Raw genomic sequence first — 56,957 nt, 5'->3', positions numbered from 1 at the left:
GGGAGATAGTTCCGGCGCTGCGTGATCGTGTCGCAGCCGAGCGGTGCGCGCAAGCCGCGGCGAACGGCATGTGGCGACCGGTGTCGCGCTCACGGCGTCCCCCTCGAGCACAGGTGGCGCAGGCCATGGCAAAAAGGCCTTTGTTTATGGAGTGTTACGCGACTATTGCAAGTCCCCGAATAATGCATTGCGTCGAATGATGACAATGATTTCGGGCTGCGCACCTATACTACGTTCCGCGAGAAGTAGACTTTTGCGTTGAGTGAAAAGTCTCCAAACCTTGGCGCGGCCTGCGTGGCCGCGCTTTTTTTTGCCCGCGATTTCCGCGGCGCTTCCGGTGCTGCTTTCGGCCGAACTTCATCGCACCTTTCGTTGTACTTTCGGCCGACCCTGCGGCTACGCGCAATATCCCGCGCGCAACGCTTCGCCGCAATCGCGCACGTGCGGGATGCTCAACTGCTTGAGCTTGCGATAGAGCGATGCGCGGCATACCCCGAGCGATCGGGCAGCAGCGGAAATATTCCATCGATGCTGCGAGAGCGCCTGCAGGATGCGCTCACGCTCCTGCGTTCGAGGCGACGCCGGTCCACGCGCGCCGACGAACGCGCTGCCGTGGGCGGGACCGAAAGCACCGGCACGCCCGCCGCCGATCGGACTCGCGCTCGGCAGGCGAGGCGCCTCGTCGAGCCGGGAAAAAGACGGCGACACCGGTGAAGACGCCGAGCCACGCGACATCGACCCTTCGGTCAGTTCAGGTGGCAAATCGCTTGCCCGCAGCACGTTTGCGTTCATGACGGCACACGCATAGCGCAGCGCCGCGCGCATCTGGCGCAGGTTGCCCGGCCATGCATGCGAGAGCAGGCACGTCATGGCCTGCGGCGATACGCGCTCGAGCGCCTCGTCCACATGCACACCCGGCCACTCGTCGCACAGCATGCGGCCGATCAGTTCAACCTTGTCGTCACGGTCGCGCAGCGTCGGCAGCGTGAGCACGCCGACCGCGATGCGGTAATACAGATCCTCCCGAAACACGCCCTGCGCGACAGCGCCCGGAAGATCCTGGTGCGTCGCACAGATGAGCTGGACGTCCACGGGCACCGGCTGGCTTGCGCCCAGCGGCGTGACTTCGCGCTCGGAGAGCACGCGCAGCAGGCGTGTTTGCAGCGCGAGCGGCATGTCGCCGATCTCGTCGAGAAAGAGCGTACCGCCGTCGGCCTGCTGCAGCCTGCCCTTCATGCCGCCGGGCAGCGCGCCGGAGAACGCGCCGCGTTGATAGCCGAACAGCTCGCTCTCGACGAGATGCTCCGGCAGCGAAGCCGTATTGATGGCAACGAACGATTGGGCGCGGCGCTCGCTGTATTCATGCAGGGCGCGGGCAAGAAACTCCTTGCCTGTGCCGGTCTCGCCGAGGATCAGAATCGGCAGGCCGCGATCGACGAAGCGCTTGCCGCGCGCGAGCAGTTCGCGCATGCGAGCGTCGGTGCCGCACAGGTCGTCGATGGCGAGGTAGTCGGGGCGCATCCGGCTGGCGGCCGCCTGCATTGCCGGCGTCGTGGGGGACGGCGCACGGGCGAGGCGTTCGGCGAGGGCGGCAATGTTGCCGAATGCGGTGTTGGCGCTGGCCGTGGCGCGTTGGCCTTGGCCGACAGGTCGAGCGGGGGCAGGCGCTACAGCAAGGTGAGCGGGCATGACTTGTCTCCTTCTCGTATCGGTACGAAAGGGCGCCGTCGGTGGCTTGTGGCCTGGCGATTCCTGACGTTTCTTTATGTTGCGGCCTGCTCGGGTAGCGACCGCCAATGCAGGATACGTCCGCTCAGTCATAACATCCAATACAATATAGATGCGCCATTAATACCTTCGGGGTATAAGATGATCGAACTGCGTCATTTGCAGTATTTCGTCGTGCTCGCCGAAACGCTCCACTTCGGCCGTGCCGCCCAGCAATTGCACATCTCCCAGCCGCCGCTGTCGCGCCAGATCGCGCTCATGGAGGCGGAGCTCGGTGTGCAGCTCTTCGAGCGCACGCGCCGCAGCGTGAGACTCACGCGCGCCGGCACCCGCTTCTACCAGGACGCCGTCGAAATCCTCAACGCCGTCGATCGCGCGCGGCGCAACGTGGTGGCGGCCAGCCGCGGCGAAGACGGCGCGATTACGGTCGGCTTCATGATGTCCTCGGCCTACAACATCCTGCCCGCACTCACGCGCACCTACGCGGCGGCGTACTCGCGCGTGGACATGAAACTCGCGGAGACGCTGCCCAACCTGCTCGCCGAAGCCGTGCGGGCCGGCAAGACGGACGTCGGCATCATGTATCGCCCCGAGGACCTCACGGGGCTCGATACGGCAACGGTCTTTCGCGAGGAGATGGTGGCGGTGCTGCCGCGCACGCACCCGCTGGCCAAAGTGCGGGTGCTCGACGCCAGGCAGCTCGCCGACGAATCTTTCGTGAGCATTCCGCGCGAGATTGCGCCGCTGGTCTACGACCTGATCGTGGTGCATTGCCGGCGTGCGGGCTTCTCGCCGCATATCCGGCTCGAGACGAACCTGCAGCAGACGATCATCAACCTGGTGGGAGAAGGGCTGGGCGTGGCGATGGTGCCCATGTCGATGAGCAGCGCGAGCGCGTCGGGCAATGCGGTGTTCAAACCGCTGCGCGACGCGCCGGTCGCGGAGGTGGCGCTGCTGTGGAGCCGCGACAATCACAATCCGTGTGTGGCGACCTTCGTGGAGAATGCGCGCAACGTATGGCGCGAGATGCAGCGCGCGCCGGGGGCGAGGCTGGTGCCGGACATGCCCGACACCGGCGGGGAGTGAAACCGCGCACGAGGCCCCGCCGGGCCTCGATGCCGGCCGATTCTCAGATTTCCAGAATCCCGGCGGCCACGAAACCGCCGTCGACCGGCAGGATGTGGCCCGTCACGTAGGACGCATCGTCCGACGCGAGGAAGCTCACCGCGCCGGCGATCTCACGCGGCTGCCCGTAGCGGGCAAGCGGCGTCGTTTCCGTATAGTTGCGACGCGAGACGTCCGAGTGCAGCACCTGCGTGAGCGGCGTATCGATGGGGCCGGGCGCGATGCCGTTGGCGGTAATGCCGTATGGGGCGAGCTCGATGGCCATCTGCCGCGTCAAGCCGATGACGGCCGCCTTCGACGTGCCGTAGGCCGTGCGCCCGGCGCTGGCCAGAATGCCGGCCACCGAGGCCATGTTGATGATCCGTCCCCAACGCTGCTCGCGCATGAGCCGCGCGGCGTGCTGAGCGCACAGCAGCGTGCCGGTCACATTCACCGCCATGACCTGGTGCCAGTGATCGATCGGATATTCGAGGAAGGGGAACGTCTTGGCAATGCCCGCGTTGTTGACGAGCACGTCGCAACGCCCGTACTGCTGCGCAACCTTCGCGAACCCCTCGGCGATCGACGCCTCGTCGCCCACGTTCATCGCCAGGGCCGACGCCTTGCCGCCCGCTTGCCTGAGCGCGGCGACCGTCTCTTGCGCCGCGCTCTCGTTGAGATCGGCCACGACCACGGTCATGCCATCGCTGGCCAACCGTTCGCAGATCGCCGCGCCGATGCCCATGCCACCACCCGTCACTACTGCAACTTTCTCCGTCATGCTATGGACTCCTAAATTTGTTGACATCTACAGCACGGGCCCCGCCGCCAGCGATGCGGCGGAGCCCGTCGGTGAATCGAGAAACCGTTGGCGGTTTGTCCTACTTCAGAAAACCGATCGAGATCCAGGGAATGAAGACCACCACGAGCAGTGCCACGAGCAGGGCGCCCATGTAGGTCCACATCCGGTTGAATACCTTGTCGGGCGAGGTCTTGCCGATCGCGCAGGCGGCGTAGAAGCCGACGCCGAGCGGCGGCGCGAAGAGGCCCATGCCCATCGAGAGAATCACGACCATCGCATAGTGCACGTCGTGAATGCCCATCGAGCGCGCCACGGGAAAGAGCAGCGGGCCGAACAGCACGATGGCCGGAATTCCTTCGAGCACGCTGCCCAGCACGATGAACACGACCACCGAGATGAGCAGGAAGCCAACCTGTCCGCCCGGCACGCCGTGCATCAGGCCGACGAGCTTGGCCGAGAAACCCGACTGCGTGAGTGCCCAGGCCATGGCCGTCGCCATCCCGATGATGAGCAGAATGGCGCCCGAGAGTGCGGCCGTCTCGGTGAGCAGCGGGTACAGGCGCTTGAAGTCCAGGTGTTTCCGGAACGCGTGAACGATCAGCCCGATCACGATCGTGTAGGCAATGCCCACCGTCGACACTTCGGTGGCGGTGGCGGCGCCCTCGATGACCGCCGTGCGGATCAGCACGGGCAGTGCGAGAGCGGGCAGCGCCACGACGAACGTCTTGGCGATCACGCTCCACGGCGCGCGACGCGCCGCGTTCGGCGCTTCCTTGCGCGAGCGGGCGAAGCAGACCACGACGATGGCCAGCGTGGCGATGACCGCCGGCAGCAGGCCGCCGACGAAAAGCGCCGTGATCGACACGCCGCACACGGCGCCGATGGTGATGAGCACGAGGCTCGGGGGAATCGTCTCCGTCATGGCGCCGGTCGACGAGAGCAGCGCCACGAGGTCTTCCGGCTTCGAGCCGCGTCGCTGCATCTCGGGAAAGAGCGCGGGCGCGACGGCCGCCATGTCGGCCGCCTTCGAGCCCGAGATGCCCGAGACCAGGAACATCGCGCCAAGCAGCACGTACTGCAGCCCGCCGCGCACGTGGCCGAGCAGCGACGCCATGAATTCGATCAGGCTGCGCGCCAGGCCGCTCATCTCGATGAGGGCGCCGAGCAGCACGAACAGCGGCACCGACAGCAGAATCAGGCCCGACATGCCCTCGTCCATGCGGCTCACGACGATTTGCAGCGGGGCGTCCGTGACGAGCGCCAGATAAGCGAGCGTCGCGGTGCCGAAGGCGAACGCGATCGGAATGCCGCCGGCCACGCACCCGCCCACGATCAGCACGAAGAAGATCAGCAGGTTGTAGTTGCCCATGGCGATGAGCGCCGGACGGCCGAGCCACAGCGCAGCGCCGAGCGCGGCCACGAAGAGCACCCCCAGGCCGAACTGGCGCATCGTCGAGCAGCGCGCCATGCGCGAGATCGCGGCGATGAGCATGAGCGCCGCGCCCACCGGCAGGGCGGCGGCGCGCAGCCCGTCCGGGATTTCCAGCGCGGGCGTGGTGATGTCCATCTGCTCGATGGCATGCGTGTAGGCGGGCATGATGATCAGCGCGACGAACACGCACACGGTGAGCGCGGCCATCGTCTGGAACCAGTCGCGCCACGCCACGGGGAGTTTGTTGACGATGGCGGACAGGCGCATGTGCTCACCGCGATCCAGGGCGAGCACGGCGCCGAGCATCGACAGCCAGATGAACAGAATCTGGGCGAGCTCGTCGGACCAGGTGAGCGGATTGTCGAACCCGTAACGCGAGACCACGCCCGCGAGCAGGATGAGAGTCTCCGCCACCACCAGCAGCACGGCAGCCGCCTCGGTGACTTTCATCACCGCGCGGTTGACGTGGCAGAAGAGGCGGGCGAGCGCGTGCGTCGGCTCGGCCGTCATCGTCAACGTTTCCATTTACGCGAGCTTCCCGGTGTACTTTTCCAACATGGCCCATGCCTCGTCGCCGAACTTCTTGTGCCATTCGGCATAGAAGCCGGCCGAGCGAAGCTTCTCGCGGAACTGCTCGTTGTTCGGTGCGTTGAACACGAGCCCCTTCTGCTTGAGTTCGGCCATCACGCCGTCGTTGAGCTTGCGCACGTCTTCGCGCTGAGCCACGGCGGCCGCGTTCACGTTGGCGGTCACGATCGCCTGCAGGTCCTTGGGCAGCTTGTCCCATTTCTGCTTGTTGGCGAGGAACCAGAAGCCGTCCCACATGTGATTCGTCATCGACACGTACTTCTGCACTTCGTAAAGCTTGGCCGTGGTGAGCAGCGCGAGCGGGTTTTCCTGCGCTTCGACGATGTGCGTCTGCAGGGCCGAATAGACTTCGGCGAAGTTGATCGACGTGGGCGAGGAGTCGAACGCGCGGAACATCGAGGTCCACAGCGGGCTCGTCGGCACGCGGATCTTCAGGCCTTTGAGGTCGGCCGGTGAATTGATCGGACGGCTGCTCGTGGTGATCTGGCGGTAGCCGTTCTCCCAGATCTTGTCGAACGCGAACACCGACGTCTTGGCAATCTGGCCGCGCACGTGCGCGCCGAGGTCGCCGTCCATGGCCGCCCACACCTGGCTGTAGTCCTTGAACGCGAAGCCCACGCCGGAGATCTGCGCCGCCGGCACGAGCGTGCCGAGAATCAGCGGCGAGAGCGTGAAGTAGTCGATGGCGCCCGAGCGAATCTGGCTGAGCATGTCGCTATCGGAGCCGAGCTGATTGTTCGGGTAGATCTGGAAGTCGATACGGCCTTTGGACTGCTCCGCGATCTTCTGCGCCATTTCCTTGGCGCGGATGTTCATCGGATGGCTAATCGGCAGGTTGTTGGCGAACTTCAGGGTGAATTCGGCGGCGCGGGCCTGCGTCTGATACAACCCCGTGGCGGCGGCAGCCGAAGTGGCGGCCACGACTTTGATGAAGTGGCGACGATCCATAGTGCTCATACTGCATGTCTCCTGTTATAGGTGTTGTGGCTGCGTCTGAAGCGCAAAGCGATTGCGCGTGTTGCCTTGCAACGTTTCGGCCAACTCGGCATTCGCGCGCTGGGCGACTCGCAAGTGGCTTGGCTATCTTACGCAAATCGAATGCCAGATCGCAGGCTGGACGGGAAAACCCTTACGTTGTTAAGCATTAGTGAAATCCCGGGGCCGACGCCCCTCGGTCCGCGCCGACCGCGCGCCGCACGGGTATGTAGGGCGATGCGAGGCGAAAAGCGCTTCGTCCACCGAAACGGCCGGCGGCCGGCCGGCGGGGGCCGGCCATGCGACACCTGTCGCACCGGCGCGGCATGCTGCGACAGGTGTCGCCGCCCGGGCGCGACACCCGTGCGACAGGTGTCGCACGCAGGTGTCTCGTTCCTGCCGTGTTGCGGCACAGCAAATTCCTCTCACCACGTGCGCATCCGAATTCACTTGATGGTGTCGGGAAACCGGCTTTACGCTTACGTCAATTGCACGCGCGCCACCCGCGCGCGAGGTCGCCGTGGCGGCGCAATTCGCAGTCGATGACCACTACCCGCGCGTCGTTGCCATGCCGCACGCATGTCTGGCATCGAAATTGCTCACCGGAGTCCGGATGACCCCACTTCCCGGAGACACTTCATGGTTGCTGCATGCCTTACCGGCTGGGCCCACTCCCAGTTCGGCAAACTCGATAACGTCGACGCCGAGGTTCTGCTGGCCGATGTCGCACAGGCCGCCCTCGACGACGCGGGCCTCGCGCCCGAGCAGATCGATTCCGTTCACGTCGGCACTTTCAACGGCGGTTTCCTGTATCAGGACTTCCCGTCGTCGCTCGTCTTCAATCGCATTCCCGGCCTGCGTTTCAAGCCCGCCACGCGCTATGAGAACGCGTGCGCCACGGGCTCGGCCGCAGTGCATGGCGGCCTGCAGTCCATCGAAGCGGGCAAGGCCACGCATGTGCTCGTCATCGGCTTCGAGAAGATGACCGAACTGGCCACGCCACAGGTCGGCGAAGTCCTGCTCAAATGCTCCTACGCGCGCGAGGAGGCCGGCATTCCGGGCGGCTTCGCCGGCGTGTTCGGCACCATCGCGCAGGCGTACTTCGATCGCTACGGCGATCAGTCCGACGCGCTCGCGCGCATCGCCGCGAAGAACCATCGCAACGGCTCGGTCAATCCGTATGCGCACATGCGCCGCGACTTCGGCTACGACTTCTGCCGCAACGTCTCCGACAAGAACCCATACGTGGCCGGCCCGCTCAAGCGCACCGACTGCTCGATGGTTTCCGACGGCGCCGCCGCGCTCGTGATCTCGAAGGCCGACGTGGCGCGCTCGATGCCCAAGGCCGTCGGCTTTCGCGCCGCGGTGCAGGTCAACGACTACCTGCCGCTCTCGCGCCGGGACCCTCTCGCGTTCGAAGGCGGCCAGCATGCCTGGCGTCAGGCGCTGGGCGTGGCGGGCGTGTCGCTAAAGGACCTCTCGCTCGTCGAGACGCACGACTGCTTCACCATCGCCGAACTCATCGAGTACGAAGCCATGGGGCTTGCCAAGCCCGGACAGGGGGCGAACGTGATTGCCGAGGGCATTACCGAGAAAGACGGGCTCCTGCCGGTCAACCCCTCGGGCGGCCTGAAGGCGAAGGGCCACCCGGTCGGGGCGACGGGCGTGTCCATGCACGTGATGGCCGCGATGCAGCTGACCGGCACGGCCGGCGAGATGCAGATCCCGGGCGCACGGCTCGCTGGCGTGTTCAACATGGGCGGCGCCGCCGTGGCGAACTACGTGAGCATTCTCGAAGCGCGCTGATTCGCGACAACGCGAGCCGGGCGTCCCGGCGGCGTTTCGAGAACGTCCTGCAAATGCCCGTGCGCGCGCCGCACGGCGGACGCACCGGGCGCAGGACAGGCAGCAAGACTGAGCAATAAGAATTAGGAGACGAGCGAAATGCTCAAGAAGGTGATGAATCTCGGCCGTCTGCTGGCCGACGTTGCAAGGCGGCATCCCGACGAGCCCGGTGTGATCATCGGCGAGAAGGTACACACCTGGGGCGAAATCGACGCACGCGTGAACGCGGTCGTCGACGCGCTGCGCGAGCTGGGCGTGGGCAAGGGCGACAAGCTGCTGGTGCACTCGCGCAACAACCTGCAGATCTTCGAGAGCGCGTGGATCGCATTCCGGCTGGGCGCGGTCTGGGTGCCGACGAACTTTCGCATCACGGCGCCCGAGGCGGCGTACCTCGGTCAGTCGAGCGGGGCGTGCGCCATGATCTACGACGCGGGCTTCGAGGGCCACGTGGACGCCGTGCGCGCCGCCTCGCCCGCGCTGCGCCATGTGATCGCGCTGGGCGCGCCGCGCGCCGGCGAGCTGCACTACGAGACGCTGGTAACCGAGCATCACGGCGCACCGGCCTACGAGGCGGAAGTCGAGTACGAAGACCCGTTGTGGTTCTTCTACACGTCGGGCACGACCGGGCACCCGAAGGCCGGCGTGCTCTCGCACGGGCAAATGGCCTTCGTCGTGACGAACCATCTGGCCGACCTGATGCCCGGCATCACCTATCGCAGCCGTTCGATGGTCGTGGCACCGCTCTCGCACGGCGCGGGCATTCACGCGATCGTCAACACCGCGCGCGGCGCGGCGAGCGTGCTGCTGCCCGGCGAGAAGATGGACCCGGAGCAGGTCTGGCAGGCGATCGAGCGCCACCGTGTGGACAACATGTTTACGGTGCCGACCATCGTCAAGATGCTGGTCGAGGATCCTGCCGTGGATCGCCATGACCACAGTTCGCTGCGCTTCGTGATCTATGCCGGCGCGCCGATGTATCGCGCCGATCAGAAGTACGCGCTCCAGAAGCTGGGCCGCGTGCTCGTGCAGTACTACGGCCTGGGCGAGGTAACGGGCAACATCACCGTGCTGCCGCCGTGGCTGCACAGCGAGGACGACGACGCGCCCGATGCGCGCGTAGGCACCTGCGGCATGCCGCGCACCGGCATGGAGGTGGCGATTCTGGACGAGTCGGGACAGCGTCAGCCGCCGTTCGCCTCCGGCGAGATCTGCGTGCGCGGGCCGGCGGTGTTCATGGGGTATCACAACAATCCGGAGGCAAACGCCAAGGCGTTCAAGGACGACTGGTTCCATACCGGCGATCTGGGACACGTGGACGAGCAGGGCTTTTTGTACATCACGGGCCGTGCGTCGGACATGTACATCTCGGGCGGCTCGAACGTCTATCCGCGCGAGATCGAGGAAGCGCTGCTCACGCACCCGGCGGTCTCCGAGTGCGCGGTGCTGGGCGTGCCCGACCCCAAGTGGGGCGAGAGCGGGCTCGCAGTGGTGGTACCCCGGGAAGGCATGGCCGCTCAGGCCGATGAACTGCTCGGACATCTCGAAGCGCGTATTGCCCGCTACAAGTGGCCGCGTCGCTTCGTCTTCTGGAATGCCATGCCCAAGTCGGGCTACGGCAAGATCGTGAAAAAGCAAATCAAGACGATGCTCGAAGAGCAAGGAGACTATCGACTATGAAACCTGCGCTTTCACGGATCTATCGACATGCAGGCGCCCCCACGTTACCCCGTGTGGAAGACTGCGTGTTGAGCGGGCAGCACGAACTGCGCGTGACGATCCGGTCTGGTGCGAATCTCGGCGAGTCGTTACGCGCGGCGTTATCCCGCTATGCGCATGGCGGCGGCGTCGGCCGTTTTTGCGCGGGCACCGCGCGAGGTCTGCGGTATCACATGATCGAGAACACCGCGGACAAGGAGCGCCCCTTCGGCTATGGGGCGCCGGTCGACGAAACCCGGGAAGTGGATCTGATCGGCGGCGCGATCACTGTAGGCCGGACGGCCGACGGTGCCACGTTGATGCATTGCCATGCGGGATTTTCCGATCCTGGCGGCGAACTGCATGGCGGGCACCTCATCCTCGATCACACATGGGCCGGCGACGAGCCCGTGGTCATCCGCCTGTGCCTGTTCGAGCATGGCGGCTATGTGACCGCCGAGGACGAGGAGACACGCTTCCATCTGCTCCATCCCGTTGCCGGAGATCTGTCATGAGCGCAGCAGCCGACGTAGCCGACATTCCCGTCGCCATCGAAAATGGCACGCTGGGCCGACTGGTGGTGGCCCGTCTCAAGCCAAATCAGGACCTCACCGAGAGCATCGAAGCGTTGTGCACCGAGCACGGCATTGCGCGGGCCATCGTGCGTGGCGCGGTCGGCAGCCTGATCGACGCGCGGCTCACGTTTCGCGCAGGCGACGGCTGGCGCGAGCAGATCGTCACCGGCCCGGGCGTGGAGATCCTCAACGTGTTCGGCGAGGTCGACGCGCGGGCCGACGCCTCGCGCGAATTGCCGATGCTCCACGGCATGGTCGCCGATACCGACGGACGCATGTTCGCAGGGCGTTTCGTGCGCGGCGGCAATCTCGCGTTCATCACCATCGAGGTGACGCTGCAGGAATGGTTGCCGGCGTGAGGCAGACGCCGCCGGCCGAGGGCGCCGCGTGACGTGAAAAAACGGGGAGACGCACGTCTCCCCGTTTTCGTTTCGGCGCGGCGATGCGCTCGCCGCTCAGGCGAGCGCGGGCTGCACGAGTCCGTCCTCGCGGAACATGTGTTTGATGCCGCGCACGGCCTGGCGAATGCGTGATTCGTTTTCGATCAGCGCGAAGCGCACGTATTCGTCGCCGTACTCGCCGAAACCGATGCCGGGCGAGGCCGAGACTTTCGCCTGGGCGAGCAGCTTCTTTGCAAATTCGAGCGAGCCCAGGGCGCGATACGGCTCGGGAATGCGCGCCCAGATGTACATCGACGCACGCGGCAGATCCACGACCCAGCCCGCTTCCGTCAATCCCTTGTAGAGCACGTCGCGGCGACGCTGATATTGCGCGCGAATCTCCTCCACGCATTGCTGATCGCCTTCGAGCGCGGCGATGGCGGCGACCTGAACGGGCGTGAAGGTGCCGTAATCGTGATAACTCTTGATACGCGCGAGGGCGGCCACCAGTTCCGCGTTGCCGACCATGAAACCGATGCGCCAGCCGGCCATGTTGTAGCTCTTCGACAGCGTGAAGAACTCGACGGCGACGTCCTGCGCGCCGGGCACCTGCATGATCGAGGGTGCCTTGTAGCCGTCGTAGACGATGTCGGCGTAGGCCAGATCGTGTACGACGAGTATGTCGTGCCTGCGGGCGAGATCGACCACGCGCTCGAAGAACTCGAGCTCGACGCATTGCGCCGTCGGGTTCGACGGGAAGCCGAGAATCACCATCTTCGGCTTCGGATGGCTCTCGCGTATGCCGCGCTCCAGTTCAGTGAAGAAGTCGATGCCGGGCGTCATCGGCACCGAGCGGATATTGGCGCCGGCGATCACCGCGCCGTAGATGTGGATCGGATAGGACGGATTCGGCACGAGCACCGTGTCGCCCTGATCCAGCGTGGCGAGCATCAGGTGGGCGAGACCTTCCTTCGAGCCGATGGTGACGATGGCTTCGCGCTCCGGATCGAGTTCGACGTCGTAGCGGTCCTTGTACCAGCGCGTGATGGCGCGGCGCAGACGCGGGATGCCGCGCGAGGTCGAGTAGCCGTGCGTGTCGGGACGTTGCGCCACCTCGACGAGCTTGTTGACGATGTGCGGCGGCGTGGCCCCGTCGGGGTTGCCCATCGAAAGATCGATGATGTCCTCGCCGCGTCGGCGCGCCGCCATCTTCAGTTCGGCGGTAATGTTGAAAACGTAGGGGGGAAGGCGATTGATGCGCGCAAAGCTGCGCGAGCTCTGGGAGCCTGACATGATGATCCTGGAACGTAAGCGCCCGGAACCGTCCGAGCGACGCCGGCGTGCTGGCCACACCGTGACGGGGACTGTAGCGCGGCGCGGCGCAAATGCGCAAGCGGTTTTTGCTTGAGGTGGCGAGGCCGTGCGCGGCCGATCCGGGGCGCCGGGGCTGGACGCGGGCCCGGCGAGGCCGTCGGTTAAGATGAGCGATTCGCGAGTCCACAGGCAAAAGGAGAGGGGATGGCGTACATGTACTTGCTGGTCGCGATCGTGGCGGAGGTGATCGCCACGTCGGCGCTCAAGGCATCGGAAGGATTCACGCGCGTGGGGCCGGTGGCGATCGTCGTGGCCGGTTATGGTTCGGCGTTCTACATGTTGTCGCTCACGCTGCGCACGATTCCCGTGGGCGTCGCCTATGCCATGTGGTCGGGCCTGGGCATCGTGCTGATCTCGGTCGCCGCGCGCGTGCTGTTCGGCCAGAAGCTCGACGCGCCCGCCATGCTCGGCATGGCGCTCATCATCGCCGGCGTGCTCGTCATGAATCTCTGCTCGAAGTCGGCGGCGCATTGAGTCCGGCGCGGTGCGCCGATGCAAGGGGGCGCCACGGACTTCGCGCGCCGACGTGCAGCAAGAAACGCTTTCATCGATGCGCCGATCGGCGCCGTATCGAGCAGGTGCCGAGCGCGTGTGGAACGCGTGTGGACCTCATGTGGAGCCCATGTGGAGCCCATGTGGAGCCCGTGTGGAGCCCGTGTGGAGCCCGTGTGGAGCCCATGGTGGCGCGGCGCCGCGGCGACTCAAGGGCGGTCTTCGGCTTCGGCCAATACTGCTTTGAGCGCGGCAATGCAAAGATCGATTTCGCTGCGCCCGATGACGAGCGGCGGCGCGAGTCGCAGCACCGTCGTGCGCGTCTCCTTGGCGAGAATGTGGCGCCGCAGCAGCTGCAATGACAGTTCATGTGCGCTGGCAAAGGATGGATCGATTTCGATGCCGGCCCATAGCCCGCGTCCGCGCACCTCCCGAATGACGGGGGAGTGGATCGCGTGCAGGCGCGAGAGCAGATACTCCCCCATTTCCGCACTTCGCCCGGGCAGGTCTTCGTCGGCCATGACGTCGAGCGCTTCGAGGGCGACGGCAGCCGCGAGCGCGTTGCCGCCGAACGTCGAGCCATGGCTGCCGGGTTCGAACAGGTCGATCACGTCGCGTCGCGCCACGAAGGCCGACACGGGTAGCAGGCCGCCGCCAAGCGCCTTGCCGAGCATGACACCGTCGGGCACGATGTTCTCGTGCTGATACGCAAACCACTTGCCGGTGCGGCCGAGCCCTGACTGGATTTCGTCGAGCAGCAGGAGCACGTTCTGTTCGGTGCATAGCTGGCGGAGTTCGCGCAGGAAGCCGCCGGGCGGTACGATGATGCCGCCTTCGCCCTGAATGGTCTCGAACAGCACGGCGCAGGTGTTGGGCGTGATGGCCGCGCGTACCGCGTCGATGTCGCCGAAAGGCACGCGCACGAAGCCGTGGGCGAACGGACCGAAGTCGGCCCGATAGGCGGGCTCGGACGAGAAGCCGACGATGGTGGTGGTGCGCCCGTGGAAATTGCCCTCGGCGACAATGATCTCGGCCCGCCCGGCAGGAATGCGTTTGACGCTGTAGCCCCAGCGGCGCGCGGCCTTGATGGCGGTCTCCACGGCTTCGGCGCCGGTGTTCATCGGCAGTGCGCCGCCCAGCGTGGTGAGGTCGCAGAGGCGTTCGAGGAAGGCGCCGAGCCGGTCGGAGTAGAAAGCACGGGAGACCACGGCGAGGCGCTGCGCCTGAGCAGTGAGCGCGGCGACGAGGCGGGGGTGCGCGTGACCGTGGCTGACGGCGGAGTAGGCGCTCATCATGTCGAGGTAGCGGGTGCCGTCGACGTCCCACACCCAGACCCCCTTGCCGTGCGAGAGCACGACGGGCAGCGGCGCGTAGTTGCGGGCGCCATATCGTTCTTCGCGTTCGATCTCGTTCATGATCGCGGCCCTCCACGCTTGCAGTCTAGATGCGAACGCCGGGGCGCGCCAAGAGGGCAACTCCCTGAGGGCGCGCCAATGAAATTGGCATGCGCGTGCGCTATAATCGCCGATTCCTCGGGCGCGGCGCGCATGATTGGCGCGTGATTGACGCATGACTGGCGCGTGACGGCATGAAAGCACCAGCGGTGCAGAATGCTGGCGCATCGCTCTCCCGAGACATCTCCGGCAGCGACATCCGGTCGTTGCCGTCACGCACTGCCCATAGCTCAGTTGGATAGAGCATCGGCCTTCTAAGCCGACGGTCGGGGGTTCGAATCCCTCTGGGCAGGCCATCCAGTGCAGGCCATCCCGTGCAGCCCATCCGATGGATCGATTCGCCTAGCGCATTGGGCCCGCCGCATGCGCCGGCCGGGCCCACCGGGGCGTAACGCGAACGGTCCAGACCCACAGGGGCGAGCCCGAGGCTTGTTGTGAGCGTGGGGGTGCGGCAAAATGGGCCGCGTCTCATGCTGCCCCGGTGCCATTTTCCGATCCCTCGCGTTGCCGCCGACATGCCCGACTCCGTGGACCTCTTCGAACGTCACCGCCCGCGTCTGCATGCGATTGCGTACCGTATGCTCGGCACGGTCGCCGAAGCGGAGGACGTGGTGCAGGACGCATGGCTGCGCTGGCACGGCAGCGACCATCACGCCGTGGAGAATGCCGAGGCATGGCTCGTTACCGTCACCACGCGCCTGTCCATCGACCGCCTGCGTGCTGCCAAGGCAGAGCGCGAGACCTACACGGGCGTCTGGCTGCCGGAGCCGGTGCTGATGTCTGCGCCCAGCACACCGGAACAGGTCCATGAGTTCGCGGACGACGTCTCGGTCGCTTTCCTGTACACGCTGGAGCGCCTGTCGCCGGACGCTCGCGCCGCGTTTCTCATGCGTGACGTCTTCGACGCCGACTACGACGACATCGCCCTCACGCTGGAAAAGACGCCGGCCGCCGTCCGCCAACTCGTGCGGCGCGCCCGCCTGCAACTGCGCGAGGGCACGCCGCGCGAGCAAGTGCCGCGGGCGACGCTGCACCGCCTGCTGCTCGCCTTTGCGCAGGCCATGCAGCGTAGCGACTTTCATGGCCTGCACGCCTTGCTGAGCGACGACGCCGAACTCATCGGCGACGGCGGAGGCAAGGTGCCCAGCTTCCGCCGCCTCGTGGGCGGCAGGCGTCTGGCGCAACTGTTCTACGCAGGCAAGCGCCGCCATGGTGACGCCCTGCACGTCGAAGTGCTGCAGATCAATGGGCAGTGGGCGTTGCTGCGTTTCATCGCGGGCGAACTCGAGTCCGCGCAGTCATACGAGACGGACGGTGAACGGCTCACCCGGGTGCTCGTGCAACGCAATCCCGACAAGCTCGCGCGGATCGCGCAGGCGCTTGCAGGGCCCGGATCCGGACGCCCGCAGCGGTACTGATTCCGGGCCGGCGCCACGTTGCCCCGCCAACCCGGGAGAGGCTTGGAGCAAGGCTTTTCAGCGCAAATGCGGATTTTTTTCGAGTCCGATGTCACAGATTCCCGGGGCGGGCCGTCTTAAGGGCAGGATCAACGAAATGGGGATCTGCCACCATGTCCACACCGCTATTCATTCCGCCTGCCATACCCGCGCCGGCCAGGCGAGCCGACTCCCTGGCCGACAGCTTTGCCACGAGCTACGCCGGCGTCGTGGCCTTTATCGCCGTGGCCGCCGAAGGCAATTTCGCGCGGGCCGGCGACCGTCTCGGCATTGGCCGATCGGCGATCAGCCGCAGCGTGCAGAAGCTCGAAGATCAACTTGGCACGCGGCTCTTCGTGCGCACCACGCGCAGCACCACGCTCACCGTCGAGGGCCAGCGTTTCTACGAGCAATGCCAGCCGGGCGTGGCACGGATCGTCCAGGCGCTCGACGACATGCGCGAGCTGCGCGAAGGCCCGCCGTCGGGGCGATTGCGGGTATGCTCGACCGTGGGCTTCGGCCGCAAGGTCGTGGCGCCGCTGCTGCGGGGCTTTCGCGACATCCATCCGAATATCTCGATCGAATTGCTGCTCGACGACGGGCCTACCGACTTCACGACCGACCGTGTCGACGTCTCTTTCCGCAACGGGCGCATGGAAGACAGCCGCGTGATCGCCAAGAAAGTGATTCCGATGCAGATGGTGTTGTGTGCCGCGCCGGCCTACGCCGCAAGGCATGGCCTGCCGGACAGCGTGGAGGAGCTCTCCAGGCACGATTGCGTGAACTTCCGGCTCGCGTCGGGCCGTGTGTACGAGTGGGAGTTCAACCTCGGCGGACAATTGCGCAAATTCGCGCCGGCCGGCTCGCTCACGTTCAACGACGCCGACCTGGTGCTGCAATCGGTGCTGGACGGCCACGGCATTGCGCAGATGGCCGCCTATCAGGTGTGCGATCACTTGCGAGCCGGCGCGCTCGTTGCATGCCTGTCGCCCTATGCGCCCGACGATCGCGGCCATTACCTGTGCTTCCTGAGCCGCGAGCATTTGCCCGCGCGAATGCGCGTGTTCATCGACTACATGACCGAGCGCATTCGTGCGTTGGACCTGCAGATATCGGACCGCCCGCTGTTGATGCGGGCGTAGGCGTCGCTTAGCCGAACCTGGCCTTGTCGAGCCCATACGCCTTGTCGGCCGAGCCCGGCACCGTGCGCAAGCCGACGTTCAGACGATTCCAACCATTGATCGCCATGATGGCGAAGCTCAGATCGGAGATTTCCTTCTCCGACAGTTCGGCGCGCACGTGCTCGTACACGTCGTCGGGCACGCCATGCACGCCCAGCGTGGTGAGCGCTTCGGTCCACGCCAGGCAGGCGCGCTCGCGTGCCGAGAACTGGTCGGACTCGCGCCAGATCGCGATGTGATGCAGGCGCAGCTCGCCTTCGCCGTGGATTTTGGCTTCCTTCACGTGCATGTCCAGGCAAAAGGCGCAACCGTTGATCTGCGACGCACGAATCTCGACGAGCGTCAGGATCGATGGTTCGATGGCGCCCGACTTCACGAGCGTGCTGAATTCGATGTACTTCTTGAAAAGTTCGGGGGATTGCGCAAAGGCGTTCAGACGTTGACTCATGGTGGTGACCTCGATGGGTTGGCGCGAACCGGCAGAACGGACCGGCGTCGCAGACTGGGACGACACGTCCATCGTAGGATCGCCCGCGGCGCAAGGGAAGCGCCGGTGGAGGGACCATGGTGTTGCGTCGACGGCAACAATTCGATCGCACCGGCTCCGGCTCGAGAGCCGCCGCCGTGGGGGTATTTCACGAGGGCGCCCGCTCGCGCGTGCTCGGCATGGCGTCTGCCTCCGGCGCGAGCCGGCGTCGAATCGCCGGCCGGATGAAGTCCACCCACGCGCGGATCTTTGCGTCGAGGTGCCGGCGCGAGGCATACAGCAGGTAGAGACTGAGCGACGCCGGGGGGAATTGCGGCAGAAGTTCGACGAGGCGTCCGTCCTCCAGATCATCCTCGACGACGAACCATGGCAGCAGCGCGATACCGGTGCCTTGCCGCGTTGCGATCACGAGCGATGCCGAGGTGTCGACCGTGAGAAACGGGTCGATCTTCAGCGGCGCGTCCCGGGCGTCGCCGAAACACCACAGGCTGTCGTCGTATTCCGGGGCCATCAGTTGCAGGCACCGGTGTTGCAGGAGATCCGGCGGCTGCGCCGGCGTTCCGTGCCGTGCAATGTATTCGGGCGCGGCACACAGCACGTTGCGAATGCGTCCGAGTTCGATGCCGACGAGCTCGGAGCCGGCCAGGGAGCGCGCCGCGACGAACGCCACGTCGAAGGGTTCGCGGATGAGGTCGGGCGCACGCGGCCCGATCGTCAGGTCCAGCGCCACTTCCGGATGCGCGCGCCCGAACGGCTCCACCAGCGGGATCAGCAGACGGTTCGCGATACTCGCGCTGCAATGCACGCGCAGCCGACCACGCGCGTGTACGCCCGTGCCCCTGGCTTCGCGCTCGCTTTGGTCGATCGCCGCAATGACTTCACGTGTGCGACGCAGATACTGCTCGCCCGCCGGCGTGAGCGACATGGCGCGCGTCGTTCGGTGCAAAAGCCGGATGCCGAGATGCGCCTCGAGCGACGAAATCGCGCGGGTGATCTGAGACGGGGTCTGGTCCAGTTGCTCCGCGGTGCGGGCGAAGCTGCCCGCGTCCACGAGCAGGACGAACGTGCGCATGCATCGAAGAAGGTCCATCGGTTGCAGATTGGCGGGCGCAGGCGCCCGCCGCGGATTGCCGTGGTCTTCAGTCTATTGGAAAGCCCGTGCGATTCGCGCGCGCGATGTGCGCAACCGTCGTCGCGATCCGGACATCGCTCCTCGCCCTCGTTGTGCGCTGTCTCCTTCTTTGCCTCCCTCGCCTTTCTTCAGCGCGCGCGGAAGTACTCGCTCGGCGGCACGCCAAGCGTCTTGCGAAACATCGCCGCAAAGGCGCTAGGGCTGTCGTAGCCGAGTTCGAGCGCGAGCGCCAGGATCGGCGTGCCAGCCGCGAGCTTCGGCAAACTGAGCAGCACGCGGGCATGGCGGCACCAGGCGCCATGCGTCATGCCGGTTTCCCGCTTGAAGGCGCGCGCGAACGTGCGCTCGTTCATGTGGGCGCGCGCTGACCATTCGGCGAGCGTCGCGGGCACGCAAGGGTCTCGCAGCAAGGCGGTGCACAGGCTCGCGAGCGCCGGATGATGCGGCATCGGTACATGCAGCGACAGCTCGGGCGCGCGTTCGATTTCGTCGAGAATGAGGGCGAGCACGCGGCCGTCGCGATTGACGTCCTCGGGCCGCGAGTGTCGGTCGCCTGCTTCGTCCGCCGTCAGGATCAGCTCGCGCAGCAGTGGGCTTACGGGGATGACCCGACAGCGCTCGGGCAGCGTGGCGCGCGTGCCGGGCGCCACGAACACGGTGCGCATGGCGACGTCGACCGCCATTTCGATGGCATGCTCCGTGCCGCCTGGCACCCACACGGCGCGCCCCGTGGGCACGACCCAGTTGCCTGCGGCCGTGCGCACGATCATTACGCCGGCGATGGCGTGAATCAATTGTCCGTGACGATGCGCGTGTGTCGGGTAGGCCGTGCGCGAAGGGGAGTCGGTGGCGACTACGGCGACAGGGGCGCTCGCCTCACCGGCATGCAAGGCGTTGATGAAACTGTCCATTTTGCGACGATGATTGTGCAGTCTGCGTTCGATTGGTGCAGGCACATCACCATACCATCGAACTTCCTGATTTGTCAGACGAGCAAGTCCGCCATGGTTCATCCAACACGCCCGAAACACCCGGACCGCCTGGAGCGCGTGAAATGCCTGAAATACCCGGGAACGCCATCTCGCCGGCGGCGCTTGCCGGTCGTCTTTGCCGTCTGCGCGCTGAGCGCCTGCGGCGTCGGGCCGACGTACCACGCGCCGCAGCCGCCGGCAGCATTGCAGGGCGGCTTCGTCACCGAGAGCGCCGCGCCGACGAGTGCCGCGACGCCGCCGGACGAATGGTGGCGGCTCTATCGCGATCCCGTGCTCGACGCGCTGGTCGCGCGAGCCCTGACCGAGAACCGGGATCTCGCGGTGGCGGCCGCACACATCCGTCGCGCGCGCGCCGCGTTCGGAGAACAGGAGGCGCAACGGTTGCCGCAGACGTCCACATCGTTCGGACCGCGCTACGGCAAACCGGCGCCCGACCAGATCGTCGCCGCGAGCCGCGGCACCGACAGTCCGTCGGCTCGATGGGGATGGGCGCCATCGTTCGCGCTGTCCTGGGAGGTGGATCTCTGGGGGCGCGTCGACCGTCTTGGCGCGGCGGCGGGCGCCGATGCCGAGGCCGTGGCCGCCGAGCGCGATGCCATGCGAGTAAGCGTCGTTGCACAGACCGTTGCCGCCTACCTGCGGGTCTGCGGATTGGCCGAACAGGCACGCGTGACGCGGCGCACGCTCGACATTGCTACGCGCATTGCCGATCTCACGCGTCGACAACAGGCGGACGGGCTCGTTTCGGACCTCGAAGTCACGCGCTCCGAGGCGTTCGTCGAGGACACGCGAGCCAGCCTGCCCGCGCTCGAGGGCGATCGGCAGTCGGCGCTCTACGAACTTGCTGTGCTGACCGGGCGCGCGCCGGCCGAACTGCCGCGCGAGACCGCGCAATGCCGGACGGTGCCGACGCTGGCGCAACCGTTTCCCGTGGGCGACGGCGCACAACTGTTGCAGCGCCGCCCGGATCTGCGCGCGCTCGAGCGGCGCCTCGCGTCGGCTACGGCTCGGGTGGGCGTCGCCACGGCGGATCTGTATCCGCGCATCACGCTCGGCGGCTCCGTCGACTGGCTCTCGAGCGACAACCGCCTGTCGTCGCTTGGTGATCGCTACGCGGTGAGCTGGGGCGTCGGGCCGCTGATCCAGTGGCAATTCCCGAACCTGAGCGCCGCGCGGGCGCGGTTGCGAGCGGCGAGTGCCGACGGCGATGCGGCCCTGGCGGCTTTTGAGGGACGCTTGCTCGTCGCGGTGAAGGAGACCGAGCAGGCGCTGGCGCACTACGGCGCCGACTGGTCGAGGGGCCGCTCGCTCGAAGCGTCGCGCGCCAATCATCAACGCGCGCTCGTGCTGGCGGAGCGCAGTTACCAGGCGGGTGCCGCCGACTTTCTCGACCTGCTGGACGCGCAGCGCTCGCTTGCGCACGCCGACGCCGCGCTCGCCCGTAGCGCCCTGCAGATCGGAATCGACCAGGTCACGCTATTCAAGGCGCTGGGCGGCGGATGGCGGCGCGCCGACGCCTCGGCTGCCTCTTCCGGCTCTTCTGCCTCATTGGCCCCATCCGCCCCCTCGGTCTCATCGGCCGCATGGGCTTCGCCGCTCGATACGTCCGTCGAGCCTTCGGTCGCACGCGACGAAACCCTATCCCACAGGACAGCCGCCCGCTGACGCACGCCGGTGCGGCGCAGTTCATCGCGCGGCTGTCCGCGGTTGCGCCTCAACACGCGTCGCTGTGCACGGTTGCGCGGCGTCGCATTCCTTTCCGTTATCTGACGAGAGATTGTTATGAGTACTGTTGCCTTGCCGAGCCGGCTGCGCTTTGCGAGTCGCAAGACGTGGATGGTCGCCGCGGGCGTCGCGCTGAGCGTGGCCGCTATCGCCGCTGCTGGCCACTGGTGGCTCGTCGGCCGCTTCATCGAGAGCACCGACGACGCTTACGTTCGAGCCGATGTCACGCGTGTCAGCCCGCGAATCGCAGGATACGTCAGTCGTGTCGAAGTCGACGACAATCAGCACGTGCGGGTGGGCGACGTGCTGGTGCGGCTCGACGATCGCGACGCCCGGGCCGGCGTCCTGCACGCGAAGGCGACGGTGCAGTCCGCGGCCGCGGACGTGCAGGTGCAGATCGATGCGGCCGCGACACTCGACGCCGAATGGGTCCGCCAACGCAGTCTCATTGCACAGGCGCAAGCCGACGTGGATGGCGCGCAGGCGCAATACGCCCGGCACACCGCAGACGCGCAACGCTATCGCGCGCTACTGGGCGACGGGGCGGCGAGCCGCCAGCGCTTCGAGCAGGCCGAAGCCCAGGCGCTGCAAGCAAGCGCGTCGCTGGTGCACGCGAAGGCGGCAAGTCAGGCCCAGTGCGAACAGTTGACGGTGCTGCAGCGCCGGCGCGAGCAGAGCAAGGCCACCATCGCGCAGGCGAACGCCCGGCTCGCGGCAGCGCAGGCGGCGCTTACGCAGGCTGAGCTCACGCTCTCGCACACCGTGGTGCGAGCGGCGAGCGACGGCGTCGTCGGGCAGCGCAGCGTGCGCGTCGGACAGTACGTCGAGGCGGGCGACCCGCTGCTCGCCTTGGTGCCGCTCGCGGACGTCTACGTGATCGCCAACTTCAAGGAAACCCAGGTGCGCCGAATGCGCCAGGGCCAGCCGGTGAGCGTGGATATCGACGCCTACCCCGAGCACTCGCTGCGCGGCACGGTCAGCAGCTTCTCGCCCGGCTCGGGCGCCCAGTTCGCGCTGCTGCCGCCGGATAACGCGACGGGCAACTTCACCAAGATCGTACAGCGTATCCCGGTCAAGATCCGCATCGACCATGCGCCGGATCGCGGGCCCGTACTGCGCCCGGGAATGTCGGTGATCGCGCAGGTCGATACGCGCAATCGGCGCGATGGGAACGATGGGGGCGATGGGGGCGATGGGCGCGAGGGAGCGCGGGAGGCAAGCCAATGAGCACCGCGGCTTCCTCGCCCGCCCACGCCCGCGAATCCGACGGCGTTTCGCTGCGCGCGTGGGTCGCCGTGCTCGGCGGCGTGTTCGGCTGCTTCATGGCCGGCATGAACGTGCATGTGACCAATGCCTCGCTGCCCGACATCCGAGGCTCGCTCGGGGCGAGCTTTGAGGAAGGGTCGTGGATCACGACAGCGTATCTTGTCGCGGAGATCATCGTGATCCCGCTCACGGGCTGGCTCGTCCAGGTGTTTTCCGCACGGCGCGTGCTGCTGGTCGGAACCGCGGGCTTTCTGGTGTTCTCGCTGGCATGCTCGCTCGCTCCGGACATCTCGACCATGATCGTGGCCCGGGCCCTGCAGGGCGCGTTCGGCGGGGTGCTGATTCCGTTGTCGTTTCAACTGATCGTCTCGGAGCTGCCGCCATCCCGGCACCCACTCGGGATGGCGCTCTTCGCCGTGGCAAACAACGTGGCGCAGGCCGCGGGGCCGTCGCTGGGCGGATGGCTCACGCAAATGTACTCGTGGCGCTGGATCTTTTATCTCCAGATTCCGCCCGGCGTCGTACTGCTCGCCGCCATCGGCTGGTCCATCAAGCCGACGCCGGTCCATCTGGAACAGTTCAAGCGCGCCGACTGGTTCGGCATCGGCGCGATGGCCATCGGGCTGAGCGCGCTGCAGATCGTGCTGGAAGAAGGCGGGCGAAAGGACTGGTTCGCCTCGACGGAAATCGTGCAACTGTCGATCGTCGCCGCCATCGGCCTGGCGGCATTTGCCTGGACGCAGTGGCGCCGCGCCGAGCCCTTCATCAACCTGCGCCTGCTTGCGCGCTACAACTTCGGTGTGGCGAGCCTCATGCAGTTCCTGTTCGGCGCCGTGGTGTTCGGCGTGGTGTTTCTGGTACCGAATTATTTCGCGGAGCTGCACGGCTTCAGCGCGCGCGACATTGGCCTGACGATGATTCCATACGGGGCGGTGCAGTTCGTGATGTCCTTCCTCACCCCGCCGCTGATGCGCCGCATCGGGCCACGCACCACGATCGTCGCCGGCTTTGCGCTGGTGGCGGCCGGGTGTCTCATGAACGTGCATCTCAACATCGACGCCGGCGTCAACGTGATCGAGCCCTCGCTGATCGTGCGCGGCGTCGGTCAGTCGCTGGTGGTGGTCGCGCTGTCGGTGATGGCCGTAGCGGGCATCGAAAAGACGCAGGTCGGCTCGGCTTCGGGGCTGTTCGCGATGGTACGCAACGTCGGCGGCGCCATCGGTATTGCGGTGGCCAGCCAGATCGTCGTGGAGCGCCAGAAGCTCCACGCCATGCGCATCGGCGAGGCAGTGACGCCGTATGCGGACGCATTTCGTGACCGGATGCACGCCATGGAGCACTGGATGGCAAAAATGGGCGTAGCCGGCGCGCAGGCGCGCGACGCCGCGCTCGGCCTCATCGAGCAGCGCGTGATGCGCGAGGCGCTTTTCATGGCGTACAGCGACACGTTCCTGATCGCCGGGGTCGCCATGCTCGGCTGCACGGCGGCGGCCTTGCTATTGCGCGCCAAGGCGAAACCCGCGGCGGCCTCGTGACGGCCCGGGAGCGGTGCCTGCGCACCGTCCCCGGGGCCCCGCTCGCGCAAACGCGCAACCAGGGATCAGCCCGGCTCCGAACTCGCCCGCAGCAACTCTGCAAAGCGAGCCTCGCACCACCGCATGACATCGTTTGGTTCGCGTCCGAAGCGCCAGAGCATGCGCACCGGCAACTGCGGCAGTCCGAGGTCGTCACAGCGAAGCTCGTGCAGGTCTTCGTACTCCGCAATATCGATCGGCAGCACCGCCCAGCCCAGCTTGTCCACGACCATGCTGGCGATCACGTATGAACTGTCCGCCCGCCAGATCGACGGGCTCAGTTGCAGCGGCGTGATGTCGTCCATCTGCAGCAGAATCTGGCGGTACTTGGCCAGATCGCCGCGCGTGACCTGATCGCGAAAGGCCAGCGGATGGTCGCCGGCCACGAACACACCCTGCACGGCGGAGCCGACGTACTTCTGTCCGAACGCCGACGAGATCGGTCCGCGGTCCACATGAAAGCCGATGTCCGCGCGCTGCTTTTCCACGTATTCCGCCACTTCCGTCGACGTACCGTTGAGCAGTGTGAGCTCCAGATACGCGAATTGATAGGCCAGATCGCGCACGAGCTCGCTCACCGCCTGATACGGCAGCGCCTCGTCGAGCGCCAGCGAGAGCTGCGGCTGCTCGCCATAAGCCAGCGCGTTCGCCCGGTGATTCAACCCTTCCGCCTGACGCAGCAGCTCCTTCGCTTCGAGCAGCATCACCTCGCCCTGGTCGGTCAGCCGGGCGTTGCGGCGGCTTCGGTCGAATAGCTCAAAACCCAGATCGGCTTCGAGCAGCGAAATCGCCGTGCTCACCGCCGACTGGGCTTTTCCGAGGCGTCGGGCGGCAGCGGATATCGAGCCTTCCTCGGCCGCCGCCACAAAGTAGCGCAATTGTTCTATGGTCCAGTTCATCCATTCATTTTATAGATAGGTTCCAACTTTTTCTAACATGAATTTCGCGTCAGAATCGCGTTTCTCCAAATAAAACGCCGAATTGAAACGCCAGCATAGGCGAGGCAGCAGACGACCGGATCCCACCGGTGCGGCGGTCTCGGGCAAAGACCTCCTTCGCGCAACGCGCACCCTGCTACCCACGGCGCTCCCGGAGAGATGCGGACTCCCCGGTTCCCGCATCGCTGGCTCAGCCATAGGTCGTCGTCGCGCACCGAACGCGACCCGACGCTCTGACCGGATGTTGTCAATCCAACGCTAATACATGTCATCGAATATCGATTACCGAACCCGCTTCGGGGTGCTAACGGGTGTGACCGCCAGTCTGGTCGCCAGTGTGCTCGTCCTTGCCGCCTGCTCCGAGCGCGCAAAGGACGGGAAGGCCGATGCCGCGCCGGAGGCGGTCGTGCGCACCGTGGAGCGCCGCGCCGAGCCGATCACCACCCGTCAGCCGGGGCGTCTGGAGGCCTATCGCAGCGCCGACGTGCGCGCGCGCGCCGGTGGCGTCATCCTCGAGCGCCGTTATCAGGAAGGACAGACGGTGGCCCGGGGTGACGTGCTCTTTCGCATCGACCCGCAGCCGCTGTCGGCCGCCCTCGACGCCGCTCGCGGTGCGCTCGCCAAGGCCCAGGCCGAACACGACTCCGCTCGCGACAAGATCGAGCGTTATCGCGGACTGCTCGACGAGCGAGCCATCAGCGCGCGCGAGGACGCCGAGGCCCGTGCCGCCGAGGCGCGTACCCGGGCCGAAGTGCTGGCCGCTCGCGCCGAAGTCCGTCGCGCGGAACTCAATCTCGGCTACACCAGGGTGGTCGCACCGATTGCCGGCCGCGTGCGTCGCGCGGAAGTCACCGAAGGCGCCCTCGTGGGGCTCGACTCCCCCACGTTGCTTACGCGCGTGGAGCAGATTGACCCGATCTACGTGAACTTCTCGCAGCCGGCCGCCGAGGTCTATGCGATGACGCGCGACTTGCGCGCGGGCAAGCTGCGGCACGGCAACGAGGCGGCCGCCCCGAAGGTACACGTCACGCTGCCCGACGGGCGCGAGTACGCACTGCCCGGCAAGTTGCTCTTTACCGATCTGGCGGTCGATCCCGGCACGGACACCATCGCCATGCGCGCGCTCCTGCCGAACCCGGACGGCGTGCTGCTGCCCGGCGCGTTCGTGCAGGTTCGCATGCAGGGGGCGGTGAATCCGAACGTCGTTCGCGTGCCGCGCGAGGCGCTGACCCGAACGACCGAAGGCGCTGTCGTGCGCGTGGTCGATGCACAAGGCAAGGTGCATGACACCCAGGTGCGCGCCGAAGCCATCGAAGGCCACGACTGGCTCGTGACCGAAGGGCTCAAGGGCGGCGAGAAGGTCATCGTGCAAAACGTCGCGCAGTTCTCCGACGGCATGCAGGTCAGGATCAAGGCCGACGCCGTCGCCCAACCCGGCAACCGGCCGGCCGAGCCCGCTCGCGCCGGCCCGGGCTCCAAAGCGGAGACGCAATAACAATGGCTCGTTTCTTTATCGATCGCCCGGTCTTCGCCTGGGTGATCTCCCTGTTGATCACGCTGGTCGGCGTACTCGCGATCCGGGCGCTGCCCGTGGCGCAGTACCCGGACATCGCCCCGCCGATGGTGAGCGTGTGGAGCACCTATCCGGGCGCGTCGGCCAAGGTCGTCGAGGACTCGGTCACGGCGATTATCGAGCGCCAGATGAACGGCGCTCCGGGCCTCATGTACACGTCGGCGACGAGCGGCAACGGCGAGTCGTCCGTCAACCTGACGTTCCGTCAGGGCACCAGCCTCGATCTGGCAGCCGTGGAAGTGCAGAACCGTCTGAAGACGGTCGAGTCGCGTCTGCCCGAAGTGGTGCGCCGCTACGGCGTGAAGGTCGAGCGCGCGGCGGACAACGTGCAGATGGTGGTCACGCTCTCGTCGCGCAACCCGGCCATCGGGGAGTTCGATCTCGGCGAGATCGCCGCCTCGCAGGTCATGAACCAGTTAAAACGCGTGCCCGGCGTCGGGCAGGTGCAGTTCTGGGGCACCGAGAAGGCCATTCGCATCTGGCCGGATCCCGCCAGACTGGTCGCCGTCGAGCTCACCGCCTCGGACATCGTCTCGAAGGTGCGCGCCTACAACGCCCGCGTGACCGTCGGCGACCTGGGCGCGGGCGGCACGCCCGCATCGGCTCCCATCAACGCCAACGTGGTCTCCGACAGCGCCCTGTCCACGCCTGAGGAGTTCGCCAACATCCCGTTGCGCGTGCGCGCCGACGGCTCGGCCATTCGATTGGGCGACGTCGCGCGCGTGGAACTCGGCGCGTCGGACTACAACTTCTCGTCGCGCGTCGACGGGCGCCCCGCCACGGCCATGGGCATCAAGCTCGCGGCCGGCTCGAACGCCGTGGAAGTGATGAAGGCGGTGCGCAAGACGATGGACGAGCAGGCCGCGCTGTTCCCGGCGGGCGTCGAATACCAGTTGCCCTACGAGACGGCGTCGTTCGTGAAAGTGTCGATCGAGAAGGTCATCAAGACGCTGCTCGAAGCCGTGGTGCTCGTGTTCCTCGTCATGTATCTGTTCATGCAGAACCTGCGCGCCACGCTCATCCCGACGCTCGTGGTGCCGGTCGCCCTGCTCGGTACGTTCGGCGTACTGCTGGGACTGGGCTATTCGATCAACACGCTCACGATGTTCGGCATGGTGCTCGCCATCGGCATTCTGGTGGACGACGCCATCGTGGTCGTGGAGAACACCGAGCGAATCATGGTGGAGGAGGGCCTCTCGCCCTATGCGGCCACGGTCAAGGCAATGCGGCAGATCAGCGGCGCCATCGTCGGTATTACGGTGGTGCTGGTCACGGTGTTCGTACCCATGGCGTTCTTCTCGGGCGCGGTGGGCAACATCTACCGGCAGTTCGCGATCACGCTGGCCGTGTCGATCGGTTTCTCGGCGTTCCTGGCGCTCTCGCTCACGCCGGCCCTATGCGCCACGCTGTTGCGCCCGATCGCGCATGATCATCACGACAAACGCGGCTTCTTCGGCTGGTTCAATCGCACGTTCGCGCTCGGCACGCAGCGTTACACGCGCACGGTCGGCAACACGCTGCGCCGTCCGTGGCGCGCGCTCGTCGTGTATGGCCTGGTGCTGATCGCGGTGCCGCTGGCGTTCATGCGTCTGCCCTCGGCGTTCATTCCCGAGGAAGACACGGGCAGCTTCATGGTAATGGCCTCGGAGCCGCAGGGCGCCACCTTGCCGGAGGCGATGACCGCGCTCAAGCGCATCGAGCGATATCTGGTGGAGAACGAGCCGGTCAAGCATGTGTTCGTGCTGGGCGGATGGAACGAGTTCGGTGCGGGGCCCGGCGGCGGCATGCTGTACGTCACGCTCAAGGACTGGCACACGCGCACTTCGAAGCATGACGGCGTGAACGCGATCGTCGATCGCGTGAACGAGAAGTTCGGCGGCCAGCCCGATCGCATGATGATCGCGATGAACAGCCCGGCGCTGCCGGAGCTCGGTTCGTCGAACGGTTTCAATCTGCGGCTGCAGGACCGCGCCGGCGTCGGCAAGGAAACGCTGATCGCCGCGCGCGACGAACTGCTGCGGAAGGCCGCCGGGGATCCGGTTCTCAGGAACGTGATCTTTGCCGGTCAGGGCGACGTGCCGCAGATCGACGTGAGCATCGACCGCCGCAAGATGGAAGCGCTCAAGGTCGGCATGGACGAAGTGAACACCACGCTCGCCACCATGTTCGGCTCCGACTACGTCGGCGACTTCATGCTCGGCTCGGAGAACCGCCGCGTGCTGGTGCAGGCCGACGGTCGCCATCGCGTCTCGCCCGAGAACATCGGCAACCTTCGGGTGCGCAACGCCGATGGCGACATGGTGCCGCTCTCGGCCTTCGTCTCGCTCAAATGGAAGCTCGGCTCGCCGCAACTCAAGCGCTATAACGGCTACCCGTCGTTCACCATCCAGGGCGAATCCGCGCCGGGGCGCAGCAGCGGCGAGGCGATGGCGCGCATGGAGCAGTTGATGGCGGATCTGCCCAAGGGTATCGGCCATGAGTGGAGCGGCCAGTCGCTTGAGGAGCGCATCTCGGGCGCGCAGGCGCCGATGCTGTTCGCGTTGTCGGTACTCGTGGTGTTCCTCGCGCTCGCCGCGCTGTACGAAAGCTGGGCGATTCCGGCGGCGGTGATCATGGTGGTGCCGCTTGGCGTCATCGGCGCGCTTGGCGCCGTCAGTCTGCTGGGCATGCCCAACGACATCTACTTCAAGGTCGGCCTGATCGCCACGATAGGCCTGTCGGCGAAGAACGCGATCCTGATCGTGGAAGTGGCCAACGATCTGGTGAAGCAGGGTATGGCGTGGTTCGACGCTGCCGTGGAGGCAGCTCGCCTGCGCCTGCGCCCGATCGTGATGACCTCGCTTGCGTTCGGCTTCGGCGTGGTGCCGCTCGCCATCGCTTCGGGGCCGGCCTCGGGGGCGCAGCGCGCCATCGGCGTGGCCGTGCTCGGCGGGATCGTGACGGCCACCGTGCTCGCGATCTTCCTGGTGCCGCTGTTCTTCGTGTTGGTCGGCCGCTTCGTTCGCCGGCCGTGTCCGGACAATAGGGACGCGTCGGGCGATGCCGCGCCGGCCGTCGAGGGGAAGGTATGACGATGTTTCGAGCCCGCTTGCGCGGGATGACGTTGGCGCTCGCGAGTGTCTTCGCGCTGGGTGCGTGCACGCTTGCGCCGACCTACGAGCGGCCGGCCGCGCCCATACCGACGAAGTTTGCGACGGCGTTCGAGGGCGCGCCGCAAAGCGGCGTGAATCTTGCGCTGGCCGAGCCGCTGGCGGCCGACGCCGACTGGGCCGAGGTGTTCACCGATCCGGAGCTGCAGGCGCTCATTCGCCGTGCACTGGAGCGCAATCGCGATTTGCGACTGGCCTCGCTGCGCGTGCAGGAAGCGCGTGCGTTATACGGCATCGAAGGAGCCAACCTGCTGCCCAGCGTGCAGGCAGGTGGTTCGTTTTCGCGCCAGCGCTACTCCGGTTCGTCTGGCACGTCCGGTCCAGCCGCGCAGCTCGACGGGCGCGGCAGCGCTCCCGGCGGCTATGTCGCCAACGAACTGCGCGCGACCGTCGGCGTGAGCGCGTTCGAGCTGGACTTCTTCGGGCGTGTGCGCAGCCTGCGCGACGCGGCGCTGGAGCAATACCTCGCGAGCGAGGAGGCGCAGCGCGCGGCGCAGGTGAGTCTGGTCGCGGAGGTGGCGACGTCCTACATCGGGCTCGTCGCCATCAACGAGCAGATCTCGTATGCGCGTGAAGTGCTGGCCGCGCGCGAGGAGGGCATACGCGTCATCCGCTTGCGGGCAGAGCGCGGGCTGGTCGACGACCTCGATCTCAATACGGAGACCACGCAGGTAGAAGTCGCCCGCGCGGCGCTCGCCGAGCGAGAGCGCCAGCGCAGCCAGATCCTGCACGCGCTGCAGCTGCTCACGGGCGAGGTCGGCGCCAAGCCGGTGGCCGCGGCCCGGCTCGACGACGCCTTCGTGGCGCCGGTGGCGGCGGGGTTGCCGTCGTCGCTGCTGATGCGACGCCCCGACATTCGTCGCGCGGAGGCGCAGTTGCGCGCGGCGAACGCCAATATCGGCGCGGCGCGCGCGGCATTCTTCCCGTCGATCAAGCTCACGACCGATATCGGCACCGCCAGTTCGCGCTTTGCCGATCTGTTCAGCGCAGGCACCGGCGTGTGGTCGTTCGTGCCGCAGATTACCGTGCCGATCTTCGAGGGGGGCCGTAACGTGCAGGGCCTGAATCTCGCGAATGTTCGCAAGGAGATGGCTGTGGTGACATACGAGCAGACCATTCAGACGGCGTTCGCCGAAGTGGACGACGCGCTCGTCGCGCAGCAGCAGCTCGCACGCCAGTTTCAGGCGCAAAGGCGCGTGTGGGAGGGCGAGCGCGAACGCCTTCGTCTGGCGCAGCGTCGTTACGCCAACGGCGTGGCGAGCTATCTCGAATTGCTCGATGCGCAGCGCAGTGAGTTTCATGCCGCACAGCAGCTGATCGACGTGAAGCAGCGGGTGCTCGTGAACCATGTCACCCTCTACCGCGCACTCGGCGGGGGATGGCGGGGCCAGACGGACGCCACTTGACGCGACCTGGCGCATCGCGATACGTGCGGCGTGTCGGCCCACGGGAAGCGCCGCGCGCCTCCTGAAACGCCAACCCCCGCCGGGCGTTGACCCGGCGGGGGTTGGCTCGTGGCGATGCCGCCGCGTGGACGGCCTCTCGCCGTCAGAACGCGAAGCGGCCTTCCGCGGCGATCTTCGGGAGCGGCTCGCGCGGACTCGGCGCTTCACGCGAACGCAGGCCGTCGGGCAGCGTTGCGGGGTCGCCGGGGCGGCCGATGGGGATGGCGGCTTCGATCGTGTACTTCGGCGGCAGATCGAGCGCGTCGCGGATCTTGTCGTGCTCGATGCCGGCCATGGCATGCGTGGCCCAGCCCGCGAGCGAGGCCTGCAGCGCCAGATAGCCCCACGCGGCGCCCGTGTCGAACGCGTGCGTCGGCGAGGGGGCTTCCTGATCGGCGCCCGGCGGCTTGAGCGTCGCCTTCGAGATCACGATCACGATGGCGGCCGCGTGTTTCGCCCAGCTTTGGTTGAATTCGTTGAGAAAGCCGAGGAACGGCTCCCAGTGCGGCGTGCCGCGGCGCGCATACACGAAGCGCCACGGTTGCGCGTTGTAGGCCGACGGCGCCCAGCGCGCCGCTTCGAAGAACGACAGCAAGGTGGCCTCGGGCAGCGTTTCGTCGGTGAACGCGCGCGGCGACCAGCGGGCGATGAACTGCGGGTCGATCGGATGATCGGCCTGGCGTGCGGTGGTATCGGTCATGCGGATGTCTCGTGCAATAGGGAACGTCAATGTGTCGGGCAATGGTGCTCGGGCCGCCAGGATACCGTGCCGGCAAGGCACGCCCAACCAATATCGCGGCACGTGCTTATATCACTGCCCGTCATGCGCGCCTTCGGGCGCCCGCCGCGCCAGGCGCTGCAGCGCGAGCGAGGCAGCCGCAATGAGTACGCCCACGCCGAGCGAAACCCACAGAATCGCCGTGTCGCCCCACTGTTGGCGCGCAAGCGAATAGCCCCACGGTGCGACGGCCGACACGGCGAACGCCGGCGTGAGCAGCGTGCCGAGCGCGCGGGCATAGGCGTCGTGCGGGAAGAGCTCCAGCGGCAGGCTGGCGCGCAGCAGCGTTGCCAGGCCATTGAGCGCGCCGTAAGCGAAGATGAAGATGCCGGCGGCCAGCGGCGACGACATGCCGGCAAGGGCCAGCCCGAAGCACAGCGGCAAACCGCATCCCACCACGACATTGAGCCGGATCGCACTGGCCTGGCGCGGCTGCAGCCATTCGAGCGTGCGAGCGCACACTTGTCCCAGTCCCCACAGCGCGGCCAGCGTGACCGGCAGGCCCTGCGCCCCGAGCCATGCCGTCAGGTGCGCGGCGAGCCCGGACGACAGGATGGACACGAGGGCCATGGTCGCGCCGTAGAGTCGTGCGGGCGCCTGCGGCGTGTTCGGCGTGTTCGGCGTGTTCGGCGTCTTCGCCGCCGTCGCCGCCGTCGTCGCGGTTTTCAGCGTACACGGTGTCTTCGGCGCCTTCGGCGGGGTGGGCGGCAGCGTGCGCAACAGTGCCCATGCCAGCAGGCTGAAGGCGCCATAGACGAGCACGCCCGCGCGCCATCCCCATGTGTCGCCAAGCCAGTTGCCGAGCGGCCAGAAGACGGTCGTGGCCAGCCCGCCCATGAGCGTGATCTGCGTCATCGGCCGGCGTGCCGCGCCGCCATAGAGCGACGCCAGCGTGGCGAAAGCGGCGTCGTAGAGCGATAGCCGCATCCCGACGCCGAGCAGGCCCCACGCCGCATAGCACTGCGCGAGCGTCGTGCTCGTTGCGAGCAGCGCGCACCCCGCCGAACAGAGCAGCGTGCCGGTGCACATGACGCGCCGCCCGCCCATGCGATCGAGCCACTGGCCGGAGAGGGGGGAGATGGCAGCCATGACGAGCATGGCCAGCGACGGGCCGGCGAAGACCCACGACGGCGGCCAGCCGGTCGAGTGAACGATGCGCCAGGCGTAGGCCCCGGGCAGATAGAAGCTCACGCCCCAGTTGATCAGTTGCGCGAGGCCAAGCGTGAGGCTGGTGCGGAGTGTGGACATGTACGGGGAGCGGCGCCAGGGGCGGCGCCGTGCGGCCGGGCCGGGGCGAGACGCGATGACGGAACGGGAGCGTGCATGGTGCGCCGGCCGCATCTCTTGGTAAAGTCTTGGCATCTTATCGCGTTCATAAGGAAAACTTTGAGATGAGGCGTCTGAATCTGGACCAGTTGCAGACGTTTACCGAGGTTGTCGATGCGGGCAGCTTTTCGGCGGCTGCCGCGCGGCTCGGCTTGTCCCAGCCCGCCGTGAGTCTGCAGGTGCGCCAATTGGAGCAGCGCCTGAACGTGCGCCTGATCGAGCGCGTGGGCAAGCGGCTCAAGCCCACGCCGGCGGGTTCGGCGCTGCTCGAGCACGCGGTGCGCATCGACGCCGCCGTCGAGGACGCCATGCAGGCGCTCTGCACGCATGCGCAGGGCGTTGCGGGCGAAATCGCCATCGGCACCGGCGCCACGGCATGCATCCATTTGCTGCCGCCAATGCTGCGCACCATGCGCCGCCGCTACCCCGCGCTCGATATTCGGGTGAGCACCGGCAACACAGACGACGTCGTCGCGGCGGTGACGGAAAACCGACTGGACGTCGGGCTTGTGACGCTGCCGGCTGCCGGACGCAGCCTGCACATCACGCCCGTGCTGCAGGATGCGTTCGTCGCGATTGCGCCGGCGAGCGATACGCATTGGGCCGACGAACTCACGCCGCCCGGGCTGGCTGCCGCGCCCATGGTGGCGTTCGAGTCGGGCAGCAGTACGCGGCTTCTGATCGACGAGTGGTTTCTCCAGGCAGGATTGCGCGTGCGTCCCGTCATGGCGCTGGGCAGCATCGAGGCGATCAAGGAAATGGTCGCGGCAGGGCTGGGCTGCAGCATCGTGCCCCGCATGTCGGTGAGCGCGGCGCACCACCGGCGAGGTCTGCGCGTCTGCACGTTGGCCCCGGCGCTCTCGCGCACGCTGGCAGTGGTCGTCCGTCAGGACAAGCCGCTGACGCCGGGACTGCGCAAGGTGCTCACGGCGCTCGAGGCGTTGGGCCGAGGCGGGACGAGCCTTCCGAATCCGGGCACTCGCCGCGCAAATGATTGGCAGTCCACGTGAATGCAAGGCGCTGTTCCATCGGCAGAAATTACTGTCCGCAAAACGTAAAGCTAGGACTACAATGCGCGGATAACGGCCTTCCATCGGCAATCAACAAGAAAGTGCAACTCGCAATGCATCACAATCTTTACCGATATGAGGGGCTGCTCAATGCCCGCTCGGTCGAAGCGCTGGACGCCGAGTTCCGGAATTTGACGCAGACGCTCGGATACGACGCGCTGTTTTACGCCCCCTTGTTGCCGAGACGCGAACGTGAGGCCGCGGCGTTTCAGATCGACGACCAGCGCATTACGGCGCAGGGAATGCCGAGCCGCCACATCTTCACGACGTATCCGGCGTCATGGATCGAGCGCTATCAAAGCGCCGGATATGCCGACCACGATCCGGTATTGGTGGCGGCCAATCTGTCGCCGTTGCCCATTCGCTGGCGAACGTTTCTGGCGCAGAAGCGGCCGCATCCCATCTTCGCCGACGCCCGCGCCCATGGACTGGCCAGTGGCGTGTCGATTCCGATCTACGGGGCGGCAGGCGAGCGCGCGATCTTCTGTGCCGCGACGGGGAAGTCTCCCGAGGAATCGGCCGAGCATGAAACGCGAATGCTGGGCGAGATCTATCTGAGCGCCGTGTATTTTCATCAGGCGATTCAGCAACTCGACATGCAATGGGTCGCAAGCCGCAGTGCCGGCAAGCTCAGTCCTCGCGAGCTCGAGAGCCTGTTGTGGGCCGCGCGCGGCAAGACGGCGTGGGAGATCGGTTTGATCCTGAAGATTTCCGAGCATACCGTGACGTTTCACATCAATAACGCCAAGCGCAAGCTCGGCGCCGTGAATCGGCATCAGGCCATTGCGGCGGCCATCAGCACAGGACTGATTTCCCCGTGATCCGGTACTGACGCCCTGTTGATTGCGCTTGCGAATCCATAAGCGCGGGCGCGCCCGCCGCGCTTGCCCCTGCCGTTTCTGCTGTTTCCGCCGTTCCGAGCCCTTCCGGGCCATTCAGGGCCATTCAGGGCCATTCGCCCCCATATTCCGACGCTGCGTGGGCGCGATCTCCGGCCGATTTCACGACTTTCCGAAACAGTGTGTTGCCGCATTCGGTCTGGTTCAAAACTAAGGGAAAACTATAATTTACTCAGGGCGCGAAATCGAAATCTGCCGGTTTCGGCGCCTTCTGGCGACACATAAACGACAAAAGGAGTTTTCCATGAAAAAGAACCTGTTGAGCGCCGTTGCGCTCGTCGGCCTGACGATGGCTGCCGGCTCGGCATTCGCGGCTGATTCGCAAACGAGCGGCGTGAGCCGCGAGCATGTGCGCGCCGAGCTGCAAGCGGCGCGTGAGCTCGGCCTCTCGCCGGTGACGGAGTTCAACTTCCCGTATACCTTCGAGCAATCGGTGCAATTGCAAAAGCGCACGGCCGAAATCGAAGCAATGCAGCGCGGCGCAGCGCCGCAGGCGCCGAGCGCCAACTGAGTCGCCGCGACGATGGCCTCAGGGCTATCGACGCAGCACCCACAGCACCCGACTTCCCGACGGCTCGCCCGATCTGCTGACGGAGCCGCCTACACCACCGAGTCCCGCTTTACCGACGCCTGTCGCGCGTCACTTACCACAGCCCCGCCCGAGGATCGCGTCCCGACGGGGCTTGTGTGTTTCCGCAGGCGCGGCGCCTTCACGACTCGCGCCGCCGCGGACCCCGTCTTCCAATTTCAGCGAGCCGCGGTTTGAGCGGCTCCACCGGCCCTATTGGCTCTATCGGGCTCTATCGGGCCCTATCGGACCTTCCGGCCTCGGGCGGCGCATGCTGCGCGGCGCCCGTTGGGACGAACGACGCCTTGTCGCTCGCGGCGCCCGATTGCCAGCCGCCGCCCAGCGCGAGGAAGAGATTGATCTGATCCATCGCGACCTGTGTCTGCGAGGCGGCCAGCGCGGCTTCCGCGCTCGCGTGCGTGCGTTCGGCGTCGAGACTCGTCAGATACGGCGCCCGGCCTGCGCGATACAGCTTTTGGTTCTGTTGTGCCGCGGCGCGCGACTTGTCGCGCGCATCGCGCAGCGCGGCGTCGCGCTCCAGCGCTCGCGTATAGGCGGACAGTGACGTTTGCGTCTCCTGGAGCGCCTTGAGCACCACGCCGTCGAAATGCGCGAGCGCGGCGTCGGCCCCGGCTTCCATGCCTTTGATGTGAGCGCGCACGCCGTTGGTCGGCAGCGACCAGGTGATCATCGGCCCCACGCTCCATTGTTCCGTGCGAGCCTGACCGAAGTGCTCCAGCACGCCGCTCGCACCGACCGAGGCGCCGATGCGAATCGACGGGTACAGGTCGGCCGTCGCCACGCCAATCTTCGCCGTTGCCGCGGCGAGTTCGCGCTCGGCCTGGCGTATGTCGGGGCGGCGCTTGAGCAGCGCAGTGCCATCACCGACGGGAAGCGGCTGGCGCAGTTGCGGGATCCGGCGGCATTGCGTGGCGCTCGCGTCGAGCGTGCCGGGCACCTTGCCCAGCATTACCGCGAGCCGATAGGCCGCGGCTTCGTGCTGCGCCTGAAAGCGCGGCAGGGCGGCGCGCAGCGTGTCGGCCTGCGCCTGCGCGCGCAGCAGATCGGTCGGCTGATCGCGGCCCGCGTCGACGAGCTTGCGCGTAATGGCCACGCTCTTTTCCTGAAGCCTGAGCTGCTCGTTGGCGATGTCGTATTCGTGATTGGCGGCGCAGCTTTGCACGTATGCCCGCACGGTCTCGGCCGCCACACTCACGCGGGCCACGTCGAGCGCAGCCTGGCTCGCTTCGGCGGCCGCCAGCGCGGCTTCGTCCGCGCGCGCGAGCTTGCCGAAGAAGTCGATCTGGTACGAGACCGACAATGCGGCGGCGGCCAGATTGATCACCGGCAGCTTCTCTTCCTTCAGGAAACTCTCGCCGGAGAGCTGCGCGCGCGCGGCATTGGCTTCCACGCCGCCCTGCGGCAGGTTCTCCGACTCGACCTCGTGATATGTCGCGATGGCGCGCCGCACATTGGCCAGCGCCACGCGCACGTTCATGTTGGCAGCGAGCGCCTGCTTCACGAGCGCATCGAGCTGCGGGTCGTCATAGCTTTGCCACCAGTCGTCGGGCACGGCGGCGGCGGAGACCGCGCGTTGGGAACCGTCGACGAGCGGCCCGTTCGCCTCGGGCGAACGCATGATGGACGCCTCGGGCAGATGGTAGTCCGGGCCGACGGTCGTGCACCCGGCGACCAGCGCCGCGGCGCTGGCCACGGCGCTCATCAGGAACAGTCGCGCTTTCACTGCCGTGCTCCGGACTGGGCGCCGGTCCGGCGCGCGAGGAGGGCGACGTGGGCGACCTGGGCGGCGGGCGCGGCGTGCGCCGCCCGGCCGGCATCCGCGGTCTTCTCGTGTCGGCCTTCGATGACGGTTACCGTGGCCGTGCGCCCGGCCACAAGCCGCATGTCCTTGGGCACGTCGTCGAGCGCGATGCGCACCGGAATGCGCTGCGCGAGGCGAACCCAGTTGAAGGTCGGGTTGACGTTGGGCAGCATCGACGCGCCGCTCGTGCGGTCGCGATCCTCGATGCCGGCGACGATGCTCTGCACGTGGCCGTGCAGCACGTCGCGCTCGCCCATCAGGCGCACTTCGACCTTGTCGCCGATGTGAATGCCGCGCATCTTCGTCTCTTCGAAATAGCCTTCCACGTGCAGCGAGTTCGCATCGACCATCGAGAGCACCGGGCGGCCGGTGCTGACATAGTCGCCCACGCGCGGCACGCGGTCGTTCAGATAGCCGTCGGCCGGCGCGAGCACACGCGTGCGTTCGAGATTGAGTTTCGCCAGCCGCACGGCGGCCTCGGCTTGCGCCACGGCGGCTTCGCCGGACTCGACCTTGGCCTGGCCGGCTTCCACCACTTCTCTGGCGACGACTTCCGTCAGTTGACGATTGCGGGCGTTCTCGCGACGGGCCTGTGCAAGCGTGGCGCGCAGGGCGGCGGCATTGGCTTCGGCCTGCTGCAGCGCAAGCGCGTAGCGATCGCGATCGATGACGAAGAGCAGGTCGCCGCGATGCACCGGCTGATTGTCCTTGACCTCGACGTCGGTGACGAGGCCGGAGACGTCGGACGCGATCTGCACGATGTCGGCGCGAATGCGACCGTCACGCGTCCACGGGGCGACGGTGTAGTAATCCCACAGGTGCAGGAGCACGAAAATCGCGACGCACGATACCGCGAGCGTCAGGACGACGGAGCCGATGGAGCGAAGTTTCAGTTTCATGGTTGGCAGGCCCGCGCGATGGCGACGATGCCGCCCAGCGCGATGATGTACACAGCGAGGTTGAATAGCGAACGGTGCCAGACGAGCTTGTAGAAGCCCAGGCGCGCGAGCGCGAAGCGCAGCACGCCGGTCACCACGAAGGCAACGACCATCAGCGCCAGCAGCATCGGCACGAACACGCCATAGATATCGATCTCTGCGCTCATTGAGCACTCCGGGGTTGTGTGGCCGGGAACAGTGCGACGTGGATGTCCATGAGCGATGCGCGCGCACTGCGCGACGCCTGATCGCCGTGAGCCACCAGAGAGCGCACCGCGCCCAGCAGTTTGTCTTGCAGCGTGGCGTCAGGGCGGCTCACCGCTTCGTCGAGACGCGCCTGGTAGAAGCGCGCCACGTCGTTGAGCACCGCCTCGATGGCGCTGCGCTGCGAGGGATTCAGATGCGGCAGCTCGCGTTGCAAGGCGAGCGCGGAGAGTTCGACGCGCACTTCGGTGAAGCCGTCGCTCGACGTCTCGCTCTCGCTCGCGGCCAGGCGCGGCACGAGTTGGCCGAGTCGGTCGAGCAGGCGCGAGCGCAGGCGCCCGTGCTCGGCAACCGAGCGCCCGCGCGCGTTCCTGGCGATGTCGCGCCAGCTCGCATGAATGAGGCGGCGCATCGCCACGCGCGTGCCGAAGGGGCGCGTCTGCAGGGTCCACAGCAGCGCGAACAGCACGCCGGCCAGCCCGGCAAGATTGCTGTTGAGGAACGCGCTGAAGTCGGCGTTGTAGCCGCCTTGAATGCCGACGAAGCTCGCCGTGTTGACGGCCACGAGCATGGCCACCATCGTGAAGCGCGGCTGCACGATGAGCGTGCCGAGCAACAGATACGGAACGGCGAAGAGCGCGACGAGCAGGCCGAAGTCGTGGGCGTTCGTCAGGATGAAGAAGACGTACACGGCGGCGAACACGACACACACGGCCGTCGCCCAGAAGAACGAACGGATGAAGGGCGCCGGTTCGTCCATCGCCGCGAAAAAGCAGCACGCCACGGCGCCGAGCGACACGCCGGCCGCACCGTCGTTCCACCCGGTGTAGATCCACGCCATGCCCATCAGGAACGTACACAGCGCGGCGGAGAGCGTCGAGAACAGCAGCAGGCCATGATCATAGTGACGCGCGCCGCCGAGCTCCCAGTGGGCAAACGCGGGCGACCATTCGGGAGCGTCGTCGGGCTGGCCGAAGCGCCGCTGCAGCGTCGCGCAGTCTTGCCAGAGCTGCACGAGCGAGCGCAGGCGGTCCTCGGTCGCGGCGACCAGCGCGCCGTACCAGTCGGACGCTTCGCCGGCGGCCTGCGGCGGGCTGAGCAGGTGCGCCGGTGCGGGCGAGGGGGCGCCGCGGCGCAGCCATGCGACCACGTCGGCCATCTTCGCCTCGAGTGCGCCGGGCACCCCTTGCGGATGCTGGCGCAGCGTCTGTACGAGCGACGCCACCGTGGAGAGCACGGGCATCATCATCGTCATGCGGCCGCGCAGCTCCTGTGCGTCGCTCACCCGTGCGGACGTGTCGGCGTCATACGAAAGCTGGCTGATCAACTGGTCGAGCGCCAGGATGTCGGCGGCCATGCGGTGCCGGCTCATGTGGCGCGTCGCCTTGCCGTCGGGGTCGGCCGAGAGCATGTCGGCCGTCCAGCGCGCGGCGTCGGCGAGCCAGCGCGCCGAACGGTCGTGCAGTACCTTGGCCACGCTCGTGGGCAGGACGACCGCACCGACCACGCTCGCACAGACGATGCCGAGAATGATCTCCTCGGCGCGCGCGATGGCGATGTCGAAGATGACGTCCGGCGTGTTCACGGCGGGCAGGGCGATGAGCGGCAGGGTGTACGAGGCGAGCAGGAATACATAGCTGCGCGGCGAGCGATGCAGCAGCGAGATATAGAGCAGCGTGCCGGTCCACAGCCCCACGGCTGCCATCAGCAGTTCCGGCGTGTTGACCAGCGCCGGGACGAAGGCGATGGAAGCGGCGGCGCCGAGCAGCGTGCCGAGCACACGGTACAGCGCCTTGGAGCGTGTCGCCCCGGTGAGCGGGTGCGACACGATGTAGACCGTAGCCATGGCCCAGTACGGGCGCGGCAGGCCGAGCGCGAGCGCGATGTAGAGCGCCAGCATGGAAGCGGCGAACGCCTTGATCGAGAAGATCCAGTCGCGGGAGGAAGGCCAGTTGAGCACGGTCTACTTCTTGGGAGGCTCCATCGCGAGGAGGGTCGCATCCGGACCGGCCGCGCTGGAGAGAGCTTCGAACACACGCAGCACCGCTTCGAAATCCTCGCGCGAGACGCTCGCGAAGACTTTCGCGCGCAACTGGCTGAGTTCGCTTTCGAGCTTTTCGGCGAGCGCCTCGCCGGCCTCGGTCAGCCGCAGGGCGTTGGCGCGCCGGTCGCTGGCGTCCACTTCGCGCCGCACGAGGCCGGCGGCGCACAACTGATCGAGCAGCCGCACCAGCGACGCCCCTTCCAGGCCGACGTATTCGGCGAGCTCGACCTGACGCACGCCCTGGCCGAGCCGGCGGATGAACAGCAGCGGGCCAGCGCTCGCCGCCGAAATGCCGTATTCACCGATGGCGCCCTGCGAGAGCTGGCGCCACTGTTTGCCCGCGAGCAGCAGATGACTGGTGAAGGCGAAGCGGAGGGATTCCAGGGAGGTCATGGAGAAAGATTATATGTTAACTAATAATTAGCATGCTAGTTAATGCCGTGTTGCACGAGACGGCGAGGTTCCGATAAGTCCTTGTCGTGATTGGGGTTTTGGGCCGAAAAACGGTCGCGCAAAGCGCTTTCGGATGCACGTTTGCGGCGGTCTTCGCCCGTTTTATTTTTGAAAGGGGTGACATGGCCGGGCTCGGCGCGACCGGTCACGGGGCGTCGCGGGGCGCGGTAGTGTTGGCCGAAGTGCGCTGAGGTGCGCCGAGGTGCGCCGAGGTGCGCCGAGGTGCGTGACTCGCTGCCCGGTACACCCGCGGGTAAGATACAGAAATTCAAATTGCGCGAGACGCCGCAGTCGGGGGCGCGAACGAATGCGCCTGGCGCCTCGCCTCGGAAGTTCAAGGAATACAGAGATGACATCGAAGGGACTGGATAGCGAATCGTTCGACCTGTTGCTCGCGGCCGTGCAGCGCTTCATCCGCGAGCGGCTGGTGCCGGCCGAGAACGACGTCGAGGAGCAGGACGAAGTGCCGCCGGCCATCGTCGACGAGATGAAGGCGATGGGGCTCTTCGGCCTGTCGATTCCGGAAGCCTATGGCGGCATCGGGCTGTCGATGGCGCAGGAGGCGCGCGTTGCGTTCGAGTTCGGGCAGACCTCGCTCGCGTTTCGCTCCGTGTTCGGCACGAACGTCGGCATCGGCTCGCAGGGCATTCTGATGGACGGCACCGAAGCTCAGAAGCGCGAGCTGCTGCCCCGCGTGGCGAGCGGCGAGCTCATCATGTCGTTCGCGCTCACCGAGCCGGATGCCGGCTCGGACCCCGCGGCGCTCAAGACACGGGCCGTGCTCGACGGCGACGCCTATGTCATCGACGGCGTGAAACGCTTCATCACCAACGCTCCGCGCGCGGGGGCGTTCACGCTGATGGCGCGCACCGGCGGCGAAGGCGCGGGCGGCATCTCGGCGTTCATCGTCCCGGCCGACACGCCCGGTCTGTCGCTGGGCAAACCGGACAAGAAGATGGGCCAGCGCGGCACCAGGACCTGCGATGTCATTCTTGACGGCGCGCGCGTGCCGGCTGCGAACATCATCGGCGGCGAAGCGGGCAAGGGCTTCAAGACGGCCATGAAAGTGCTCGACCGTGGGCGCCTGCACGTGGCTGCACTGGCTTGCGGCATGGCGCAGCGCATTCTCGACGAGTCGGTCGCCTACGCGCGCGAGCGCAAGCAGTTCGGCCAGCGCATCGGCGACTTCCAGCTCGTGCAGGCGATGCTCGCCGACAGCCAGGCCGAGCTCTACGCCGGCTGGTCGATGGTGCAGGACTGTGCGCAGCGCTACGACGCGCGTCCCGCCGGCAGGCGCGACACCGACGTGAGCATGCGCGCCTCCTGCGCGAAGCTGTTTTGCACCGAGATGGTCGGGCGCGTGGCGGACCGCGGTGTGCAGATCCACGGCGGCGCGGGCTACATCAACGAGTACAAGGTCGAGCGGTTCTACCGCGACGTGCGTCTGCTGCGGCTGTATGAAGGCACCACGCAAATCCAGCAATTGATCATCGGCCGCGCGCTCATGCAGGACGACTGAGGCGGCGCCCGCGACGCCCATCGGGGGCGCATTCGCGCCCCGCCGGGCGCTTCATCGTGGTGCGCCCGCTGCGGCATGCAGAACATCTTGCACTGCTGCGGTGCGGAAAATTTCCGAGCAATTTCAGATTCTCCCTATGGGGGATGCGCCGCTCCAGCCTTGTCCTGTCGCGCTTTTCCCGATATTTCCCCCGGCCTGGCACGCTTGTTGCGTTAGCGTAAAGGCCAGCGGCAAAGGCGTCGCCGGCAACGAATTCGAAGGCGACGTTGGGGCGCAATGGTCTGCGACGTCGCCACAGGACAACGGCGTCCCTCCGTGCTTCGGCGCGGACGGACGCCGTTTTGTTTTTCGGGCGCAGCAGGCATTGCAATGGGAGAAGAGAGCATGCGCAAACCTCGTCTGGTCGTTATCGGCAATGGCATGGCCGGCATCCGCACGCTAGAGGAATTGCTGGAGATCGCGCCGGATCAGTACGACATCACCGTATTCGGTGCCGAGCCGCATCCGAACTACAACCGCATCCTGCTCTCGCCGGTGCTTGCCGGGGAGCAGTCGTTCGCCGACATCGTGCTCAACCCGCTCGAGTGGTACGAGAGCAAGGGCATCACGCTGCATCTGGGCAAGGAAGTCACGCAGATCGACCGGCCCCGCCGCGTCGTGCGCTGCGCCGACGGCACCGAAGCGCCATACGATCGGCTGCTGATCGCCACCGGCTCGAGCCCGTTCATCTTGCCGGTGCCGGGCAACGACCTCGAGGGCGTGATCAGCTACCGCGACATTCGCGACACCGAGATCATGATCGAGACGGCGCGCGTGAAGCGCCACGCGGTGGTGATCGGCGGCGGCCTGCTGGGGCTGGAGGCGGCCAACGGTCTCAAGCTGCGCGGCATGGACGTGACCGTCGTGCACCTGGCCGACACGCTGCTCGAGCGTCAGCTCGACAGCACGGCCGGCAAGCTCCTGCAGCAGTCGCTCGAGGCGCGCGGTCTGGCGTTCCGCCTCTCGCATCAGACCTCGGCCATTCTCGACGACGGCCACGGGCGCGTGAGCGGCGTGCGTTTTAGCAACGGCGACGAGATCGCGGCCGAGCTCGTCGTGATGGCCGCGGGCATCCGCCCGAACACCGCGCTCGCCGAAGCGGCGGGCCTCCATTGCTCGCGCGGCATCGTCGTCTCCGACACGTTGCAGACCTACGATCCGCGCATCTACGCGGTAGGTGAGTGCGTGAGCCACCGCGGCGTGGCGTACGGTCTGGTCGCCCCGCTCTTCGAACAGGCGAAGGTCTGCGCGAACCATCTTGCGCTCATGGGCATTGGCAGCTATCGCGGCTCGGTGCTCTCGACCAAGCTCAAGGTCACGGGCATCGACCTGTTCTCCGCCGGCGACTTCCAGGGCGGCGAGGGCACCGAGGAAATCGTACTGTCCGACCCGGCCGGCGGCGTCTACAAGAAGCTGGTGATACGCGACGACAAGCTCGTCGGGGCTTGCCTTTACGGCGATACGGCCGACGGCGCGTGGTACTTCAAGCTGCTGCGCGAAGGGCGCGCACTGGGCGAGCTGCGCGAGCGCATCATGTTCGGCGAATCCAGCGTGGGCGACGTCGGCACGCAAGGGCAGAACCGCGCGGCGGCGATGGCCGACAGCGACGAGGTGTGCGGCTGCAACGGCGTGTGCAAGGGCACCATCGTCAAGGCGATCACCGAGAAGGGCCTGTTCACGCTCGACGAGGTGAAGAAGCACACCAAGGCCGCGAGCTCGTGCGGCTCGTGCGCGGGGCTGTGCGAGCAGATTCTGATGAGCACGCTCGGCTCGACCTACGACGCCGCACCCAAGGAAAAGGCGGTGTGCGGCTGTACCGATCTCTCGCATGCCGAGGTGCGTCGCGCCGTTCGCGAGCATCACCTGACCACGCACCGCGCCGCCTTCGACTTTCTCGAGTGGCGCACCCCCAACGGCTGCGCAACCTGTCGCCCGGCGCTCAATTACTACATGCTCAGCACCTGGCCGAAGGAGGCGGTGGACGATCCGCAGAGCCGCTTTGTCAACGAGCGCGTGCACGCCAACATCCAGAAGGACAACACGTTCTCCGTCGTGCCGCAGATGAAGGGCGGCGTGACGAACCCGAGCGAGCTGCGCCGCATTGCCGACGTGGCCGACAAATACCGGATTCCCATGGTCAAGGTCACCGGCGGCCAGCGCATCGATTTGCTCGGCGTGAAGAAGGAAGACCTCGTCAACGTGTGGCGCGATCTGGGCATGCCCTCGGGACACGCCTACGGCAAGTCGATCCGCACGGTGAAGACGTGCGTGGGCAGCGAGTTCTGCCGCTTCGGCACGCAAAACAGCACGCAGATGGGGATCGACCTGGAGACGATGCTCGCGAACATGTGGTCGCCGCACAAGGTGAAGCTCGCCGTGTCGGGGTGCCCGCGCAACTGTGCTGAAGCCGGCATCAAGGACGTGGGCGTGATTGCCGTGGACTCGGGCTGGGAGCTCTACGTTGGCGGAAACGGCGGGATCAAGACCGAAGTCGCGCAGTTTCTCGTGAAGGTGAAGACGGCCGAGGAAGTGAAGGAGTACACAGGCGCCTTCCTGCAGCTCTACCGCGAGGAGGCGTACTACCTCGATCGGACGGTGCATTACATACACCGCGTGGGGCTCGACTACGTGAAGCAGCGCGTGGTGGCCGACGCCGCCAATCGTCGCGCGCTCTACGAACGGCTGCTCTATTCGCTCGACGGTCTGCCCGACCCATGGCAGGCGCGCATCGACGGTGCGCAAGCCAATGAATATCGTCCGCTCGTGCCGCAGCGCGTCGAGCCGGCGACCGTGTGAAATCGACGGAACCGCCTGAAATTGCTGGAAATCGCCTGAAGGAAACTGCCATGACGCTATCCGAACCGATCTGGCTGCACGTGTGCGACATCGACGCGATCCCGCGACTGGGCTCGCGCGTCATGCCGCACGCCGGCGGCGACATTGCGCTGTTCCGCACCGAAGCGGACAAGGTCTTCGCGCTGCGTGACAAGTGTCCGCACAAGGGCGGCGCGCTCTCGCAGGGCATTGTCCACGGCGAGCGCGTGACGTGCCCGCTGCATGCCTGGAACATCGATCTGGCGACGGGGCAGGCATGCGCGCCCGACGTGGGCTGTGCGCGGCGCTTTGCCGTGCGGATCGACGCGGACCAGGTGTACCTGTGCGTGGATGACGTGGACGACGCGGGTGACGAGGCGCCCGGAAAGACCACGGAACCGGCGGAACCGGCCGCCGCCTGACGTGCCGGTAACGCACTCGCAATGCCGCCAACGTCACCCTGCCGATCACGCCCTTGCTACAGCCGGAGCCGTCCATGAACACCATCACGCAAACCACCTGCTGCTACTGCGGCGTCGGTTGCGGCATGCTCGTCGAGAGCGACGGTGAGCGCATCGTCGGCGTAAGGGGCGACCCGGCGCACCCGGCCAACCAAGGGCGCCTGTGCAGCAAGGGCATGACGCTGCCGATGACGACACAGTCGTTGACCGGGCGCGTGCTAACCCCCGAACTGCGCACCGCGCGCGATGCCGCTCGCGCGCCCGTTGCATGGGACGAGGCGCTCGACACGGTCGCCTCGCGCTTTGCGGACGTCATTCGCCGCCACGGGCCCGACGCCGTGGCGTTCTATGTCTCGGGGCAACTGCTCACCGAGGACTATTACGTCTTCAACAAGCTCGCCAAAGGGCTGGTGCGCACCAACAACATCGATACCAACTCGCGGCTGTGCATGTCGAGCGCGGTGAGCGCCTACAAGATGGCGCTCGGCGCGGATGGTCCGCCCACGTGCTACGACGATCTCGAAGCCGCGCGCACGGTACTGTTCGCGGGCAGCAACATGGCGTATGCGCATCCGGTGCTGTTCCGGCGGCTGGAAGCGGCGAAGGCCGCCGATCCGTCGATTCGCTGGATCGTGGTGGACCCGCGCCGCACCGACACGGCCGCGATGGCCGATCTGCACCTGCCCATCGTGCCCGGCACCGACGTGGCGCTCTTTCACGGCATGCTGCACCACCTGATCTGGGAAGGGCGCATCGACCGGGAGTACATCGACGCGCATACCGAAGGGTTCGACGCGCTCAAGCAGACGTTGCGCGACTATCCGCCGCAACACGCGGCGGACATCTGCGGCATCGACGAAGCGGCGCTGCGTCAGGCGGCCGACTGGTTCGGCGAAAGTCCGGCCGCGCTCTCGCTTTACTGCATGGGGCTCAATCAATCGAGCCACGGCACCGAGAAGAACCTGGCGCTCATTCATCTGCATCTGGCCACCGGGCAGATCGGCCGCGCCGGCGCGGGTCCGTTTTCGCTGACCGGCCAGCCGAACGCCATGGGCGGGCGCGAGGTCGGCGGCCTCGCGACGATGCTCGCGGCGCATCGCGAGATCGGCAACGCCGCGCACCGCGCCGAGATCGAGCGCCTGTGGGGCGTGCAGGGACTGTCCGACCGGCCCGGCCTGCCGGCCGTCGAGATGTTCGATGCGGTGCGCGACGGCCGCATCAAGGCCATCTGGATCGCCTGCACGAACCCCGTGCACTCGATGCCCGACAGCGCACGGGTGCGCGAAGCGCTGGCGTCGGCGGAGTTCGTGGTGGTGCAAGAGGCGTTTCACCAGACCGACACCGTGCCGTATGCCGATGTCCTGCTGCCCGCGGCAAGCTGGGGCGAGAAGGCGGGCACCGTCACGAATTCGGAGCGGCGCATCTCGCGCGTGCGCGCGGCCGTGCCGCCGCCCGGTGCGGCGCGCGCGGACTGGTGGATTGCGAGCGAAGTCGCGCGCCGCCTTGCGCCGATGCTCGATGCGCCGCCCGAGCCGTTCGCCTTCTCGTCGCTCGAAGCGATTTTCGACGAGCATCGCGCGCTCACCGTCGGCCGCGATCTCGATATCGGCGGGCTCGACTATGCGCGACTGGAACAGCTCGGCCCGCAGCAGTGGCCGTTTCCGGCTGGCGCCTCGCAGGGGCTTGCGCGCCGTTATGAAGACGGCGTGTTCGCCACCGCCGACGGACGCGCCCGCTTTCATGCGTTCGAATACCGGCCCGTGGCCGAGCCCATCCATGCGCGGCATCCACTGCGGCTCATCACGGGGCGACTGCGCGACCAGTGGCACGGCATGAGCCGCACGGGACGCGTCGGCCAGCTCTTCGACCACGCACCGGAGCCGACACTCACGATGCATCCGGCCGACGCGGCGCGACGCGGTCTTCGGCCGGGCGACTTCGTGCGGCTTTCCAGTCGTCGCGGCGAACGGGTGCTGACGCTCGCGCTGAGCGACGACGTGGCCTCCGGCACGGTGTTCGCCGCGATGCACTGGAGCGGACAGTTTCTGAATGGCGGGGGCGTGAACGACGCCACGACGGGAGCGGTCGATCCGTACTCGAGGCAGCCGGAGCTCAAGCACGCGGCCGTGCGCGTCGATCCGCTTACGTTGCCGTGGCGCGTGGCGGCCGTGCGGCGCGGCGATGCGCTGCGCTTGCACGCGGCCGTGCAGCCGCTGCTCGCCGCGCGGCGTTTTGCGACGGTGCGCCTCGAAGGTGACGATCGCATCGTGGTGACGGCCGCCGACGATCAGCCCGATGCCGACTGGCTCGAGCGCCTGCACGCAGCGCTCGATCTGCCGCGCGACGAATCGCTGCTCGAGTATCGCGATGCGCGCCGTGTCATGACGAAGCGCGTGGCATGGCGCGAGACGCTGATCGACGGCGTGCTCGTCGCGGGCAGCGAGGCGGACGTGGCGGGCTCGGCGTCGCTGCTGGCGCGGGTGCGCGAAGGTTCGCCGTGGACGCGCCCGCGGCACGCCGTGTTCGTCGCCGACCGTGCTCCGGCGGCGCCACGCGACCTGACGGTGTGTCAGTGCAAGCAGATCAAGGCATCGCGTATTACGGCGGCGATTGCGGCGGGGGCGGACCTCGCCGGACTCAAGGCGACGCTCGGCTGCGGCACCGTGTGCGGATCGTGCGTGCCCGAGCTGCAGCGCATGTGCGCCGCGCCCGGGGTGAAGGCGGCCGTGCCGATGGCGAGCGGCGCCGCATGAGGGCTCGCCGCGCGCCGTCGCGGCTCACTGCCGCCCGTTGCGCATGTTGCGCACACGAGTTGCAAGACACAAGGCGGGCAGTACGGGACTCGTCGCGCGAAGCGATATGCAGGATATCGGGGAACCAAGGGAGAACGATCATGAAGCCAGGCAAAGTCACCCTGCTCAGCGCCGGACCGGGCGCGCTGGACTTGCTCACGCTGCGCGCGGCGCGCGTACTGGGCGAAGCGGACGTGCTGCTCGTCGACGATCTGGCCAATCCGGAGATCGCCACGCTCGCGCCGCAGGCTCGCGTGATTGCCGTGGGCAAGCGGGGCGGCTGCCGGTCCACGCCGCAGGTGTTCATCGAGCGGCTGATGTGTCGCCTTGCCCGGCGCGGCGCGCATGTGGTGCGGGTGAAGGGCGGCGACGCGCTGATGTTCGGCCGTGCGGGCGAGGAGATGGCGGCCCTGCGTCGTGCGGGCGTGCCGGTCGAGATCGTGAACGGGGTCTCGGCGGCGTTCGCTGCCGCGGCCGGTCTTGGCATGTCGCTCACGCACCGCGATCACTGCGCCGGCGTGACTTTCGTTACCGCGCACCGTCAGGACGGCAGTGCGCCGAACTGGTCGGCGCTCGCGGCGACGGGAACGACGCTCGCGATCTACATGGGGCTGCAGCGCGTGGAGACGTTGACCGCGACGCTGCTCGGGCATCTGTCGCCTGCCACGCCGGCGGCGGCGGTGCAATGGGCTGGCACGCCGCAGGAGCGCCGCATGGTGACGTCGCTCGGGCGGCTGGCCGCGGACGTGCGCGCGGCCGGCTTCACGAGCCCGGCCATCCTGCTCGTGGGCGGCGCGGTCGGTGAGGCGGCGTGCGCGGACCGTGACGGGCGCGATGCGCTTGGCGCGGCGGCGCCCGACCGGCTCGCGAGCGGCGTAATGACGATGGCAGACGGTGTCATCGCCCAGGCCGCCTGAAGCGTTGTGTTGTAGCTGCCTATACTCGAATGGCCCGAAGTCGTGGCTTGAAGTCGTGGCTTGAAGTTGCGGCGTGGAGGTGCGGCTTGAGTTGTTCGAAGTCGTTGCTTGACCGGATTGCCTGACTTGCCTCGTTGGCTTGATTTGCTTGATTTGACCGCTTGACCCGACTGGACTCGATGCAGCCGCACTCGCGGCGCACCGGAACCCAACCTTACGACCGGCCTGCTGGCCCCCACGAACTTGCCGAAAAAAACGGACGCCGAGGACATCGATCTTTCGGCTGACCCATCCGTCCCGACGCCTTCGTCGCGTTTTCCCGCAGCGCCGGACGGCGCGCAGGGCATGTTGCGCGTGCTGCTCGTCACCGACACGGACAAGCCGATCGGCGAACTGCGCGCAGCGCTCGCTCGCCTGGGCTGCGAGATGCTCGCCGAAGTGGCCAAGCCGCAGGCGCTGCCGCGCGTGGTCGAGAGCGAGCGTCCTGACGTGGTCATCATCGACACGGAATCGCCCTCGCGCGACACGCTCGAGCAGCTCGCGGTGATGAATGCGGCCGCACCACGCCCCGTGCTGATGTTCTCGGCCGACGGCAATCAATCGCTCATCCGCGCGGCCGTCGATGCCGGCGTCACGGCGTACTCGGTCGAAGGGCTCGCGGCCGACCGCCTCGCGCCCATTCTCGAGGTCGCGCTCGCGCGCTTCGCGCATGAGGAGAAGTTGCGCGCACGGCTCGCCAAGGCGGAGAGCGAACTGGCCGATCGCAAGCTGATCGACCGCGCCAAGCGTCTGCTCATGGACCGGCGCCGGATTTCCGAGCAGGAGGCGTATGCCATCCTGCGCAAACGGGCAATGGATCAGGGCGAGAAGCTCGCCGAAGTGGCGCGCCAGCTCGTCTCGATCGCCGAATTACTGGGATAGACACTGCTCATGTCCACGTCATCATGGTTGACTCCCCAGGCGCCAACGACAGGCGGTGCGCCGGAGAAGCGTCATTTGCGGGTGGGGTTCGTCGCGCTGTCCGACGCCGCGCCGCTGATCGTGGCCAAGCGCCTCGAGCTGGGGCACGAACACGGCCTCACGCTGGAGCTGAGCCGCGAGTCGTCGTGGGCGGCGATTCGCGACAAGCTGCTCACCGGCGAGCTCGACGCCGCACATTCGCTCTACGGGCTGGTGTATGGCGTGCAACTGGGCATTGGCGGGCCGCGCGAGGCGATGGCCGTGCTGATGGTGCTCAACCGCAACGGGCAGGCGATTACGGTCACGCCTTCGCTGGCCGACGCGATGGCGCAGACGGGCGACGTGCGCAGCGCGCTCGCGTCGCTCGGGCGCAAGCCGGTCTTTGCGCAAACCTTCCCGACCGGCACGCACGCGATGTTCCTGAACTACTGGTTCGCGGCCCAGGGCGTCGATCCGCTCACGGAGATTTCGCGCATTGTGATTCCGCCCGCGCACATGGTCGCGGCGATGGACGAAGGCGGGCTCGACGGCTTTTGCTGCGGCGAACCGTGGCACGCCGTGGCGCAGGCGCGCGGGCTGGGGCGCACGGTCGTGGTGTCGAGCGACATCTGGCCGAATCATCCGGAGAAGGTGCTCGCCTGCCGGCATGATTTCGTGACTCGCTATCCGCGCACGGCTCAGGCGCTGGTGCGCACGCTGCTGAGTGCTTGCCGCTGGCTGGACATGCCGGGGCATCGGGCCGAGGCTGCCGGATGGCTCGCCGAACCGGCGTGGGTCGGCGCCCCGCGCGACCTGATCGCCGCCCGGCTGCTCGGCGACTTCGGACGTCTGCCCGGCAGGCATGCGCTGCTGCCCGTGAGCTTCTTCGACGACGGCGCCGTGAACTACCCGCATCCGCTCGACGGCATCTGGTTCATCGCGCAATATCGCCGCTGGGCGATGGTGGGGGACGAGGCGCTGGCGCAGGCGGCGCAAACGGCCGCGGCGATCAATCAGACGGCGCTGTTCGAGTCCGCCGCGCGTGCCGAGGGGTTGCCAGCAGCGGCCACACCCGCCGGCGACGTGCTGTGTGACGGTAGAGTCTGGGCGCCGGGGAGCGTGCACGACCTGCGTGCCTACGTCGACGGCTATGCGATTCGCGCACCGTGAGCGCGGCGACGGAGGTGGCGGTGGAGCGGTGGGGCGCGGCGGTGGGGCCTCAGCCCGCCAAGGCGTCGCAGTCGTGCAATTCCTCGAATTCCATCGGGGAGCCGAAGGCCGGCGTGCCGGTGATGCCCCTGATGCGTTCGATGGCACCGAGGGCATCGGCGTGCTTGCGGCAGGCGCGCAGCGCACGCGCGCCATGGCGGGGGTGCAGGTTCAGATGGTAGACGAGCGCGAGGAGCACGACGTGGCGAGAAAGATTGGCCAGCATCGGCTCTAGCCCGGCGGCGCTGGCCAGCGCGCGGCGCGCGCCGGGATGCAGGCATGCCAGGGCGAGGATCGCGAACGACCCGGGTACCGCGAGAAACGCTGCTAACGCAATCTTCTTTGTCATGACCGTCGGCTGTGGTGAGGGCGCGCCGCGTTGGGGGTTTGCTGCCGCGCCGGGGAGACGGTGGGGTTCGCAACGCAAACCGGCGCACGTCGTTGTGCGCCGGCGGCTTCAGGCGGGCGTCTCGTCCCGCCCCAGTGCATGCTCATGAGCATACGGATCGGCGCGGGACGGATAAAGCGTCGAAACGGAAAACGTCTGTTGCGCAAAGTGAGGAGAATGGCGAACGGCGCTCGCGCGGCGGGCGCCATGCTCGGGCGTGCGTCGGCGCGAGCGGCGCTGGCGACCAATTAGTGGCGATACCGGTTCAGTTTCAGGCGGGATTCGGCTATTTTCTTGGGGTGTCCGGGCCTGAAGCCCAGTGTGTCCCCAACTCCAGCGATGGCAGCAGCCGTTCCTTTCCCTATCCGTGTCGAATGTCCACCGGGCGCCTGCTCATGCGAGCGCGAGGCGCTTTTGCGCGAGCCGGGCGGCGACATCCGGGTATTGCGATTGACGCAGACCGAGGAGAAGCGGTTGATCGAGCGGATCGAAGCCATCGCGAGTTACGAGGAGCTCAAGCGCATCGCAGGTCTCATGCAGGCGCAGCTCGGCATCGTGCTGCAGATCGCGCCGGGGCCGAACGAGGTGCGCACGGTGCGCGGCATCGGCATCCAGCTCGCGCAACAGCCCGGCCTGTGCCGCAAGACCAGAAAGACCATTCCGGCGGCCGTGCGCCGCTGTCTCGATCGCAATCCCGACATTGCTTACGCCATTCTCGACGAGCACGACCTGCTCGGCGGTGGGGCCGCCTGAGCGCACGGCGCGTCTTACCCGAGCATCGTCACGGCGTCGTCGAGCGAGAGCACGGTCGTGCGCGATTCGAACGATGTCGCGAACAGGCGCTCGTGCGCGAGCTCGTCAGGGTCGTAGCAGCAATCCTTGACGGTGAACAGGCAGTAGTCGGCATCGCTGGCATGGGCGACGGTGGAGAACATGACTCCCGTCGGACCGGGCTCGTGGTGCAAGCGCGTGGAACGCCGCCGCTCGCGCCAGAAAGACAAAAGCCCGTCGATCTTGCGATCGACGGGCTTTCCAATCTGGTTGCGGGGACAGGATTTGAACCTGTGACCTTCGGGTTATGAGCCCGACGAGCTGCCAGACTGCTCCACCCCGCGTCTGAGAAGAGGAATAATACGGGTATTCTGCGCATCGTGTCAAGCATTTATGACATTAACTTTATTGGGCGGATGAAAATCGTGCGGGCCGCGAGCGTTTTCCGGGCGCGTCACGCGCACAAAGCCGGGGCGCATGCCCTCGGCGGCCAAGCAGGCCATCGGGCGCGATCAGCAAGGCGCGTGGCGCTCGGGAATGACGACTGGGGCCGTCATGGGACCGGTTGGACCGGCTGGACCGGCTGGCGTCGGGTTCCCTCGACGCGCCTGCCTGGCATGTACGCGGGCGCGGGTCGGTTGGCACACCGATGCAGTTGCCTTGTCACGATACCGCGCTTACCAGCGGAGGGTGACGCCGGCCTGCACGGAGTGATTCAGCGAGGCGGGGTTCAGGCCGCGCTTGTAGCCGACGTCGAGGTCGAGATCCTTTGTCGGGCTGTAGATGGCGCCGACCAGCGCGTAGGCCGGCTTCGTCTGCGTGGCGGTGTCGGGGTTGGTGGCCAGTCCCACGTCGGCGACCAGACGCACGGCGTCCGTCACGCTGAATAACGCTGCCGTTGACGCATTCCACAGACTCTGGCGGTTGCCGATGCTGTTGTTGTTCCATGTGTAGCCGACGTTGGCCAGGAACGTCCAGCGATCGAGGTTGTACTGCATCAGCAAGTTCGCGCCGGTCGTGGCCCGGCCATTGCCGAGCCCGCGGTCTTCGCTGGCCGTCGGCAGCGAAACGAACGGCTTGAGGCCGAGACTCCATGTCTCGCCTTCGAGGAAGCGCCATTTCGCCTGCAGTTGCAGATCGGTGAAGCCGCTGGTCCAGCCGTCGCCATCGGGGCGCATGCGCTGATAGGGCGCCTGGATGGCGACGTCGAGGTTGGGCAGCACGCCGTAGGTCAGCGTGTTCGTCCATTGTTGCTGACGTGCGCTCGGCAACGTGATCCATTCGCTGTTGAGTTCGAGTTGCCAGTTGCCCGTGTCCTGCGTGCCGGTGTCGTCGGTGACGAGCGGGTTTGTCGCGTGCGCGGCCAACGGCATGAGCGTGGCGGCGACCAGAAGCAGCATCCTCTTCATCGAAAAACTCCCTCGTGCAGTCCGAAAGCCGGAAAATCAGTGGGGCGGATCGTACGGGGCGCACATGACACCGTCAACCATGGCACGCGATGTGTCGTATTTCCGTGTTGGCCGGGCGGGGCGATGATAGACTTCGCCCCCCATTTTCGAAGTCTGACGAGGTGGGGCGATGCCCACGATGCCCACGATGCCCACGACGCCCACGACGCCCCATGGGCACTCCATAGCCACCTCATAGGCACCCCATAGGCACCCCATAGGCACCCCATAGGCACCCCATCGACGTCCGTCTGCCATGCAAGCCAGAAGTCATCTCGTTTTCGGTATCGGCGCCACCTGGTTGATGCATCGCACCGGCTGGGCCGCGAGCGTCCACGACTGGCCCTTGACACTCGTTGGCGCGCTGCTGCCCGACATCGATCATCCCAAGAGTCTGCTGGGGCGACGTATCGCGCCACTGTCGCTCGCTATTTCGGGAGTGTTCGGGCATCGCGGCATGACGCATTCGCTTTTGCTGCCCGTGCTTGCCGCCCTCGCGTGCCTCTATGCCTGGGGCCGGGTGCCGCCGTGGATGCTCGCGCTATGCGCCGGCTACCTTTCTCACCTGCTGGCAGACTGGCTGACGCCAGCCGGCGTGCCGCTTTGCTGGCCGCTGCGCACGCGGTTTCGTTCGCCGCTGTATGTGACGACCGGATCGACCGCCGAGTGGTGCGTTGCCGCCGCGCTTGTCTTCGTCATGTGGCGATGGTGGTAAGCGGGGAAATTCAGCGCCACACGAGTGGCGGCTCGTCCATCAGCGCGACCTGCTCGCGCAGCTCCAGAATGCGATCCTGCCAATAGCGTTGCGTGTTGAACCACGGGAAGGCAGCGGGGAAGGCGGGGTCGTCCCACCGGCGTGCCAGCCAGGCGCTGTAATGCAACAGGCGCAGGGTGCGAAGCGCTTCGGTCAGGTGCAGTTCGCGCGGATTGAAGTCGGCAAAGTCCTCGTAGCCGGACAGGATCTCGTCGAGCTGGACGGTCATCTCGGCTCGCGTTCCCGAGAGCAACATCCACAGGTCCTGCATGGCGGGCGCCATGCAAGTGTCGTCGAAGTCGACGAAGTGCGGGCCGGCGTCGGTCCACAACACATTGCCGCCGTGGCAGTCGCCATGGACGCGCAGCAGTTTTACGTCTCCCGCTCGCTCGTATGAGCGTTCGATGCCTGCGAGCGCGAGATCCACGATGCTGCGCCAGGCGTCTCGCAGATCGGTCGGGATCAGACCGCTCTGCCAGAGGTACTCCACCGGCTGGCGGCCGTAGGTGCCGGCGTCGAGCGTCATTCGGTGGCAAAAGGGCTGCGTGGCCCCGACGGCATGGATGCGTCCCAGGAAGCGTCCGAGCCAGTGCAGCGTGTCGGGGTCTTGCAGCTCGGGGGCGCGTCCGCCGCGTCGAGGAAAGAGCGCGAAGCGAAAGCCGTGGTAGTGATGGAGCGTCCGGCCATGGATAGCGAGCGGCGCGACCACCGGAATCTCGTGCTCGGCCAACGCCTGGGTGAAGGCGTGTTCTTCGAGAATGGCGTCGTCCGTCCAGCGATTCGGACGGTAGAACTTCGCGATCAATGGCGGGCCGTCTTCCATTCCGACCTGATAGACGCGGTTTTCGTAGCTGTTGAGCGCGAGCAGCCGCCCGTCGCTGTAGCTGCCGAGCTGTTCGACGGCGGTGACGACGGTATCGGGCAGCAAAGCCGAGAAGGGATGGGCTTGACCCGAGGGATCGGGAGAGAGGTCGGTGTTCATCGCGATATTTTGCCAAAGGCGGGGGCGCCGGCGCGCGTCCGTGATGCATCGTTCCTTATATATAGAAGAAAACGGCGCCGCAGCGAGAGGGGAGCGAGCGCTGGAAAATTGCGGGATTTCAAAATAGTTTCATAAACTCCTTGCATGTCGTGGCGATCCTGTCTAATATCTCGTCTCTCGCAACGACGGCGACGCGGCGCAAGCAGCGAAGCGACGGGGCGGGAGGGGCCGAAAGGCCTCGGTGGTTGGCGGTTTTTGAGCGGGCGAGTTGCTACGGCGGCGAGCGGGAAGTGCGAAAAAACTGTTGACGACGACGAGAAGCTGCGACATAATCTCACTTCTCTGCTGCTGATGCAGCGACGCGAAAAACGAAGCAACGGCGCGGCAAGTTGGCGACGAAGCGAAGTCAGGCGCGATTGATCTTTAAAAATTGAACAACCGATAAGTGTGGGCACTCGATGAATGGTGCGTCTGCTTCGG

The 56,957-nt window shown here is 66.8% G+C and carries 46 protein-coding genes, 2 tRNA genes and 1 pseudogene; 27 read left to right on the top strand and 22 right to left on the bottom strand.

From position 1 onward, the window contains the following. Window positions 1–396: 396 nt before the first annotated feature. Window positions 397–1,689, bottom strand: coding sequence for a sigma-54-dependent Fis family transcriptional regulator (locus CDN36_RS03785; protein WP_353846842.1), 1,293 nt, complete (start codon window positions 1,687–1,689; stop codon window positions 397–399). Window positions 1,690–1,869: 180 nt separating this feature from the next. Here CDN36_RS03785 and CDN36_RS03780 point away from each other — a divergent pair, with 180 nt between their 5' ends. After that, on the top strand, window positions 1,870–2,814 hold the full coding sequence (locus tag CDN36_RS03780) for a LysR family transcriptional regulator (protein ID WP_150556421.1): 945 nt from the start codon (window positions 1,870–1,872) through the stop codon (window positions 2,812–2,814). A 43-nt stretch (window positions 2,815–2,857) separates the two neighbouring features. Here CDN36_RS03780 and CDN36_RS03775 read toward each other — a convergent pair whose 3' ends face one another. From CDN36_RS03775 to CDN36_RS03765, 3 genes are all read right to left on the bottom strand, one after another. Next, window positions 2,858–3,613, bottom strand: a complete 756-nt coding sequence (locus CDN36_RS03775) for an SDR family NAD(P)-dependent oxidoreductase (protein WP_287496024.1) — start codon at window positions 3,611–3,613, stop codon at window positions 2,858–2,860. 100 nt (window positions 3,614–3,713) lie between these two features. Next, window positions 3,714–5,576, bottom strand: a complete 1,863-nt coding sequence (locus CDN36_RS03770) for a TRAP transporter large permease (RefSeq protein ID WP_287496148.1) — start codon at window positions 5,574–5,576, stop codon at window positions 3,714–3,716. Between the two features lie 15 nt (window positions 5,577–5,591). Then, window positions 5,592–6,611, bottom strand: coding sequence for a TRAP transporter substrate-binding protein (locus CDN36_RS03765; RefSeq protein WP_150556424.1), 1,020 nt, complete (start codon window positions 6,609–6,611; stop codon window positions 5,592–5,594). A gap of 657 nt (window positions 6,612–7,268) precedes the next feature. Here CDN36_RS03765 and CDN36_RS03760 point away from each other — a divergent pair. From CDN36_RS03760 to CDN36_RS03745, 4 genes are all read left to right on the top strand, one after another. Then, window positions 7,269–8,435, top strand: coding sequence for an acetyl-CoA acetyltransferase (locus CDN36_RS03760; protein ID WP_150556425.1), 1,167 nt, complete (start codon window positions 7,269–7,271; stop codon window positions 8,433–8,435). Between the two features lie 138 nt (window positions 8,436–8,573). After that, window positions 8,574–10,151 (top strand): acyl-CoA synthetase, encoded by a 1,578-nt coding sequence (locus CDN36_RS03755; RefSeq protein ID WP_206111286.1) that lies wholly within the window; start codon window positions 8,574–8,576, stop codon window positions 10,149–10,151. A gap of 212 nt (window positions 10,152–10,363) precedes the next feature. Further along, window positions 10,364–10,684: a PPC domain-containing DNA-binding protein gene (locus tag CDN36_RS03750; RefSeq protein WP_241014127.1), complete on the top strand. Its 321-nt coding sequence runs from the start codon at window positions 10,364–10,366 to the stop codon at window positions 10,682–10,684. Next, window positions 10,681–11,103: a PPC domain-containing DNA-binding protein gene (locus CDN36_RS03745; RefSeq protein ID WP_150556427.1), complete on the top strand. Its 423-nt coding sequence runs from the start codon at window positions 10,681–10,683 to the stop codon at window positions 11,101–11,103. The genes CDN36_RS03750 and CDN36_RS03745 overlap by 4 nt, the downstream gene beginning before the upstream one ends. A 96-nt stretch (window positions 11,104–11,199) precedes the next feature. On the opposite strand, the gene alaC is transcribed toward CDN36_RS03745, so the two are convergent. Next, complete coding sequence (gene alaC / locus CDN36_RS03740) at window positions 11,200–12,417, bottom strand: alanine transaminase (protein ID WP_150556428.1); 1,218 nt, start codon at window positions 12,415–12,417, stop codon at window positions 11,200–11,202. 225 nt (window positions 12,418–12,642) lie between these two features. Between alaC and CDN36_RS03735 the strand changes: the two genes are divergently transcribed. Next, a complete protein-coding gene (locus CDN36_RS03735) occupies window positions 12,643–12,972 on the top strand; it encodes a DMT family transporter (protein WP_150556429.1) in 330 nt (109 codons plus the stop codon). 227 nt (window positions 12,973–13,199) lie between these two features. On the opposite strand, the gene rocD is transcribed toward CDN36_RS03735, so the two are convergent. Then, window positions 13,200–14,405: an ornithine--oxo-acid transaminase gene (rocD, locus tag CDN36_RS03730; RefSeq protein ID WP_287496023.1), complete on the bottom strand. Its 1,206-nt coding sequence runs from the start codon at window positions 14,403–14,405 to the stop codon at window positions 13,200–13,202. 258 nt (window positions 14,406–14,663) lie between these two features. Between rocD and CDN36_RS03725 the strand changes: the two genes are divergently transcribed. The 3 genes from CDN36_RS03725 (at window position 14,664) to CDN36_RS03715 (ending at window position 17,022) form a co-directional block, all read left to right on the top strand. Further along, window positions 14,664–14,740 (top strand) — tRNA-Arg (locus CDN36_RS03725). Between the two features lie 219 nt (window positions 14,741–14,959). Beyond that, window positions 14,960–15,862 carry an RNA polymerase sigma-70 factor gene (locus CDN36_RS03720; protein WP_150556431.1) on the top strand — a complete coding sequence of 301 codons (903 nt, stop codon included), beginning with the start codon at window positions 14,960–14,962 and terminating at the stop codon, window positions 15,860–15,862. Window positions 15,863–16,014: 152 nt separating this feature from the next. Then, on the top strand, window positions 16,015–17,022 hold the full coding sequence (locus CDN36_RS03715) for a LysR family transcriptional regulator (RefSeq protein ID WP_150556432.1): 1,008 nt from the start codon (window positions 16,015–16,017) through the stop codon (window positions 17,020–17,022). A gap of 7 nt (window positions 17,023–17,029) precedes the next feature. Here CDN36_RS03715 and CDN36_RS03710 read toward each other — a convergent pair whose 3' ends face one another. The 3 genes from CDN36_RS03710 to CDN36_RS03700 form a co-directional block, all read right to left on the bottom strand. Continuing rightward, on the bottom strand, window positions 17,030–17,509 hold the full coding sequence (locus tag CDN36_RS03710; RefSeq protein ID WP_287496022.1) for a carboxymuconolactone decarboxylase family protein: 480 nt from the start codon (window positions 17,507–17,509) through the stop codon (window positions 17,030–17,032). Between the two features lie 187 nt (window positions 17,510–17,696). Further along, window positions 17,697–18,620, bottom strand: a complete 924-nt coding sequence (locus CDN36_RS03705; protein WP_287496021.1) for a LysR family transcriptional regulator — start codon at window positions 18,618–18,620, stop codon at window positions 17,697–17,699. 188 nt (window positions 18,621–18,808) lie between these two features. Beyond that, window positions 18,809–19,591, bottom strand: a complete 783-nt coding sequence (locus CDN36_RS03700) for an AraC family transcriptional regulator (RefSeq protein WP_150556435.1) — start codon at window positions 19,589–19,591, stop codon at window positions 18,809–18,811. Between the two features lie 93 nt (window positions 19,592–19,684). Here CDN36_RS03700 and CDN36_RS03695 point away from each other — a divergent pair, with 93 nt between their 5' ends. From CDN36_RS03695 to CDN36_RS03685, 3 genes are all read left to right on the top strand, one after another. Next, window positions 19,685–21,337, top strand: a complete 1,653-nt coding sequence (locus tag CDN36_RS03695) for an efflux transporter outer membrane subunit (protein WP_287496020.1) — start codon at window positions 19,685–19,687, stop codon at window positions 21,335–21,337. A 117-nt stretch (window positions 21,338–21,454) separates the two neighbouring features. Next, window positions 21,455–22,624 (top strand): HlyD family secretion protein, encoded by a 1,170-nt coding sequence (locus tag CDN36_RS03690; protein ID WP_287496019.1) that lies wholly within the window; start codon window positions 21,455–21,457, stop codon window positions 22,622–22,624. Continuing rightward, window positions 22,621–24,198 carry a DHA2 family efflux MFS transporter permease subunit gene (locus CDN36_RS03685; RefSeq protein WP_150556438.1) on the top strand — a complete coding sequence of 526 codons (1,578 nt, stop codon included), beginning with the start codon at window positions 22,621–22,623 and terminating at the stop codon, window positions 24,196–24,198. The genes CDN36_RS03690 and CDN36_RS03685 overlap by 4 nt, the downstream gene beginning before the upstream one ends. Before the next feature lie 65 nt (window positions 24,199–24,263). Here CDN36_RS03685 and CDN36_RS03680 read toward each other — a convergent pair whose 3' ends face one another. Then, window positions 24,264–25,136 carry a LysR family transcriptional regulator gene (locus CDN36_RS03680; protein ID WP_174966427.1) on the bottom strand — a complete coding sequence of 291 codons (873 nt, stop codon included), beginning with the start codon at window positions 25,134–25,136 and terminating at the stop codon, window positions 24,264–24,266. A gap of 304 nt (window positions 25,137–25,440) precedes the next feature. On the opposite strand from CDN36_RS03680, the gene CDN36_RS03675 reads away from it, so the two are divergent. The 3 genes from CDN36_RS03675 to CDN36_RS03665 are packed head-to-tail and all read left to right on the top strand — an operon-like array spanning window position 25,441 to window position 31,303. After that, complete coding sequence (locus tag CDN36_RS03675; protein ID WP_287496018.1) at window positions 25,441–26,670, top strand: efflux RND transporter periplasmic adaptor subunit; 1,230 nt, start codon at window positions 25,441–25,443, stop codon at window positions 26,668–26,670. Between the two features lie 2 nt (window positions 26,671–26,672). Beyond that, the gene (locus tag CDN36_RS03670; RefSeq protein WP_150556440.1) at window positions 26,673–29,819 is read left to right on the top strand and encodes a multidrug efflux RND transporter permease subunit; all 3,147 of its coding nucleotides are present in this window, start codon (window positions 26,673–26,675) and stop codon (window positions 29,817–29,819) included. After that, window positions 29,816–31,303: an efflux transporter outer membrane subunit gene (locus tag CDN36_RS03665; RefSeq protein WP_150556441.1), complete on the top strand. Its 1,488-nt coding sequence runs from the start codon at window positions 29,816–29,818 to the stop codon at window positions 31,301–31,303. The genes CDN36_RS03670 and CDN36_RS03665 overlap by 4 nt, the downstream gene beginning before the upstream one ends. Window positions 31,304–31,445: 142 nt before the next feature. On the opposite strand, the gene CDN36_RS03660 is transcribed toward CDN36_RS03665, so the two are convergent. Further along, entirely contained in the window at window positions 31,446–32,042 is a 597-nt protein-coding gene (locus tag CDN36_RS03660; protein ID WP_287496017.1) for a nitroreductase family protein, read from the bottom strand. Between the two features lie 111 nt (window positions 32,043–32,153). Then, a complete protein-coding gene (locus CDN36_RS03655) occupies window positions 32,154–33,368 on the bottom strand; it encodes an MFS transporter (protein WP_287496016.1) in 1,215 nt (404 codons plus the stop codon). Window positions 33,369–33,511: 143 nt separating this feature from the next. On the opposite strand from CDN36_RS03655, the gene CDN36_RS03650 reads away from it, so the two are divergent. The 3 genes from CDN36_RS03650 (at window position 33,512) to CDN36_RS03640 (ending at window position 35,926) form a co-directional block, all read left to right on the top strand. Beyond that, complete coding sequence (locus CDN36_RS03650; protein WP_287496015.1) at window positions 33,512–34,456, top strand: LysR family transcriptional regulator; 945 nt, start codon at window positions 33,512–33,514, stop codon at window positions 34,454–34,456. A gap of 113 nt (window positions 34,457–34,569) precedes the next feature. Beyond that, window positions 34,570–35,337 carry a helix-turn-helix transcriptional regulator gene (locus CDN36_RS03645; RefSeq protein WP_150556445.1) on the top strand — a complete coding sequence of 256 codons (768 nt, stop codon included), beginning with the start codon at window positions 34,570–34,572 and terminating at the stop codon, window positions 35,335–35,337. A gap of 322 nt (window positions 35,338–35,659) precedes the next feature. Further along, window positions 35,660–35,926: a DUF4148 domain-containing protein gene (locus CDN36_RS03640; RefSeq protein ID WP_287496014.1), complete on the top strand. Its 267-nt coding sequence runs from the start codon at window positions 35,660–35,662 to the stop codon at window positions 35,924–35,926. A 289-nt stretch (window positions 35,927–36,215) separates the two neighbouring features. On the opposite strand, the gene CDN36_RS03635 is transcribed toward CDN36_RS03640, so the two are convergent. From CDN36_RS03635 to CDN36_RS03615, 5 genes are read right to left on the bottom strand one after another with little or no spacing between them, the layout of a single operon-like run. Next, a complete protein-coding gene (locus tag CDN36_RS03635) occupies window positions 36,216–37,706 on the bottom strand; it encodes an efflux transporter outer membrane subunit (protein ID WP_287496147.1) in 1,491 nt (496 codons plus the stop codon). Window positions 37,707–37,723: 17 nt separating this feature from the next. Further along, a complete protein-coding gene (locus CDN36_RS03630; protein WP_287496013.1) occupies window positions 37,724–38,704 on the bottom strand; it encodes an efflux RND transporter periplasmic adaptor subunit in 981 nt (326 codons plus the stop codon). Then, the gene (locus CDN36_RS03625; protein ID WP_150556447.1) at window positions 38,701–38,910 is read right to left on the bottom strand and encodes a DUF1656 domain-containing protein; all 210 of its coding nucleotides are present in this window, start codon (window positions 38,908–38,910) and stop codon (window positions 38,701–38,703) included. Before CDN36_RS03625 ends, CDN36_RS03630 begins: the two co-directional genes overlap by 4 nt. Next, window positions 38,907–40,907 (bottom strand): FUSC family protein, encoded by a 2,001-nt coding sequence (locus CDN36_RS03620; RefSeq protein WP_287496012.1) that lies wholly within the window; start codon window positions 40,905–40,907, stop codon window positions 38,907–38,909. The genes CDN36_RS03625 and CDN36_RS03620 overlap by 4 nt, the downstream gene beginning before the upstream one ends. Before the next feature lie 3 nt (window positions 40,908–40,910). After that, window positions 40,911–41,384 carry a MarR family winged helix-turn-helix transcriptional regulator gene (locus tag CDN36_RS03615; protein ID WP_150556449.1) on the bottom strand — a complete coding sequence of 158 codons (474 nt, stop codon included), beginning with the start codon at window positions 41,382–41,384 and terminating at the stop codon, window positions 40,911–40,913. A 409-nt stretch (window positions 41,385–41,793) separates the two neighbouring features. Here CDN36_RS03615 and CDN36_RS03610 point away from each other — a divergent pair, with 409 nt between their 5' ends. From CDN36_RS03610 to CDN36_RS03580, 7 genes are all read left to right on the top strand, one after another. After that, window positions 41,794–42,963 carry an acyl-CoA dehydrogenase family protein gene (locus CDN36_RS03610; protein ID WP_150556450.1) on the top strand — a complete coding sequence of 390 codons (1,170 nt, stop codon included), beginning with the start codon at window positions 41,794–41,796 and terminating at the stop codon, window positions 42,961–42,963. Window positions 42,964–43,347: 384 nt separating this feature from the next. After that, the gene (nirB, locus tag CDN36_RS03605; RefSeq protein WP_150556451.1) at window positions 43,348–45,798 is read left to right on the top strand and encodes a nitrite reductase large subunit NirB; all 2,451 of its coding nucleotides are present in this window, start codon (window positions 43,348–43,350) and stop codon (window positions 45,796–45,798) included. Between the two features lie 50 nt (window positions 45,799–45,848). Beyond that, on the top strand, window positions 45,849–46,238 hold the full coding sequence (nirD, locus tag CDN36_RS03600; RefSeq protein WP_150556452.1) for a nitrite reductase small subunit NirD: 390 nt from the start codon (window positions 45,849–45,851) through the stop codon (window positions 46,236–46,238). Between the two features lie 74 nt (window positions 46,239–46,312). Continuing rightward, window positions 46,313–49,030: a nitrate reductase gene (locus CDN36_RS03595; RefSeq protein WP_287496011.1), complete on the top strand. Its 2,718-nt coding sequence runs from the start codon at window positions 46,313–46,315 to the stop codon at window positions 49,028–49,030. 140 nt (window positions 49,031–49,170) lie between these two features. Further along, the gene (gene cobA, locus CDN36_RS03590) at window positions 49,171–49,986 is read left to right on the top strand and encodes a uroporphyrinogen-III C-methyltransferase (RefSeq protein WP_287496010.1); all 816 of its coding nucleotides are present in this window, start codon (window positions 49,171–49,173) and stop codon (window positions 49,984–49,986) included. Window positions 49,987–50,331: 345 nt separating this feature from the next. Continuing rightward, window positions 50,332–50,907: an ANTAR domain-containing response regulator gene (locus tag CDN36_RS03585; RefSeq protein WP_150556475.1), complete on the top strand. Its 576-nt coding sequence runs from the start codon at window positions 50,332–50,334 to the stop codon at window positions 50,905–50,907. 9 nt (window positions 50,908–50,916) lie between these two features. Beyond that, the gene (locus CDN36_RS03580) at window positions 50,917–52,095 is read left to right on the top strand and encodes a CmpA/NrtA family ABC transporter substrate-binding protein (RefSeq protein WP_150556454.1); all 1,179 of its coding nucleotides are present in this window, start codon (window positions 50,917–50,919) and stop codon (window positions 52,093–52,095) included. Between the two features lie 49 nt (window positions 52,096–52,144). Here CDN36_RS03580 and CDN36_RS03575 read toward each other — a convergent pair whose 3' ends face one another. Continuing rightward, the gene (locus tag CDN36_RS03575) at window positions 52,145–52,483 is read right to left on the bottom strand and encodes a hypothetical protein (protein WP_287496009.1); all 339 of its coding nucleotides are present in this window, start codon (window positions 52,481–52,483) and stop codon (window positions 52,145–52,147) included. A 378-nt stretch (window positions 52,484–52,861) separates the two neighbouring features. Between CDN36_RS03575 and CDN36_RS03570 the strand changes: the two genes are divergently transcribed. Beyond that, window positions 52,862–53,275: a hypothetical protein gene (locus CDN36_RS03570; RefSeq protein ID WP_150556456.1), complete on the top strand. Its 414-nt coding sequence runs from the start codon at window positions 52,862–52,864 to the stop codon at window positions 53,273–53,275. 14 nt (window positions 53,276–53,289) lie between these two features. Here the strand turns inward: CDN36_RS03570 and CDN36_RS03565 are convergent. From CDN36_RS03565 to CDN36_RS03555, 3 genes and pseudogenes are all read right to left on the bottom strand, one after another. Continuing rightward, window positions 53,290–53,466: pseudogene (locus tag CDN36_RS03565) on the bottom strand (cysteine hydrolase); the annotation flags it as partial. A gap of 94 nt (window positions 53,467–53,560) precedes the next feature. Beyond that, window positions 53,561–53,637, bottom strand: a tRNA-Met gene (locus tag CDN36_RS03560). 333 nt (window positions 53,638–53,970) lie between these two features. Further along, window positions 53,971–54,702, bottom strand: a complete 732-nt coding sequence (locus CDN36_RS03555) for a transporter (protein WP_287496008.1) — start codon at window positions 54,700–54,702, stop codon at window positions 53,971–53,973. Between the two features lie 295 nt (window positions 54,703–54,997). On the opposite strand from CDN36_RS03555, the gene CDN36_RS03550 reads away from it, so the two are divergent. Further along, the gene (locus CDN36_RS03550) at window positions 54,998–55,456 is read left to right on the top strand and encodes a metal-dependent hydrolase (protein WP_150556458.1); all 459 of its coding nucleotides are present in this window, start codon (window positions 54,998–55,000) and stop codon (window positions 55,454–55,456) included. Window positions 55,457–55,466: 10 nt separating this feature from the next. Here CDN36_RS03550 and CDN36_RS03545 read toward each other — a convergent pair whose 3' ends face one another. Further along, complete coding sequence (locus CDN36_RS03545; protein ID WP_287496007.1) at window positions 55,467–56,477, bottom strand: serine/threonine protein kinase; 1,011 nt, start codon at window positions 56,475–56,477, stop codon at window positions 55,467–55,469. Window positions 56,478–56,957 lie beyond the last annotated feature (480 nt).

This window comes from Pandoraea sp. CB10b_02 (genome assembly GCF_002216225.1).
In the GTDB taxonomy this organism is placed as follows: domain Bacteria; phylum Pseudomonadota; class Gammaproteobacteria; order Burkholderiales; family Burkholderiaceae; genus Pandoraea; species Pandoraea nosoerga.
Note: the sequence above shows the minus strand (reverse complement) of the source record. Positions and strands in the feature narration are given on the sequence as shown.

Excerpts from the sequence above, each read along its gene's own strand:
- CDN36_RS03650 (WP_287496015.1), top strand. The coding sequence starts at position 33,512 with ATGAGGCGTCTGAATCTGGACCAGTTGCAGACGTTTACCGAGGTTGTC.
- CDN36_RS03595 (WP_287496011.1), top strand. The coding sequence starts at position 46,313 with ATGAACACCATCACGCAAACCACCTGCTGCTACTGCGGCGTCGGTTGC.
- CDN36_RS03680 (WP_174966427.1), bottom strand. The coding sequence starts at position 25,136 with ATGAACTGGACCATAGAACAATTGCGCTACTTTGTGGCGGCGGCCGAG.
- CDN36_RS03715 (WP_150556432.1), top strand. The coding sequence starts at position 16,015 with ATGTCCACACCGCTATTCATTCCGCCTGCCATACCCGCGCCGGCCAGG.
- CDN36_RS03555 (WP_287496008.1), bottom strand. The coding sequence starts at position 54,702 with ATGAAGAGGATGCTGCTTCTGGTCGCCGCCACGCTCATGCCGTTGGCC.
- CDN36_RS03580 (WP_150556454.1), top strand. The coding sequence starts at position 50,917 with ATGTCCACGTCATCATGGTTGACTCCCCAGGCGCCAACGACAGGCGGT.
- CDN36_RS03710 (WP_287496022.1), bottom strand. The coding sequence starts at position 17,509 with ATGAGTCAACGTCTGAACGCCTTTGCGCAATCCCCCGAACTTTTCAAG.
- alaC (WP_150556428.1), bottom strand. The coding sequence starts at position 12,417 with ATGTCAGGCTCCCAGAGCTCGCGCAGCTTTGCGCGCATCAATCGCCTT.
- CDN36_RS03660 (WP_287496017.1), bottom strand. The coding sequence starts at position 32,042 with ATGACCGATACCACCGCACGCCAGGCCGATCATCCGATCGACCCGCAG.
- CDN36_RS03765 (WP_150556424.1), bottom strand. The coding sequence starts at position 6,611 with ATGAGCACTATGGATCGTCGCCACTTCATCAAAGTCGTGGCCGCCACT.
- CDN36_RS03745 (WP_150556427.1), top strand. The coding sequence starts at position 10,681 with ATGAGCGCAGCAGCCGACGTAGCCGACATTCCCGTCGCCATCGAAAAT.
- CDN36_RS03690 (WP_287496019.1), top strand. The coding sequence starts at position 21,455 with ATGAGTACTGTTGCCTTGCCGAGCCGGCTGCGCTTTGCGAGTCGCAAG.
- rocD (WP_287496023.1), bottom strand. The coding sequence starts at position 14,405 with ATGAACGAGATCGAACGCGAAGAACGATATGGCGCCCGCAACTACGCG.
- CDN36_RS03700 (WP_150556435.1), bottom strand. The coding sequence starts at position 19,591 with ATGGACAGTTTCATCAACGCCTTGCATGCCGGTGAGGCGAGCGCCCCT.
- CDN36_RS03785 (WP_353846842.1), bottom strand. The coding sequence starts at position 1,689 with ATGCCCGCTCACCTTGCTGTAGCGCCTGCCCCCGCTCGACCTGTCGGC.
- CDN36_RS03610 (WP_150556450.1), top strand. The coding sequence starts at position 41,794 with ATGACATCGAAGGGACTGGATAGCGAATCGTTCGACCTGTTGCTCGCG.
- CDN36_RS03685 (WP_150556438.1), top strand. The coding sequence starts at position 22,621 with ATGAGCACCGCGGCTTCCTCGCCCGCCCACGCCCGCGAATCCGACGGC.
- CDN36_RS03775 (WP_287496024.1), bottom strand. The coding sequence starts at position 3,613 with ATGACGGAGAAAGTTGCAGTAGTGACGGGTGGTGGCATGGGCATCGGC.
- CDN36_RS03625 (WP_150556447.1), bottom strand. The coding sequence starts at position 38,910 with ATGAGCGCAGAGATCGATATCTATGGCGTGTTCGTGCCGATGCTGCTG.
- CDN36_RS03735 (WP_150556429.1), top strand. The coding sequence starts at position 12,643 with ATGGCGTACATGTACTTGCTGGTCGCGATCGTGGCGGAGGTGATCGCC.
- CDN36_RS03750 (WP_241014127.1), top strand. The coding sequence starts at position 10,364 with ATGATCGAGAACACCGCGGACAAGGAGCGCCCCTTCGGCTATGGGGCG.
- CDN36_RS03640 (WP_287496014.1), top strand. The coding sequence starts at position 35,660 with ATGAAAAAGAACCTGTTGAGCGCCGTTGCGCTCGTCGGCCTGACGATG.
- CDN36_RS03550 (WP_150556458.1), top strand. The coding sequence starts at position 54,998 with ATGCAAGCCAGAAGTCATCTCGTTTTCGGTATCGGCGCCACCTGGTTG.
- CDN36_RS03645 (WP_150556445.1), top strand. The coding sequence starts at position 34,570 with ATGCATCACAATCTTTACCGATATGAGGGGCTGCTCAATGCCCGCTCG.
- CDN36_RS03760 (WP_150556425.1), top strand. The coding sequence starts at position 7,269 with ATGGTTGCTGCATGCCTTACCGGCTGGGCCCACTCCCAGTTCGGCAAA.
- CDN36_RS03635 (WP_287496147.1), bottom strand. The coding sequence starts at position 37,706 with ATGAGCGCCGTGGCCAGCGCCGCGGCGCTGGTCGCCGGGTGCACGACC.
- CDN36_RS03755 (WP_206111286.1), top strand. The coding sequence starts at position 8,574 with ATGCTCAAGAAGGTGATGAATCTCGGCCGTCTGCTGGCCGACGTTGCA.
- CDN36_RS03615 (WP_150556449.1), bottom strand. The coding sequence starts at position 41,384 with ATGACCTCCCTGGAATCCCTCCGCTTCGCCTTCACCAGTCATCTGCTG.
- CDN36_RS03665 (WP_150556441.1), top strand. The coding sequence starts at position 29,816 with ATGACGATGTTTCGAGCCCGCTTGCGCGGGATGACGTTGGCGCTCGCG.
- CDN36_RS03770 (WP_287496148.1), bottom strand. The coding sequence starts at position 5,576 with ATGACGGCCGAGCCGACGCACGCGCTCGCCCGCCTCTTCTGCCACGTC.
- CDN36_RS03545 (WP_287496007.1), bottom strand. The coding sequence starts at position 56,477 with ATGAACACCGACCTCTCTCCCGATCCCTCGGGTCAAGCCCATCCCTTC.
- CDN36_RS03720 (WP_150556431.1), top strand. The coding sequence starts at position 14,960 with ATGCCCGACTCCGTGGACCTCTTCGAACGTCACCGCCCGCGTCTGCAT.
- CDN36_RS03575 (WP_287496009.1), bottom strand. The coding sequence starts at position 52,483 with ATGACAAAGAAGATTGCGTTAGCAGCGTTTCTCGCGGTACCCGGGTCG.
- nirB (WP_150556451.1), top strand. The coding sequence starts at position 43,348 with ATGCGCAAACCTCGTCTGGTCGTTATCGGCAATGGCATGGCCGGCATC.
- CDN36_RS03695 (WP_287496020.1), top strand. The coding sequence starts at position 19,685 with ATGGTTCATCCAACACGCCCGAAACACCCGGACCGCCTGGAGCGCGTG.
- CDN36_RS03655 (WP_287496016.1), bottom strand. The coding sequence starts at position 33,368 with ATGTCCACACTCCGCACCAGCCTCACGCTTGGCCTCGCGCAACTGATC.
- CDN36_RS03670 (WP_150556440.1), top strand. The coding sequence starts at position 26,673 with ATGGCTCGTTTCTTTATCGATCGCCCGGTCTTCGCCTGGGTGATCTCC.
- CDN36_RS03630 (WP_287496013.1), bottom strand. The coding sequence starts at position 38,704 with ATGAAACTGAAACTTCGCTCCATCGGCTCCGTCGTCCTGACGCTCGCG.
- CDN36_RS03780 (WP_150556421.1), top strand. The coding sequence starts at position 1,870 with ATGATCGAACTGCGTCATTTGCAGTATTTCGTCGTGCTCGCCGAAACG.
- CDN36_RS03585 (WP_150556475.1), top strand. The coding sequence starts at position 50,332 with ATGTTGCGCGTGCTGCTCGTCACCGACACGGACAAGCCGATCGGCGAA.
- CDN36_RS03675 (WP_287496018.1), top strand. The coding sequence starts at position 25,441 with ATGTCATCGAATATCGATTACCGAACCCGCTTCGGGGTGCTAACGGGT.
- cobA (WP_287496010.1), top strand. The coding sequence starts at position 49,171 with ATGAAGCCAGGCAAAGTCACCCTGCTCAGCGCCGGACCGGGCGCGCTG.
- nirD (WP_150556452.1), top strand. The coding sequence starts at position 45,849 with ATGACGCTATCCGAACCGATCTGGCTGCACGTGTGCGACATCGACGCG.
- CDN36_RS03705 (WP_287496021.1), bottom strand. The coding sequence starts at position 18,620 with ATGCGCACGTTCGTCCTGCTCGTGGACGCGGGCAGCTTCGCCCGCACC.
- CDN36_RS03570 (WP_150556456.1), top strand. The coding sequence starts at position 52,862 with ATGGCAGCAGCCGTTCCTTTCCCTATCCGTGTCGAATGTCCACCGGGC.